Below are 54,544 nucleotides of genomic sequence, written 5' to 3' on the forward strand. Positions count from 1 at the left end.
ATTGAGCAAAATTTACTATAAGTACCTAAACAAAATTAATTGCATATTCTTGACCTAAATTTTCCAGCACTTTTTTCAGATATTTAATTAAGCTTGACCAACTGGCATAAGCATCGACTTCAATCCATTCATATTTAATAAATTTCCATAAGATTTCAATTAAATTTAGCTTAGGTGAGTAGGTGGGTAGCCAAAATATTTTTAAATTCTTTTGCTCCCATTCGGATAATTTGGAGAGAAAGCGATCGCTGGTATGAATTGAAGCTTGATCGAGAACAACCACAGTAGGTTTAGTTAGAGTATCACTAAATTTATCTAAAAATTTAATCACCGTTTCACTATCAATTGTTTGGAGGTAAATTTCCGAAAATAATTCATTTCTACAATTCATTAATCCCAGCACATTTATTCTTTTACTTTGAGAACTTTTGAGAATTATTGTGGAATTTTTCTCTTGCCAACCATAAGGAATGTAAGGCGTTAACGAAAATCCACTTTCATCTAAATATCTTAAATCAATTTCGCCTTTTTTATCTTGTTCTTTCAGCTTCAATAATTCTGGTGTTTTCACCTCTAACTCCCATTCATCAGGGGTTTTGCTTAATCCCCTTTTCATTCTTTGACCGGTCATATTCAACTTTTTTATCATTCTTTTTATGGTTTCTTTACTCACCTTAATTCCCCAGTTTTTATGAATTTTTATAACCACCTTATTGAGATTTTTAGGTTCGGCTTTTACCCACTCTTTTACTTCTGCTATTTGTGATGGGCTTAATTTTGCTTTTCTCCCCCTTCCTTTTTCATTATATAGACCGACAAATCCACTTTTTTCCCATCGAGTTACCCAATTATATAGAGTTCTTCGGCTGATTCTAAATATTGTTATTAGTTGCTCGGGAGAAAACCCCTGATAAATCAGGATTATACATTGGGCTCTATTTCTTACTTGAGGAAATTGGCTTGAGCAACTTATTCTGTTTAAAAGTTTGAACATTTCGAGATTCATTTCTTTCAGTAATATCATGGATTTTCGAGATTTAGAGTGTTTTTTTAGTATAAATCATTATTTTCTAGTTATGTAATTAATTTTGTTTAGGTACTTATTTATAAACTGGTTGAATTAAATACCTCGGAGACTTTTAAGTTTAATTCTTTAAGTCCAGGAGAGACAACTAAATCATCGTTGGTAAAATTACCGATTTCCCTATAGGTATCTCCAGTTAGTTCTAAGACTAAAATGGTTTGAGTTTGAGGATCAACAATCCAGTATTCGGGAATGCTACAATCTTGATATTGTAATTTTTTGGCGATGTAATCTCTCTCTCTTTGGATTTCTCCAGGACTAACCACTTCAATGACTAATAAAGGTGGTGACATGGAAAGAAGAATGGTATTTCTCTTGGAGAGTAATTGAATATGTTCTTCTCGAATAATGGTCAAATCAGGGTAACGGTTTTTCGGTTCACCTCTGACTTCTAATTCTAAGCCATGACCTCTAACTCTATCAGTTCCTAGTATTAAAGCAAAAACCAAAAAAAGGCGATTAGCAATTTGAAAGTTAAGTCCAGATTCTGGTGGCATTTCTACCAATTCTCCATTAAATAATTCACAGAGTTTTTCTGAATTATCGTCATATTGCAGATATTCAGCAAAGGTTTGAAAGCGAGGTTTCGTGATTAACATCAATTTGACTCCGTTTTAAATGATTTATAATAATAAAGTCTAATATTTTCTCGTTTTTTATAACTCCAACATCAAAGGCTTGTTGATGATTGCGCATAAACTGTAGTCTTTGTTCTTTAATTCTATCTTTTTGGATTACATTAGCTATCATAAAATGAGAAGAAGACCCCAACCCAATGCCACTGGGGTAGTAAGCTGTTGGCTGGGGTTCATCTCTCGAATAAGACTCTAACCACCAACCCCAAAAAGATCTAAGTCTCGTCTTGTTCAAACCCCGTGCCAGGTATCCGAAAGCCTCGAATTAACAAGGATTGTGCGTCAATTCGTTGATGCGAACCGTGCGCCTTGGCAAGTAGAAAAAGAGTTTTGACATTTTTTGAGGTGAGTGTTAGAATCAAGGGGACTATTCCGCATCGTCGCCCGCAAAAAATCTACCAAAATTCGCAGGATGCACGCTCCGCATCGTTGGTTGCAAAAGCTTGACACATCATTTTCTCATTGAAGCCTAGGGGTGTCAGCCCTGTACCATCCACTGAGGAAGTGGTATTAATTTCCCGTTGTACGGGTGCGGTTTGTTGGGGTTTGATGTTTTTCTTTGTCATGGTTTGTGTCTCCACATTTTGATTAAATTAGGTTAACTGTAAACTGCTTTTGAGTTTGTTAAGATTCTCGCAACAACTCTTGACAAAATATTAAATATTTGAGTGTGAGTTTCTGTCTGCAATTAATCCCACAAATACTCACCCGATTATGTTAGGCTCAAATAACAAAATTTATACGACAAATGCCCAAAAAAGTTGGAGAATTGAAACGAATGTTACAGAAAGCAGGATTTACACTCTTACCTAAACGGGGAAAAGGTAGTCATTCTTACTGGATTCATCCACTTTTATCAAAACCTATCGTTCTCTCCGGTAAAGACAGCAATGATGCGAAAATCTATCAGGAAAAAGATATAATGGCAAGCATAAAAGAACTAGAACAAGGAGATGAATAATGAATGATCGAATAATGAAATATAGTATTTTGATTCAGTGGTCTGAAGAAGATCAAGCTTATATTGCTAGTTTGCCTGAGTGGGGACAATATGCGCGGACTCACGGCGAAACCTATGAAGAAACACTAAAAAATGCGAAGGAAGTTTTAGAAGATTTAGTGTATGGTTATGAGAAAATAGGAAGATCTTTGCCAGAACCAAAGACATTACAGGTCGCTTGAAAAGGCTGGATCTGATCAATTTGCAATCTACCCATAATAGCGGCTTGTAGGGGTTTGAGGTTTTTCTTAGTCATGGTTGTTTGTGTCTCCAGATTAGTTGAAGTTTGACTGACTGGATGATAATCTGATGCTATGCTGGTGGTTGAGTCTTTGTAATGATTATTAACAATGATTGTGAGCAAATAGGTAAAGTTTCCCCATAAGATAATGCTGGCGAGAGCTTCTAATGTAAACTAAAATTATTTGCTCGATAACTATAACCATGCCTGATTTAATTACTATTCCTGGAATACCTGAACTTTGGACTCATACTAAAGGAGATTCTCGGATTAAAATTGCTATTCTTGACGGTGCGGCAGACTTAGAACGTGCTTGCTTTAAAGGTGCAAAGATTACTCAATTTAAACCCTATTGGTCAGAAGATATTGAACTCAATGATGAGTATTATCATTATCTGAAATTATCTACAGACTTTAACCAAAAACAAAAAGCTAAAAAAGAAGACCCCGACTACGATAAAGACGAAGCAAAAAAAGAAAGAGAAGCCTTTTTTAAAGATTTCCCTAAAGCCATTCAGAGACGGATTGAATTATCTAGTCATGCGACCCATATTGCTAGTACCATTTTAGGACAACATGGCTCTCCTGTTGCTGGTATCGCTCCTAATTGTACAGCGATTAATATTCCGATTTCCTTCGCTGGAGATTTTTATTTCCTTTGTAAATCTTACCCATGCTATTAACGAAGCCTTAAAAGCTGAGGTCAATATTATTCATATTGCTGCTTGTCATCCTACTCAGTCAGGAATGGCTCAAGAAATCTTTGCCCATGCTGTGAAACAATGCCAAGATAGTAATATTTTAATTGTGGCTCCGGGTGGTAACGATAAAGGCGAATGTTGGTGTATTCCTTCGATTTTACCCGATGTTTTAACAATACGTGAGTTCGATGGAGTTTGATCGCCACACCCTTCGGCTGACGCTCACGGCGAAGCCACAAGCTGTAAGTTCTCAGGCGGGAAGTGAAATTAGCTTGTCAGTTTTAATGTTTATTTAATGCGCGGGAAATTTGAGTTTATTCAAAATGATAAACTGGTTGTTTAATCTCATACAATGATGGCTTTTCAGGTTGATAAGTATAAGCAATCATTCCGGCTACTAAATTCACCATAAAATTACCTACACTTCGATGTCTTGTATGTTCAATTTGGCATAAGTTTTTCAGTTGATCATTCACTGATTCTATTATACCTCTTTTTCTTAATTTCATTTTATCTGACCACAACATTAGTTTATTTTTCATGTTTTTCTTCAGCCTAGTTATCAGTTGTAAACCTTTTTCATGTAATTGCTTAAATAATTTTTCGGAAATATATCCCTTGTCTCCAAAAATTTTTCCCACAATTCCTTCTGTTAATTCTGGGACTACTTTTCGGTCATCAACATTAGCAGGTGTGACTTGAAAATTTAAAATTTCCCCATAGTCGTTGATGATTAAATGTAACTTAAATCCAAAATAAAAGCCAATTGAACTTTTCCCCCATTCCGCTAGTCCAGCAAAGACTTTATGGCTATTTGCTCGATTTTCATGACAGACCTTTAAGGCGGTCGAATCGATAAAACTTGTTCCAGTTACCTCGCCTTTACAACAATATTCAAAGTAACAACATAGTGCTAATAAAGCATAAGACATTAACTCAACAAAACGATTATAACTGACTAAGTTAGGCATAGCTTTTGACCAATATGCCATTACTTGTAATCGGTAAAAGTCTTTAAATGTTCGGTAACGTGAACCATGAAATCCGATCAATATTGTCATTATTTCACTTAAAGTCAAGCGGGTTTTGGGTCGGCTTTGACCCACCACTTCTGGTAACAACATTTGTGCCAATAAGGGTTCAAATACTTGACAAAAGTCATCCAGGTCACAAAAAACTTTTGTTATGTCTAAGTGTGATGCTCTGTGATCCATAAAAGCCTCCTTAATTGTCTAATATTTGCTGGTTACATCTCTATTTTCCCACGCTTACTGATTAGATCATATGCCCAATAGTCGTCTGTTTTGTCGCGATCGCCTGCCCAGTAGTCGTCTGTTTTATCGCGATCGCTTGCCCAGTAGTCGTCTGTTTTATCGCGATCGCCTGCTCAATAGTCGTCTGTTTTATCGCGATCGCACTCCATCGAACTCACGTTAACAATGGGTGCAATGCGTGATGATGGACAACCTTTTAAATTTAGTAATTATGGTGGTGACTATCAACAAAAAGGGGTAATGGCTAACGGTGAAAATATCTTAGGAGCCGAACCCGGGACGGATATTCCGATTCGTGAAAAAGGGACAAGTTGTGCCGCTCCTATTATTACTGGAATTTCGGCTTTATTAATGAGTATGCAGTTACAAAGAGGGGAAAAACCTAATGCTGAAACCGTCCGTCAAGCTATTTTAAAAAGTGCTATTCCCTGCGACCCTAAAGAAGTAGAAGAACCAGAACGCTGTTTATTAGGAAAACTAAATATTCCTGGGGCTTACAACTTATTAACAGGAGAACTATTAACAACAGTTGAAATTTCTAAAATTAGATCATCAGAAATTAATATTCCGGTTAATACTGTTACTTCTATTAAGAGAATAGAAAACACCATTAACAGCCCATTACTAACTTTACGTGATGTCGTTACTCCTAGCAGTTCTTCAGCCGTAGCGGTGGCTAATATTACCACGAGTCAACCCATTAATGGTATTACCGCTAGTGCAGCTTCTAAACTGGTTTATGTTTTAGGAACCATTGGTTATGACTTCGGGAGTAAAGCCCGAAGGGACAGTTTTAAACAATTAATGCCCGCCGTAGAAATTGATGGTACAACGATTCCTGCTAATCCTTATGATGCTTCTCAAATAGTTAATTATTTAGCCGAAAATCCCTCAGAAAGTAAATCTTTAATTTGGACAATTAACCAAGAATTTAACCCAGTTTATGCCCTGGAAGTTAAAGGCGGATTTGCGGCTGATGTTTATGAAATGTTAAACTTAATGTTAGCTGGACAAATTGAACCAGAAAGCAGTGATGATTATATTGAAAGAGTGAGTATTCCTGGTCAAATTACCGATAAAACAATTACCCTATTTTCTGGTCAAGAAGTTCCCGTAATTACGATTAATAATATTAGAGGAATGTACGCTTGGAAAGTCAACGGTTTAGTGGATGCTGCTTTACAAACCCTTTCTGAAGAACTAGCCGACGCAGAGGAAATCAGAATGCGAAAATCCCTGAGTAGTTTCCTGAAACGAGTTTATTTTGATTTACAAAACTTAGGGAAAACTTCTAAAGATCGGGCTTTGAATTTTGCCGCAACTAACGCTTTTCAAGCCGCTTCTAGTTTTGCCCAAGCTGTTTCTACCGGGATGGAATTAGATACAATTGAAATTGAAAAAAGTCCTTTCTGTCGGATTAATAGTGATTGTTGGGACGTGAAATTAAAGTTTTTTGATCCTGAACGGGGTTTGAGAGCCAAAAAGGTTTATCTTTGGTTCTTCAGTATCTAGTATGCTAAAATCATAGTTAATAAAATCAATAAAGACAAAAAATATATCTGGCGATGGCTGAAAATCTTTTTCCGGTTGACAGTTAAGCGATATGTGGTGTTAACTAAAATCAGAAAAAGAGTAAATTCAGGGTAAAGGGGTAACAATGGCTTCAAACAGGGAAATTAAAATGCTCACAGAACTTCTGGGGCTAGAAGGAGTAAAAGTGGGAACACGCCATCAACATAAAGGGATTGGAATAATTTTAGAGATAGAGACAATCCATCAGGAAAGTATCTGTCCTCGTTGTGGGGAAAAAAGCCATAAATTACATCAAAATCATCGATATCTAATTAAAGATTTACCTTGGGGAGAATCTCCAGTATTTTTGGAAATAAATAGACGACAGTTCAAATGTAAGAAATGTAAAAAGCCATTTAGTGAGGATTTAGATTTTGTCGGAAAAAGAAGGACTTATACAAAAAGATTGGCTGATAGAATCCTACAAGAAGTTTTAGAAAAGGATATAAACAGTGTGGCAAAAAAAGGGTTAGTCACAACAGAAGAAATAGAAAGGATGTTAAAAGACGCATCATCAGAATTGGCGAATTTTAAACCCACCCATTTAAAAAGGCTAGGAATTGATGAAATAGCATTGATTAAAGGAAAAGGAAATTATTGTGCAGTTTTAATAGATTTAGAGAAGTCGGAATTAATTGCCATTCTCGAAAAAAGAACACAAGAAGAAATCAAAAAAGTGTTGATGGGGTGGGGAAGAGAAGTGTTAGAAAAGATAGAAGAAGTCAGCATAGATCTGTGGAAAGGATACAAAAGTTTAGTCTTAGAAATCATGCCAAATGCTCAAGTTGTAGCGGATAGATTTCATGTGATGGTACAAATCAATCAGGAGTTAGATTGGCAAAGAAAACAAGAAAGGCGGAAGGAAGAAAATTTGCTAAAAACAGCAAAGTCCGAATCGGAAAAAGCCAATTCTGAAAAAGTTTTAGCCGGATTGAAGAAGAGTAAATACGCTCTCTTGAAGAATGAAAAAGATTTGAATGAACAACAAAGCCGGAAACTAGCGGAAGTGAAAGAGGTTTCTCCTACCCTAAAAAGTATGCAGGAATTCAAAGAAAAAATTCGTCAAATTTTTGAGGAAAAAAATGATTGGTTAGGGGGATTATGGCAATTGGGGATGTGGTTAGATGAAGCTAAAAAGTATTTCCCGAAAAGTCAAAAGACAATTATTCGATGGCTAGATGAAATTATTGCGTACTTTGATCATAGAACAACCAGTGGAGTAGTGGAGGGAATTAATAACAAGCTGAAACTGATTAAACGTTCGGCTTATTGATTCAGAAATTTTAAAAACTTTCAAGCAAGATGTTTACTTAATTGGCATTTTAACTAAATTTTTAGCATACTAGATACTGAAGAACCTTATCTTTTTACCATTGATGTGAGTTATATGATTCCAGTTACGTTAGGGCAAGTTCGTTCTTGGTCTGTACCCAAATAGATATGGGTCACTATTATATCTAACTGATGCGGGTTGGGTGTTGACGATTAAGTAGGGGTAATTCATGAATTACCCCTATTTATCAGTTTTTAGACGCATAACTCAAGGGTTAATAAACCTGACCATCGGGCATCGTTGTACCATGCAAAATGGCATTCTGTAAATCTACTCCAGTGAGTTTAGCATTTCGCAAACTGGCGCCTGTTAAATTCGTTCCTTCCAAACAAGCTCCATCTAAATTAGTCCCCCACAAATAAGCACCTTGAAGATTAGCTCCGGTTAAATTGGCGCCGGATAAATCGGCTAAATTCAGATTAGCTCTACTCAAATCTGCATTTCTCAAATCGGCGTCGCGGAGGTCGGCTTTCATTAAATTAACTAAAACAAATTGCGATCCCTTTAAGATACTTTCATGCAAATCTGCCTGTTGTAAATTTGCTCCTTCTAAGTTAGCGCATCGCATTTGAGCCGATTGTAATGTAGTTCCTATAAAGTTAGCACCGGACAATTTTGCCCCACTCAATTTAACGTTATTCAGGTCTAACCCACTAAAATCAATTCCTTCTAAGTCTAACCCATTGAGAAAGGCACTATTCAAGGTGACTCCATTTAACTGTGCCCCTCTTAAATTTGCCCCACTTAATCTAGCTCCCGTTAAATTTGCCCAGTTTAAATTAGCTTTTTCTAGGTTAGCAGACCGGAGATTAATTCCCCTTAAGTTCGCGCCACATAAATTCACCCCGCTTAAATTAGCCCGGAATAAATTTACAGAAAATAGAATAGCACCACTCAGTTTTGCATTCGTTAAATCAACGCAATTTAATTGCGCTCCTTGGAGGTTAGCTTTAGTTAAATCAGCTTCAATTAAATTGCTGCCTTTGAGTTTGGCATAGGTTAAATTAATTGCATATAAAAAGGCTCCATTCAAGTTAGAATTCAGCAGGAAACAGCGTTCTAAACACGCTCTAGCTAAGGAAGCATCTTTTAAAATTGAACTGGATAGGTTAGCTTGATTGAGGGTAACTCCAATTAAATTTTCTGCTGTGAGATCTGAGCCTCTAAAATCCCGTTCTCCCTTAATATATCTATCAACAATTTGATTATTTTTCATGGTATTATCCTCGAAATCTATTCAAAAAATAATGCAGAGAAAATAACTTATTACCAGAAAATTTTGCTGAATAATTGATTTACTTAATCAGGGTTAAACTTTAATGATTAGCGGCTGATTAAGATTGATGAAATATCCAATATTTTCCTGAAAAAAGTTAGTCAATGTTAGAATGAGACTAAGTTTATTTGAACGCCGACTTTGATCAATCTGACTAAAATCACCGGGAAAAAGATTGATGCAAACCGATCTAGTTTTTGTTCAATACTTGCTGGATTAGGTTTCTATTCTTAGTATACAATAACCATTAATTATAATTAGGTGTTTATATAAATTTTTGTAAATGCTTTGAATTCTTGAAAAATAGAAATTTTTTGGATATTATAGCACTCTATCAATTGGATTAACTGTCGGGAGATAAAAAAGCCCGATTTCCGTAGGAAACCGGGTTTTACGTGAGAATCTCCTAACCGCAATCCAGTTTCCCTAACGGTCAACTGAACCCATAATAATATCGATACTCCCGAGAATTGCTACGAGGTCAGCGATTTTTTCTCCTCGAACTAATTCTGAGAGAATGGGTAAATTGCAGAAATCCGCGGCCCGAATTTTGAACCGCCAGGGAAAGACATTATCATCCCCAATGATATAAATACCTAGTTCCCCTTTGCCACTTTCAATTCTTACATAATGTTCCCCTTTGGGAATTTTGAAAGTTGGGGCGATTTTCTTGCCAATAAATTGATAATCAAAACTATTCCATTCGGATTTCGGCCCGCCCATCATCCGTTGGGCTTCTAAATTTTCGTAGGGGCCACCGGGAAGGGCATCGAGGGCTTGATATAGGATTTTGAGGGATTCGCGCATTTCCCGAATCCGCACAAAATAGCGGGCTAAACAGTCTCCGGCCGTTTCCCACTGCACATCCCAGTCCAACTCGTCGTAACATTCATAGTGGTCAACTTTGCGTAAATCCCACTTCACCCCGGAGGCGCGCAACATGGGGCCGGATAATCCCCAGTTAATCGCCTGTTCCCGGGTAATTGTGCCTAAACCCTCAATCCGACGTCGGAAAATCGGGTTATTGGTAATTAAGCGTTCGTACTCGTCAATTTTAGGCCCGAAATAATCGCAAAAATCCCGACATTTCTGCACCCAACCATAGGGTAAATCGGCGGCGACTCCCCCAATGCGGAAATAGTTATTATTGACCATCCGGTATCCGGTAGCCGCTTCCCAGAGATCATAAATGAGTTCCCGTTCTCGGAAAATGTAGAAAAACGGAGTTTGGGCACCGACATCGGCCAGGAATGGGCCAAGCCATAGGAGGTGATTGGCGATGCGGTTGAGTTCGAGCATAATTACCCGAATATATTGCGCCCGTTTGGGGACGGTGACTCCGGCCAATCGTTCCGGGCCATTTACCGTGACCGCTTCGTTGAACATTCCAGCGGCGTAGTCCCAACGACTAACATAGGGAACGTACATGACAACGCTGCGACTTTCGGCGATTTTTTCCATACCGCGATGCAGATACCCTATCACGGGTTCACAGTCCACCACATCTTCCCCATCCAGGGTGACAATTAACCGTAAGACCCCGTGCATGGAGGGATGGTGTGGCCCCATGTTCAAGACCATGGGTTCTGTGCGGGTTTCAATTCTACTCATACTTTTATCAGTGTTCCCTAACGCGGATTTATGGCTTTCTTGGGATTTTTGTTTCAATTGCTTAATATTATAGGAATACTTGGATAGTCTGAGATCGAAGTCTTAGCAAAAAATACTGGCAAGGGTCTGTACTTCCCCAGAAACCGGGTTTCTGAAACAGAATTTTGATTTTATCCATTAAATTAGCCCAGAAACCCGGTTTCTTAGCTGGTGTAGGATATATGATTAGGTTGTTAGCGATCGCAATTTTATTAATTTATATCTATTGAAAATACTCTATGAACACACCACCCGTTAAAATTGTTGAAGTTATTAATAAGAAAAGGACGCACAATGGTTGAAAAATTAATTATAGACAACTTTGCCGGAATTGAACACTTAGAAATAGAGGTTAAGAAGATTAATATTATGATTGGCCCTCAAGCCAGTGGTAAGAGTGTTTGTGCCAAATTGTTATTTTATTTTAAAGAGTTTGTATCTGAGCTAATTAATTTTGTTGAAAATGAAAAAACAAAACGTCAATTTGACTCTTTTTGCTCTTATAAATTTAAAGAGTATTTTCCGCCTAAGTTTTGGGGAGATCACAATTTCAATTTAAGATATGAAATTGACAATCATTTTATTAAAATCTCTCGGAATAAATCTAAATTTAATGTGATCATTAGTTATTCTGATTCCTATAAGTCTGCCTTGAATAATTTACGCATGATTCATCGTAAAGTAAAAGATGAAATACTTGAAAATCCTAGTTTTATACATAGTAATTTTCTTGTTTCTAGTTCTTTAGAAACAAAAAATTATTGTGAAAAAATTTTAGGAAAAGAATCTACATATTATCAATCTTTTATACCCGCTATCCGTTCATTTTTTGCACATATAGAAAAAAATATTTTTTTGCTTTTATCACATCGAGAATCGTTAGATCCGTTCATTGAAAATTTTGGGAAGTTATATGAAATTACGAAACACTTTTTGGATAGAAATGAATTGAAAATTGAACAAAAAATACTTACAAACGGACAATTAACACCCTTGGTTGAAAAAATTTTATGTGGTAAGTATTTTCATGAAAAAGGAGAAGATTTTTTAGAAACTTCAGATGGTAGAAAAATTAGCATTTCTACTTGTTCATCAGGTCAACAAGAAACACTCCCATTAGTAATTATATTATCTACGATGCCATTTATACAATCTATCATGCCATTTATACAACCTATTGTTGGAGGTCAAACCATATATATTGAAGAACCAGAAGCCCATGTTTTTCCAACTGCTCAAAAATATATTGTTGAATTAATAGCTACTGTTTTTAATACTAACCCTGATGGTCTTCAATTTTTTATTACCACCCATAGCCCTTATATTTTAACCGCAACTAACAACTTACTGCAAGCGGGTTTAATTTATCAGGATGCTAATGATCAAGTGATCGAAAAACTGGAAAAAATTGTTCCTCGCTATAAAACTTTATTAACAAAAGATGTAGCGGTTTATTCTTTAATGGATGGTTTCTGCAAATCCATTATTTCTGAAGAAACGGGATTAATTGATACCAATATTATTGACTCTGTTTCTGAAGAATTAGCTATTGAATTCGATCAACTTCTCGACCTTATTTAAGTGCGATATGAAAAAGCGTTTTCCAGAGTGCGAAAAAATTGTATATGATCAACGAATAACTCGTAAAGAAAATCAGAGTCAAATTATTATTGAAAATCCGAATCAATTTAAAGTTTGTGTAATTGAGGTTGATGGATGTGCAATTAAAGAAGGTTTGCGTTGTGATTATTTGGTTATTCCTGATCAACAGGATATCAAAAAAATTATAGAAATCTATATTGAGCTTAAAGGGTCTAAAATTTCGCACGCCATTGACCAACTAGAAGCAACCCTCAAAAAACTTTCTGATGACCCAGCTAAACAAGAAAAGGTTTGTATTATTATATCAACCAGATGCCCTCTCACAACAACTGAAATTCAAAAGTTTAAGCTCAAGTTCAAAAAGACATATAATGCTAAACTAGAAGTCAAGAATATGACTTATACTTATTGTTTAAGCTAATATCATTAATTATAGGAATAATTACATTGTCTGAAATCGAAGTAGTGGAAGAAAACAATCAAACCGCCTTTCTCCATATTCCAGTATTGAGTCGGGAATTAATTGCGGGGTTAGAAATTCGTGCGGGGGGGGAATATCTGGATGCAACAGTAGGCGGTGGCGGACATAGTTTATTATTATTGCAAGCCGGGGAGAATATCCAGTTAACAGCAATTGATCAGGATAAAGAAGCGATCGCCGCCGCCCGGGTTAAATTTGAACAAGCCGATCCTTCTCTACTGGAAAGGGTGCAGTTTTGGCAAGGCAATTTTGCTGAATATCAGCCCAAATCTAAACAATTTGATGGAATTATAGCGGATTTAGGGGTAAGTTCCTATCAGTTTGATCAGCCAGAAAGAGGGTTTAGTTTTCGCCATACCGCCCCTTTAGATATGCGAATGAATCAACAACAATCTTTAACGGCGGCGGAGATTATTAACCATTGGGATGAGAAGCAATTAGCGGATATTTTTTATCAGTATGGGGAAGAAAGGTTATCCAGACGCATTGCTAAACGAATTGTAGAAAAACGCCCGTTTCAAACTACAACGGATTTAGCCTATGCGATCGGCGGTTGTGTTCCGGCGAGTTATCGTCACGGACGAATTCATCCGGCTACCCGTGTTTTTCAAGCATTAAGAATTGCAGTAAATCAAGAGTTAACTTGTTTAGAAAAATTTATAGATCAAGCCCAATATTGGTTAAAACCTGGAGGGAGAATTGGGGTGATTAGTTTTCATAGTTTAGAAGATAGAATCGTTAAACATCGGTTAAAAGAGTCTCCTATTTTACAGGTATTAACTAAAAAACCGATTCAACCCCAACCCGATGAACTAAATAATAATCAGCGTTCTCGTTCAGCTAAATTAAGATTAGCAGAACGAAAGATAATAGAATAACGTAGAGAGGCTCCAAAACAGACGCGCCATGGCACGTCTCTACAGTCCGAAATGCGCGTTCAGGGGATTAGGAATTAAGTTAACACCCATGGGGAAGACCCCGCCCCTAGTATTGTTGTAATTTGGGGTAATTTATGCAACGGGCTATAGTTGCTATAATACCAAAATTGAGTTAATAGTTTATCTCCCATGCTTATGAACATTCTCAAAAAATATTCTGTATTTATTCTGCTGGTGATTGCGATTTTGATCGCTCCCGTTTCGACAATAATTACCTCCGCCCAAACCCCCAACACTTTGCAAACTCAAGTTATCGAATATCGTCAAGGAGATGCGGTTTTAGAAGGCTATTTAGCCTATGATTCCTCACAAACCGGGAAACGTCCAGGGGTGTTAGTTGTGCATGAATGGAAAGGTTTAGATGAATATGCAAAAAAACGCACGGAACAACTGGCTAGTATGGGTTATGTTGCCTTTGCTGCCGATATTTATGGTAAAGGAATTCGACCCCAAACCCCAGAGGAAGCGCGAACTCAAGCCACTCTTTATCGCAGTAACCGGACGTTATTACGAGAACGGGTAAATGCCGCTTTAACAGAACTTCGTAAACAACCTCAAACTGATCCCAAAAAGTTAGCCGCCATTGGCTATTGTTTCGGAGGAACAACGGTTTTAGAATTAGCCAGAAGCGGTGCAGATGTGGATGGGGTGGTGAGTTTTCATGGTGGTTTAGATAGTCCTAATTCTCAGGATGGAAAACAAATTAAAAGTAAAGTTTTAGTCTTACATGGGGCTGATGATCCGTTAGTTTCTCAAGAAGATATTAAGGCATTTGAGAAGGAAATGCGAGCCGGGAATGTAGATTGGCAAATGGTGAATTATGGTGGGACAGTTCACAGTTTTACCAATCCTAAAGCCGGGAATGATCCCTCGAAAGGGAGTGCTTATAACCCGGCTTCTGATCGTCGTTCTTTTGAAGCTATGAAACTATTTTTTGAGGAGATTTTTTAAAGAAACCGGGTTTGCAAATAGCCACCCAATCAGGATCGGGTGGCTAATAACTATTCCCAATTTGTAATTCGTAATTTGTAATTCGTAATTCGTAATTCGTAATTCCCAATTTTAGGAGTTAAACCATGGTTTTAGCTAAAGTGGCTAAGGGTAAACCCGGAGGATAAATTCCTTCTTCCTTAATCCGGCGAATATTAGCATCGGGAATTGGCACTTTCAGATAGCTGGCTACCGATCGCACCACATCCCCGCGATCAATAATTCCAGCCACGGCTCCGGCGGGAGATAATACCGTAATTCGACGTAATTCTTGGTCTTCCATCAGATTAATTACCTCCACCAATGAGGCTTTTTCCGATACCGTAATCAGTTCATTCAGAGGTTGAAGAATTTGATTTAAGGTTTGACTCTCCCACTGACTGCGCTCAATTACCCGCAAGGCTTCCACGGAAACTAACCCCCGATAACGACCATTAGAAGATGCAAAATACACCGGAATAGTTTCAACCCCAATTAAATATTCATCGGCGAATTGACGTAAACTTAAATCCGCATCTACCACTCGAAATTCTCGGGTCATGGTATCCCCCGCTTTAATATTAATTAAAGCTTCTTGGAGATCGGTAACTCGATTATAGGAAGCGGCATTTTGTAAGACAAACCAACCAATTAAAGCAATCCATAAACCGCCATAACTTCTAGCTAAAAAAACCGAAGATAAGCCTAAAGAAATCGCTAAAATACCTAAAAACTGTCCGGTTTTTGCCGCCCAACGGACTCCAGCTAAACGATTTCCGGTAATTTTCCAAACCGTGGCTTTAAGTACCTGTCCCCCATCGAGGGGTAACCCAGGAATTAAATTAAATATTCCTAAAACTAAATTAATTCGAGCTAATTCCCCAACCACCGAATAAATTAAACTAGAACTGGGTAAGAGTTGGGCGACAAGATTCAGAATAAAAAATAAGCTAAAACTCACCAGGGGGCCAGCGATCGCCACCTGAAATGCTTGGCCGGGGGTTTTTGATTCTTTGTCAATCGCAGCCACTCCCCCAAACAGAAATAGAGTAATCGAGTTGACTCGAATTCCCTGGGATTGGGCTACCAAACTATGGCCCAGTTCATGTAACAACACCGAAGCAAACAACAAGATTGCAATAGCTAACCCAGCAACCCAAGATAAAGTTTGCCCCCACTCCGCATAACTCTGGCGATTGGCAATCGTAAACAGCACCACAATTACCAACCAAGAAGAATCAATAAAGAAGGGAATCCCAAATAACGATCCAATTCGCCAACCTGCCTGCATGAGATGTCTTTGACTCCGTTTATTTCATTCTAACGGTCTGATGTCTGTGATCATCGACCCGGGCTAAAAAATAGTCTGGAAAATTGCGACAGCCTTTACGGTATGATTGGGGTCAATAGAAACATCTATCTAGTCAAACTTTAGCCTGGTTTGGGCAATGCCATTGTTAGGAGGAACAAAGTAAGTGATTAAGGTCGCAATCAACGGTTTTGGACGGATTGGACGTAACGTTTTACGCTGCTGGTTAACTCGGGAAAATAGCAATTTAGAGTTTGTGGGCATCAATGATACTTCCGAGCCCAGTACCAATGCTCATTTGCTCAAATACGATTCTATGCTCGGCACACTCAAAGGCGTTGATATCAAAGCCGATGAGAATTCCATTATGGTCAATGGCAAAACCATTAAGTGTGTTTCCGATCGTAACCCATTAAATCTGCCTTGGAAAGAATGGGGTGTGGATTTAATTATTGAATCCACCGGGGTATTTATTACCGAGGAAGGCGCTTCTAAGCATATTACCGCCGGAGCCAAAAAAGTCCTGATTACCGCTCCTGGAAAGGGAGAAGGCGTCGATACCTTTGTGGTAGGTGTGAATCACCTTGACTACAATCACGATCAACACCGGATTCTGAGTAATGCCAGTTGTACCACAAACTGTTTAGCTCCCTTTGCCAAAGTGCTGCATGAAAAATTCGGCATTGTCAAAGGCACAATGACCACAACCCACAGCTACACCGGAGATCAGCGTCTTTTAGATGCCAGCCACCGGGATGTCCGTCGGGCGAGAGCCGCTGCGGTTAATATTGTTCCGACTTCTACGGGTGCGGCAAAAGCCGTTGCTTTAGTCATTCCTGAACTCAAAGGAAAACTCAACGGGATTGCTTTCCGGGTTCCCACTCCTAATGTCTCCATTGTGGACTTAGTGGTACAAGTCGAAAAGAAAACTTTCGTCGAAGAAGTCAACTTAGCTCTAAAAGAAGCGGCTGATGGCCCCATGAAAGGGATTCTGGAATATAGCGATCTGCCTTTGGTGTCTTCTGACTACAAAGGACACGATGCTTCTTCTATTGTGGATGCCAGCTTAACCATGGTGATGGACGGCGACATGGTGAAAGTGGTTTCCTGGTATGACAACGAATGGGGTTATAGTCAACGGGTGGTTGATTTGGCCGAATTGGTTGCTACTAATTGGAAAGATTAGATTGAATTTGGAGAGCGGTCGCGTTTCGAGTTGTGAAACGCCCCACTCCTGATTTGATCATCGAAAGTGCTGAAATCCTTGACTCAAGGATAGTTTTTCAACGGTTGAGGGTTCAGCATCATCTATTAATAGAATATCGGGGTTAGCAGTAATTTCGCCAATGATAGTGGCGGTTTTTCCTAATTGTTGAATCAGCTTTTCCGCTCCATCCGCAGTCACAGACAATACCAGTTGAAAATCTTCGCCCCCATACAAGGCCCAATAAACGGCTTTTTCAGGGGAAACAAAGGTTTTTAAGGCTTGAGAAATCGGAATTTGAGGACGTTGGATTTTGGCCCCAACTTGACTTCCTCGACAAATTTGGACAATCGCATCGGCCAGTCCATCGCTACTATCCATTCCCGCAATAGTTGTGTCGGGATGGGCGTCTAAAAATCTTTGCAATTTCGGGACAATATCTAAGCGGGGTTGGGGTCGTTGATGGGCTTGAATTAGGGATAAACGCTGATCAGAAGTTAATTGGGCTCCCAATTCGGGATGGAGGAGTAATTCTAATCCAGCGCGAGAGTCCCCATGATCTCCAGTCACAATAATTTTATCCCCAGGACGGGCAACCGAACGCCGAATTGCTAATTTTGGGTTAACCCTTCCAAAAGCAGTAATAGAAATACAAGTTACCGCCGACCGACAAATATCACCGCCCACAATCGGCGTCTGATACTGATTTAAACAGGTGGTTAATCCTTGATAAAGTTGTTCAACCCAGTTAACGGTTTTGTTGCCCGTGATCCCTAAAGCGACAGTAATTCCGATGGGAAAAGCACCCATAGCCGCCAGGTCGGATAAATTAACCGCAGCGCCACGCCAACCCACATCAAAAGCTGATGTAGTGCGATCGCTAAAATGTACTTCATCTACTAACATATCCGTGGTAATCACTAAGGATTCATCCCCACAAACCGCCAAAATTGCCGCATCATCCCCCACAATTTCCGAGGGACAAAAACCCTTAACAATTTCCAGTAAACCCTGTTCTCCAATATCTTTAATTAGCATCGTAAATCAGTTATCAGTCATCAGTCATCAGTTATCAGTTGTTAGTCATCAGTGATGAGTCATCAGTGATGAGTTATCAGTGATGAGTTATTAGTCATCAGTTACCAGTTTATTACCCATTCATAATTCGTAATTCGTAATTCGTAATTCGTAATTACACTAATGCTCTTAATAAAGCCTGTAACTTTAACTGAATTTCAGCCACTTCTTTTTCCGGTTCTGAACCTGCAACAATTCCGGCTCCTGCATAGAGTCTAGCACGATTTCCGTCTAATAAAGCCGAACGAATCCCCACTACAAATTCCCCATTTCCTTGATGATCAATCCAACCAATGGGGGCGGCATAAAGAGAGCGATCAAAACTTTCATAGTGATGGATATGTTGTTGAGCAATATCTCTAGGAGTTCCCGCCACGGCTGGAGTTGGATGGAGTTGTGATATAATTTCTAATAGATGAATATTGGTTGAAACTTGACATTTAATCGGTGTCCAAAGGTGTTGAATATTGGTGAGTTGTCTTAAACAAGGTAAATCCGTTAAATCTGGGGTTAAACCCAAACTTAATAACCGTTCGATAATAAAATCTACTACTACTTGATGTTCTCGCAAATTCTTTTCACTATTGAGTAATTCTTGACCTAAATTAATATCTTCTATCGCTGTTTTTCCGCGAGGGGCTGAACCCGCCAAAGCATCAGTAACTAATTGATTATTTTTCAGACTAATTAACCGTTCTGGACTAGCCCCAATAAACTGTTGACCCTTGCCATTTCCCGTGGAAAAAATATAGCAATCGGGATATAAAAGTCTTAAATTATTTAAAGAATGAATTAAATTAAATGGCGTTTTAGCTACCACATCAATCGGTTGAGAAAGAACTAATTTTTTTAAAGATTTAGATTGAATTAAATCTAAAGCAGAATTCACAGACTGTTTAAACTGTAAATAGGGTTTAGGATCGGTTTCTACTTGTTTTGTTAATAATAAACTAGAGGTTTCTGCTGAAACTGAAGGAATCGAGGTTTTTTCTAAAGCATTAATTTGTTGACTTTTATACCAGACATCACTCAAAATATTTTCAATTTTAGAGTTTTTCTTTAAAACAATATTAACGATCAAAATACAGCGATTTTTTTTTCTAATTACTTGCCATTTAGGTAAAAATATGGTAGCAGGAGGGAAATAAACTTTCTCTTTCTCCAGTGCGTTACTTTCTAGGCAATTTAAGGATAAATTAGGCTGCAAATATTGATCAAAAAAAGTAAAACTACAGCAAAAATAAGGCTTAGGTAAATAGTTACTTTTAGAACCAATAATAACGGTTTTATCTAAACAAGATTGAATAAATTTTTGCGCTTCAAAAAACCTATTTTCCCCAGAAGTTGTGAATTTAAGAGCCGTATCAACCGCCACAAAGGACTCCTCAAATTGAGGTTTTTCAAAATAAAAATGAATTAAATTAGGATGATAAAATTGCTGTAAAATTGCTAAAGGATCAATCCATTGAATTTCATGGGCAATACTCAGAATTTTAGTCTGATAGTCCTTTAATCCATAATTTTGAAACTCTAACAAAAAACGATGCAGTTCTTGGCGATCTTGCAATAACGGGGTTGCAGAAGGAAAAACTGACATATAAAAAAGGAACAAAAAAAGGTTAAAACAGGGAAAACTGTCACCGAAAAATCGTTAACTTATGTTATTTTAATATATTTTAACTACTTTCAGAGCGATTTACCCCTTATACATAATCTCCCCTATAAAAATATTGCCCTCAGTCTGTAAAAAAAGTTCATAATTGTTGACCCATTCCGTCGCTTCCCCTCGTTTCCAAGGGTGGGGTACACCAAACACCCGCGCCACCCTTTCCCCACTGCTCCTGGCGGCTATTCGTCAGGTCAATATTAGATTAAACCTTTTTGACGTTCTCTAGCCTGATCAGATAATCTTATGGGACAATAAACCAGTCAAGATTTTAAATCCTTTTTATATGACCACAGAACTGATTGCAACTTCAAAAAATAAATTATGGTTAGCGGCGATTAAACCCCCAATGTACAGTGTAGCAATTATGCCCATTTGGGTGGGAACTGCTGTTGCTGTCTTTGAAACTTCTACAATCAATTGGAATATTTTTACCACCTTTATCGCGGCGGCTATTTTAATTTTAGCCTGGGAAAATATTCTCAATGATGTCTTTGACTCGGAAACTGGAATTGACAAAAATAAACATCATTCTTTAGTCAATTTAACCGAAAATAAATCTTTGATTCTTGCCCTGGGGAATAGCTGTTTAGCCCTGGCAATTTTGGGTCTATTAATGATTTGTTGGTGGCAACAGGATTTAACGGTTTTAGGGTTAATTCTCCTCTGTTGTGGCTTAGGTTATTTATATCAGGGGCCACCCTTTCGTTTGGGTTATCAAGGTTTAGGGGAGTTTTTATGTTTCTTTGCCTTTGGGCCCTTGGGAGTTTCTGCCGCCTATTATAGTCAAACTCAAAACTGGTCTTGGGTCTGTTTGGCTACATCAATTATTGTGGCAATTCCGATTACTTTAGTTCTGTTTTGTTCCCATTTTCATCAAGTAGATGATGATATTACCGCCGGGAAAAAGTCTCCGATTGTTCGTTTAGGAACAGAACGGGGTGCACAACTTTTACCCTGGTTTTGTGCTAGTATTTTTACGCTGACGGGTGGATTTGTCATCAGGGGAATATTCCCGATTTGGACTCTCCTGAGTTTTGTGGCGATTCCTTCTGCTATTAAGCTCTGTCGCCATGTTAGTCAATACCATAATCAACCAAACTTAGTCAGCAATTCCAAATTTATTGCCATTTCTGTTCAGTTTTGGAGTGGTTTACTTTTAGGAATGGGCTTTATTTTACATTAATTTAATTTATTTTTAGGGTGGGTCAATTCCACCCGGAATAAAAAAAGCAAATAGAGGTTAAATAATCATGCAATTTATTCCCTTAATCGGCAGAACATTTTTAGCAACAATTTTTATACACGCTGCTATTAATAAAATCTTCGATTTTGCCCCTACTCAAACCATGATGACAGAAAAAGGATTACCCTTTGCTGGAATATTATTAGGAGGAACAATTGTTTTTCAAATTTTAGGCGGATTATCTTTAGTATTAGGATATAAAACTCGTTTAGGTGCTTGGCTTTTAATACTATTCTTAATTCCAACAACTGTAATCTTTCATAATTTTTGGGATGTTCCCGCAGAAAAAATTGATTTCTTAAAGAATTTATCGATTATGGGCGGGTTACTGATGATTACCTATTTTGGGGCTGGGCCAGTTAGCGTTGATGAACATATTACGATGAGTAATACCGATTTTACCGAATAAATTTATCTCCAATTATACAGCAGTGCGATCGCTCTCGCTCAAACTGCTGGAGACTAATTGTTTAATCTGTTTTTGATTAATTTTTCCCTGAGAATTGCGAGGTAATTGTTCTACAGGAATCCATAATTTAGGATGTTTAAATTTAGATAATTTTCCTAAAATTGCCTGTTCTAATTCAACTTCTGAAACCTGTTTATAATTAGCAACGTACACCGCTACTACAATTTCACCCCAATATTGATCAGGTTTTCCCAGTACACAAATATCTTTTACTAAACCTGTAGAAAGAATCACCGCTTCTACTTCGGCGGGAAATACATTTTCCCCCCCAGTAATAATTTTATTACTCTGTCTACCTACTAAGGTTAAATATCCCTGTTCATCCCAATAACCTAAATCATCGGGTGTGAAACAATTAATCCGCAATTGCGGATCAAAATTATCTTGATAATATCCTAACATTAAAGAATCGGATTTAATCCTAATTATTCCCGATTGATTGGCTTTTAATTCCTCTCCATTTTGATCATATATTTTAATTTCAGCGTGGGGTAAAACATTTCCGCAACTATTATTACCGCCTAAAAAATCCGAGGGTTTTAAACTAACAATTTGGGATGCGGTTTCTGTCATTCCATAGGTTAAAGCTAGGGGAATTTGATAGAAACGACTTTGTTCTAATAATTCTAACCAAGGGGGCGCGCCTCCTAATAATACTATTTGAAATTTCGATAACCAATGGGTTAAGGAGGGATATTGTAATAAACGGTGGAGTTGAGTGGGAACTAAGGAGATAAAATAATTAGCAGGATTAAAATTAATCCATTCTTCTGCTTCTACGGTTTTAAAAGATGTTATGATTAATTGTCCGTTTGTTAAAAGCGATCGCATCCACTGCATAAATCCACTAACATGATAAAGCGGTAAAGTACAAAAACAATTAATATTAGGAGTCTGAAAATATTTTTGAACACCTTGAACTGAAGCGGTTAAACTATCCAAATCATGGACAGTAAACTTGATTTTTCCTGATGTTCCTCCGGTGGGAATCATAATCAAATTTTCCAAAATTTCATGATGATTAGATGGATTTTGGTAATCTAAGATTTTACCTTGAGAAATTAATAAATTAGGTTTAACTAATTCATTAACTTGTTTCCATTCCTGTTCGCCCCATTGAGGATTACATAAAAAAAACGGACATTTTACTGTCACCGCAGCTACAAAAGCCGATAAGAATAAAATAGGGTCAGATTCTGATATTAAAATTTTAGGATAATTTTTATTTGAGTTAATCCATTGATCAATAATTTGTAATTGAGTGTTAGAACAATCAATTAAAGAGTCTGTATTGTTTGAAGTCAACCTATTTGGAATTTCATCAATTAGATTCATATTTAACCCGGTTGAGATCCCCTTAAATCCCCATTAAAAAGGGTGACTTTGAATATTAAATACATATTAACCCGTAGGGGCGGGTTCAGCAACAATATTTGATAATAACAAACAATCTAAATAAACCCGCCCAACCCATCCCAAAACCCGATTAATTGTTAATTCTTGTCAGGGTTTGGGGCGGGTTTAGATAGTTTTGGGGTGGGAATTTGAGATTGACACGAACCCGCCCCTACAAATTTTTTTTACATTTTAGACAATTTGGGTCACTTATAATCCTTCTTCTTGTCTTTGTGTCTTAGTGACTTTGTGGTTAATTCATATTATTTTCATTACACAAACCAATGATTAACACCAAATCCCACCGCCCGATTATATAATAATAATTCAGAAGCAAGTTTTAAAGCAGATTGTTGACCGATATCAGTTTCAAAAACAGAGGAAAAAACAGAATCAATCTGATTATTTTGGCAAAAATTCTTGAGTTTTTTAGGAGAACCAAAAATAGCAGGCTTAATCACAAAAATATCTGACCATCCTTGTTGATAACAATAGGTTAATTGTTGTAAATTAGCAACGGATTCATCTAAGGCGAGGGGAGTAGAATAGCGATCGCATAATTCTAACATTAAATCAAATTGATTAATCGATAAAGGTTGTTCTAAAAATTCAATTTCGATTAACTCTTGAGTTGCATTAATTAAATCACAGGTTTCTAACCATTTTTCTGCTTCTTCAAGGGTTAAACCGCCATTTGCATCTAACCTGAGACGGATTTTTTGAGAATGGCTTAAAGTTTCTATAATGATATTAACTAACCGTTGAAAAATATTGATTTCTTCTGTAATTTTATCAACCCCTATTTTCCATTTAAAGGTTTGATATCCTTGCTGAAATAAGGTTTTCCAATGGGTTAAAACCATTTCTCCAGTCGGTAATAATCCACTATACTGAAGTTGGGATAAATCAACCGCGTTATTAGAACTTAATTCTATAAATGCAGATTCAAACCCAAATTGACAAGCGGGTAAACAGTCAGGAATAGTAAAAATTATTTCAGTTGAAATCAGATGGGGAAGTTGTTGACAAAATGCGAGCGCATCTTCTAAGGTTTCCGACCCAAACCAACTTAAAGGCGCAATTTCTCCTTGTCCTATATTACCATGTTTATCGGTTAAACTTAAAATAATTCCTTCTCGAATTTTCCAAATTCCGTGGGCGGTTTTCAGAGGAATTTTAAACGGACGTTGATAGGTTTTAAATTGAAAATTATAATTCATTCCGATAAAAAGTTAACGATCACATTAATCCACTGTTGAGGATTTTCGATTAAAATATTATGACCACAATTCGGGATAATTTGCAACCAGGAAACGGGACATAATTGATTAATTTCTTGATTAATCTGTTTAAATTTATGATCCAATTCTCCCACTAATAGCAATAGGGGTATTTGATTTGTGGGTAATTTTTCCCAGAGGGAGGGTTGATTTCCCGTGCCCAAATAACGCAGGGATTTTGATAACCCCAGGGGATTATTATTTAAACGATGATTAAAAATTTTATCAAATTCAGGATGATTTTTTAAGGTATGAAATAGAGGTTGATGATACCATTGTTCTAAAAATATGGGAAATTCTAGGGTTTCTAGTTGTTCGGATTTTTGAGTATCTGAAATCAACCTTTGTACCCTTTCTGATTCGGTTTTTAGTCCTGGTGATGTGGATTCTAAGACAACTTTTTTAAAATATTGGGGAAAATGTAAGGTTAAATATAATCCTAATCTTCCCCCCATAGAATATCCCATTAAATAACATTGGGAAATATTTAGATGGTTTAACACCTCTATTAATGCGGCGGCTGTTTCCGGCATTTTATAATAAATATCCTCTCCTAAAACTTGGGTTTGTCCATGTCCAGGGAGGTCAAGGGTTAAACAACAAAACTGGGGAAATAGTGGAGAAATCCGGGTATTAAAATCCTGACTATTTCCCAGAAATCCATGTAGAAATAAAATAATAGGTTGATTAATATTGCCGTTTATAGTATAATAAAAATTATAGTTTTTTAGCTTTAAAAACGGCATGGAATTGGGTGAAATTATTAATCTAGTAACCAATGTAAAAACGGAACAGAAGCGGCACAAAACGCCATAAATCCAAATAATCCAAATAACATTCCAAACAATAGAAATTCTTCTCCTTTTTGTTTAGCTAGTTTAACAATCAAATAACTGTACCCATAACAGGCGATAAAAAAAACAATGATAAACCCGGTAAAATAATATTGCATTGTGTTTAAGTTTAAGTGATATATAGCGACTTTTAAGTCGATTTACTCACTATTATACTGAATTTTTGTGCAATAAAACAGAATTGAAATAAAATAAGTTTGGACTTTTTAGCGAATCTGTTCTAAGTGATCAAAAATTATTCAGAATGTGTGGCGGTTCTATAACCCCGTCAATTACAATTAAGTAGGTTGTGTGAGCGTAGCACACGCACCATCACATTCATCAATTTTGATTATAACACCATTTGCAGTTGATATCCCATCATTGTAACTGCTATAAATCCGGCAATAATCATCAATCCAGAGGGCATAAATTTACGGGTTTTGAGTAAGCGAGAAATGAAAGTAATTATCAGAAAAACCGATAGGACAATGGAAAATATTAATCCCCAACTTACCCCTTGAACTTGAATAATACCGCCCAGAATTAATAACATTCCCGTGGTACAACCTGCAAATAAGGAAATTTTACTTTTAGCTTTGGTATAACCCACAATACCACCCACAAACGCTAATAAACCGTAAGTGATCGCCGCAATTGCTCCAAAATCCATCATATACCTATGCCCAAAAAACAACTCCAAAGTTCCTTTATACAACTTCGATGAATGTATGGATTAACAATTATTCTAAATTGTATTAAAATTTAAAATTTGACGTTATAAAAATTTATGTAATTATTACGTCAATCTTTGCTATAATGCAGAGTTAATCATTAATTTTTTATTAATTAGTTCTTAATCCTACTTTATGTCTTCTCTGAATAGCCCCATTATTTCACAGGTTAGGTTCTTACAGCGTCAGGTTGCAACTTTATTGCTGTATCAGGATATTTTTGATCATGAAATTGGACAAGCATTTTTATATCTTTTAGAAACATTTCATCATAGTGAATCGAGTATTTTAAATTGTTTAAAAGCCTATGGAACTTGGTTTCAAGTCCAAGCAAAATATCAACAAAGTTGGCAAGAACATCTAATTACTCAAATTTTAAGGACGGATAATCCCTTTACCCAACAGGCTCAACAAACTACTTTTGATCAATTACCTCCGGTATTAATTGAAGCGGCAAAACAAGATTTAAAAATCCTCCAAAGTCTCTATCAATATAATGGCGAAAAAATCAGCCATTGGTTAAGAACCGTCGCCCAGTTATCGGAAAATCCGATTATTTGGCAACCCCAAGCTGAACCCTTAGAAAAAATCCAAGAATTGCCCTTACGGAATCAATTTAAAACCCTAGAAAATTGGTCAGAAGCCCTAGAAAGTTTAGCCAATCATTATCATCAATTTGGAATAGGTTTATTTGCCCAAGCTGATGCGTTTCGTTGGCAAAATAGCCAGTTAATCCCCATTAATCACCCAGATCCGGTACATTTGACCCAGTTAATCGGATATGAAACTCAACGGGATATTTTATTAAAAAATACGGAAATATTATTAGCAGGATATCCGGCTTTAAATGTTTTATTGTATGGTAGTCGGGGGTCGGGTAAATCTTCCTTGATAAAAGGATTATTACACCAATATAATGATCGCGGTTTACGTTTAATTGAAGTGGCAAAATCCGACTTAAAAGACTTACCATTAGTCATAGAAAAATTGCGAGGAGTACCCCAAAAATTTATTGTTTTTGTGGATGATTTATCCTTTGAGGAAGATGACGATGCTTTTAAATCTTTGAAAGTTGTATTAGAAGGAAATTTAACCGCCCGTCCGCAAAATGTGATTGTTTATGCTACTTCTAACCGCCGTCATTTAATTAGAGAATATTTTGAAGATCGACCTTCCCCGAAAGATCAGGATGAGGTTCATGTTTGGGATACGGTGCAGGAAAAATTATCCTTTAGCGATCGCTTTGGTTTAACCTTAACCTTTGAACCCGCCGATCAGAATACCTATTTGAATATGGTGCGACATTTAGCCAGTCAAGGGGGAATTAATATCAGTCCCGAAGATTTGCAGTTTCGCGCCTTACAATGGGCGACTCGTCATAATGGACGTTCGGGACGAACTGCGCGGCAATTTGTTGACTTTTTGATAGCGGAATTAGCAGTTTTTGGAAAATAAATTGGAAAAAAAACGCAGATAGTGTAATCATAAGCGTGGGAAAAATCTACGATAACGCGAAATCTGTTAGGAGGTTTTCACAATGTCAAGCGCCATTCAATTTAATTCTGCGGAAGCGTTTGCTGCGATCGCATTAATTGCGGTAGCCGCCGATGGTTATATTACTGGAACTGAATCTCAAGCTATTACCACAACCTTCTCTCGAATGCAGCTTTTTAGTGATTATTCCGGGGAAAAAATGCGAGGAATGATTGATCAACTCCTGAAACAATTACAGGAACAAGGAGGGGATATATTATTAAAAGAGGCAGTGAAAAAATTGCCTGCGGAACTGCGAGAAACTGCCTTTGCTGTCGTTACTGATATTACTTTAGCCGATGGAGTTATTACCGAAGAAGAAGAAGCCCTATTAGATAAGCTCTTTAATGTTTTAGAGATTTCTGAACCGATGGCTAATAACATTATTGATGTGATGTTAATCAAAAATAAAGGATAGTAGAATTAAAATTGATTCGGTGGGCCTACCCACCCTGAAATTATTAGGTAATGGGTAATGGGTAATGGGTAATGGGTAATGGGTAATGGGTAATGGGTAATGGGTAATGGGTAATAGATGACTAATAACTGATGACTGATTTAGGATATATCTATAAGCGAACGATTCGTTTTCAAGATACGGATGCTGCGGGGGTGGTTTATTTTGCTAATATTTTAGCAATATGTCATGAAGCCTATGAAGCATCTCTAAATCAGGCTGGAATTAATCTTAAAAGTTTTTTTGTTAATCCTGATTTTGCTATTCCGATTGTTCATGCGAGTGTTGATTTTCGGTTTCCCCTATTCTGTGGAGATCAAATTTTAATTGAGTTAAATTCTGAAATCATCAATGAAAATTCTTTCAAAATTCAGTATGAAATTGGATTAGATAACTCTAATCAATTAATTGCTGAAGCGATAACAAAACATATTTGTATTAATCCTAAAACTCGTCAACGCCAACCTTTACCCTCTGCAATTATTCACTGGTTAGAAAAAGCATAATAATAGGACTTACGCAGAATACCCAATTATACGACATCTGTAGGGGCGAACGGCCGTTCGCCCCTACTAGATATAGTTGTTTTGCGTAAGTCCTGAATAAGATATATAGGAATCCGCGCAGTAGAGACGTTGTATACAACATCTCTACTTATTAATCACTAATTTTTTATGGGTTTAAGGACTCCTGAGAACTAAATAATTGGGGATATTTTTCAACAAAATAACCATTGAGGAAAGCATTAACGGCGGATAAAATCACAGGGCCTAAAATAAAAGCTAATAAACCCTGTACTTGAAATCCAGGAATAAAAACCGAAGCTAACCAGAAACAGAAACCATTAACAATGAAGGAAAAACCACCTAAACTTAAAATATTTAGGGGAATGGATAAGGTTGATAAAATCGGTTTAATAAAAGCATTGACTCCGCCAATAGCCGACGCCGCGATTAAAGCTGCTACAAAGGTAGATAAATTTACCCCGGGTACAACTATATCAACCACTAATAAACTTAGGGCTGTTGCTACCAACGTTAATAATGATGCGATCATAAATTTTGCCTCAGATTGTGTTGCGGTTTTAAAGGGTATCTTTGTTTAAATTGGATGAATCCTCTTTTTTTTCATCAGGTTGGGACTGATTATTAGTAAAGGTTTCAGAAATCGATTTCCACAGATCGTTTAAACGTTGTTTAATTTGTTTTTCTTTTTGAGCGATCGCCGTGCCTGCTTCTCCTAACTTAGCTTCAAAATCTTGGCGTTTCTCATCAATTTTTTCAGTATAAATTTCTGGTTCATCCTTGGCTTTTTCATACCAAGATTTCGCCTCCTCTAAATAATCCTTAACCTCCTCATAACGTTGTCCATAGCGTCCGACTAAGTTAGCATTAACAATTGCTAATTGAGCTTTGAGTTGGGCATAACGTTTCTGCATTAGCGTAGATTCTTCGCTATTTTTAATGGTTTTAATCGCAGATTCAACCGCCGTTTTAACCTGATCTGACTTATTCGTTCCAACTTCTTGAATATCACTCAAAGCCAAATTAATATTATTTTGTAACTCCTGTTCGTGCTGATCAATTCGAGCTTGGAGTTGTTTCACCTCCGCTTGAGTTTTAGCAATCGACTCCTGTTTTCGTTGACTAATACCGTCAATCACTCCTTCAATAGAAGCGGTCACATTTTCTTGAACTTCCTCCCCTTTTCCTTTAACAGTTTCTAAAACGGTTCCTACAACCTGTTTAACTAAATCCCGGATTTCTTGAGAACCACCTTTAAATTCTGAACCGACTTCTGAGATGGAAGATTTAACAATTTCCCGAATTCGTTCAGCCCGTAATTTACCTTCAGATTGGGCTTTTTCTAAATCCGAGGTAAGTTTGTTTTCAGTTGTTTCTGACATGGCCATATCCTCAATAATAGGCTAAAGTTCTCCTCCATGATAAACAAATTTTTCCGATTCTGTGAGTAAAGTTTTCTACACTCTACATATAGGAATAGGGAATAGGGAATAGGGAATAGGGAATAGGGAATAGGTAATGGGTAATGGGTAATGGGTAATGGGTAATTCGTAATTCGTAATTTGTAATTCGTAATTCGTAATTCGTAATTCGTAATTCATAATTCGTAATTCGTAATTCGTAATTCGTAATTCGTAATTCATAATTCGTAATTCGTAATTCGTAATTCGTAATTACCCATCCCCCATTTCTGTAACAGCAACCCGGGCATAATTCAACCCACTAACCCCCGGAAGGGGATCGACAACTCCAAATTCGATTTTATCCGTTACCCACCCTTCCCGATGCAAATAGCGTAAATACTGTGCATATTCTTCCCATTCTTCTTCCGTTGAATAAACAATAGTTAGCATTCCCGATTGAGTAATACGGGTTTTTGTTTCCCTATCAATTCCTTTATCAATGCGTTTTTTAACAATTTCATAACGGATGTCGCGGGTTCCTCGCACTGAAAAAATGCTTTCGGTATTTTCATCATGAAAAATATCAATCGGGGTATGCTGGACTAAAACTAAGTGGACTAAATCTAGGGTGATTTTATGTTCTGATTTTAATTGAAATATAGTTCGGGCACAATCACACATTGCCCGCAGTTGTTCATAGCGGAGACTGCAAATATGAAAGGAAGTAAACCGTGAATCAATAGATTTTCCCGCATAGATAATATAATCCATGCCATCGCTAATTTCCATATCATAATAATGGGGAATAATCATCTGCATTTGCTTTTCCCATTTTGTCCAGGTTTGTTGTAAATGATGGGTAATTTGATGTAACATTTCATCATAGTGAGAGCGGGCTTTATACACACATCCATGTTCATTATTACAGGCTTGTTCATATTGTTTTAAAGCCTCTTGTACCTGGGGATTACATTGAGAAAAATAATCAAAATAAATTTCTAAATGTTTTTCTAAATAATCCGTTGCACTCATTTCAATTTCAACACTGATCTCGGATTCAAGTTCAGTTAAATAAGTCTGTAAATCCTGTTTAAGTTGTTCCCCCAAGGCTGAATCTTGAGTTTCACATAAAACCTCAACAATATTAATTGCTAATTGAAATTGTTCTAATAAATCTTCTTTAATCGCACAATTGCGTTGTTCGGATGAGCCCCGAATATCTGAAATTCCATACAGGGGATAAACGGTTTCAAAGACAATGGTTTCTGGTTTAAATCCCCAACCGCGACGTTCGGCTTCCTGTAAAAATCGCCATTCAACTGAAGGATGAATATTGCGTAATTTGGTGAATTGTTGTTGTAAGGAATGACAAAACGCCGTAATAAAACCGGGAATTAATTCCTGGGCATTTTTAACATCAGTCAGGGTAAAATGATTGGGGTGATCGCTAGTTAACCCTACCACCCCTAAAATTTGTTGACTGCCTTTTAAATTAACTGATTGAATTACTAAGGGAATTAACAACAAAGAACGGAAATTAAGTTTGCGTAAATAGCGTTCAAAATCCGTAGGACATTGTTGGCGAAGATCAGAAATATTAATCACTTGATTCTGTTGAACTGCTTCAATGATTGGAGAGTCATTCAGCGTATCTAAAGAATAAATAATCGGTTGGGTAATCTTGGTATTTAAGCTCAGAGAGAGTTTAGCTTCTTGACCTTGAAGACGTAATAATAAACAGTTGGTGACTCTAAACAAAGAATGTAATTGCTGTTCGATTTGTTCCCACTTTTGAGATTGAATAATTAAATCTCGGCTAATTAATTGATAGGTGACGCGGCGCATTTGTTCTGCTTGGGTAATTTCCAACCCTTCTAACAACAAAACTCCTTCTATTTGATAGTTATCTAAATTTAACTTTTGGGCAAGTTGATTAAAATTTTCAGGATTGGAAAACCAAGCCTCTCGCTCAGAAACGGGGATTAATTTGAGTTTAAAGGTGGCAAATTCATCTTGTTTAGGATTTTGTCGTTTAATTTGTAGTAAATCGGAATTTACCCAAATTCTAATAAATTTTTGTTTGAAGGTTTTAGGGTTGTTTAAAATTGCGATCGCCGACTGTTCAATGATTTGTAAAGATTGCAGATCAATGCCATAATCCTGCTGCAAAATTTTATGGAGTAAATGATAACGATAGAGTTCTTCTAAAGTTAAATTATCCCAGTGTTGAAAGATATCTTGAATTTTCAGGTTTAATCCGTTTAAAAGTCGATCTTCAATGTCAATATTTTTATGCTTTCTCTGTGAATTTACGGATAACCCCGTTTCTGCGTCTAATAGGGTTGTATGCAGTTGACAAACCCGACAAAACGACTGATTCCCGTAACGCACTGTTAAGGTTTGAGGATCAATAATCGCCATCAACAGATGACTACGACTTTGTAAATAAAATAACTGCTCAATAGTCTGTTTCAAATCCTCGGGTGTTTCGAGTTTTTGATAGGAAGTTAATTGCTGTGTAGACTCAGAGGAGACAGTATTTTCAGACACTTTACTGCTGGGGGAAAGGGACTTAGAAATTGTCATTTGATTCTAACAGATCTTGATCAAATTACCGAGTTCCGAATTCGATGGGTTAAAGTAGCAACCCAAGCCCGCAATTCATCGGCTACCATAGGTTTACCCGCGTGTAGAAATCCCGTGTCCCGGATGAGGGAGCCGTTTGTTTTTGCCGTATTAGCTGTTAATCCAATCACCGGAATCGATGATCTGTTTCTAACCCCATTCCTACACAGATAGGCCTCCATATCGGCCATCCCCAGATCAGATACTAAGACATCGGGGGAAAACTCCCCAATCAAGAGGGCCTCGGTGGGGGAGCTTGCTACTTTCACCTCGGCTCCGGCTTGGGTTAGGCTCGATTCGACTAAATTGAGAATCTCCGCTTGATCATCAATGACTAAAACCCGCAAACCCTTTAAATCAACGGGCTCGGTCGCGGGGTTTGGGGCCGAGGGCGGTTGTAGTTCAGATTTAATTAAGGGTAATTGCACGGTAAAGGTGGCTCCTAAATCTTTTCCTAAACTGTCTGCACTGACTGTCCCCCCATGTAATTCCGTCAGGTGTCGGACAATGGCTAGTCCCAGTCCCAACCCCCCAAATTTGCGGGTGTTTGTCCCATCCTGTTGACGAAAATAGTCAAAAACATAGGGTAAAAACTGCTGATTGATGCCAATTCCGGTGTCTTTGATTTGAATTCGAGCGTGATCGGCTTCACACCCTAAGCAAATCTCCACCAAACCACCCGGGGGAGTAAATTTAATCCCATTAGACAATAGATTCCAGATGATCTGTTGCAGCCGGGCTGCATCTCCCAAAACATAGATGGGCAAAGGAGAAAAACCAGAATTTTGAGCGATTTCAAACCTAACTTGAATCCCTTTAGCTTCCGCAGCTAACTTAAAGGTTTCTAGGGCTGATCGGATAGTTGTGATTAAATCCACGAGTTGGTTGTGTAAGACCATTTTTCCGCGCAAAATTCGAGAAATATCTAATAAATCCTCAATCAGTTGGGTTTGTAGTTTCGCATTCCGCTCGATGGTTTCTAAGGCCCGGGCCGTGGCTTGGGAATCGAATTTACGAGTTTGTAGGAGTTTTGTCCAACCCAAAATTGGATTTAAGGGCGATCGCAATTCATGGGATAAAACCGTGAGAAACTCATCCTTAATCCGGTTGGTCATTTCGGCTTGCTCCCGGGCAGCCTGTTCCCGGATTAGCAGTTGTTCCCGTTCCTGTTCGACTCGTTTGCGATCGCTCACATCCAAAAACGCCCCAATCACCCCCCGAACCTCCCCCGCTTCATCTCGTAAAGGAACCGCCCGACCATAAATAAAACGCACTTCCCCATTTTCAAAGACAAACTCAAATTCCGATTCAATATTTTCTCCCGTCCGTCCCGCCTGCTGCATGGGCAAATCTTCTAGGGGAATGTCTTGGCCCTGGTGTTGAATCTTGAATTCAAAGGGATAGGAGCCATCCTCGGGGGTCGCCGTCACCACTGCTCCCGGGGTCAACTGCACCAATTCATGGGCAGCCCGGTTCGCCGTCATCTGCTGGCACTGGGGGTCATGGGCAATCCAGACCGCGGCCGGAACGGTTTCCATAAAGGTTTTCAACTCCTCGGCCCTAGCCCTAGCCTGGGTTTCACTTTGACGCAGGGCTAATTCAATCCGTTTGTATTCAGAAATATCAACGGCCGCACAAGTGATCCCGATAATGTCCTGGTCAGGATTGTGTAGGGGCTCAATGGTCAAATCAAAACAGTATTGCTGTCCGTCGTTGAAAAGAAGAACTTCCTCCCGCGTCCCGATCCCTGTTTCCAGAACCCGGCGTTTGAGTTGAGTTAGTCGAGTCGCTTCCTCCTCGGGGAACAACTCAAAATCCGTATAACCGATAATCTCCTGGTCGGAGCGTTTGAGGGTGGGATTGTGAACCCAGGTGTAGCGGAGGGTTTGATCCTGATTAAATAGAGTAATTGGCGCACTTTTCAGGGCCACCCGTAATCGTTCTTCACTTTTGAGCAAAGTCACTTCTGCCTGTTTGCGTGTAGTAATATCTCGCCAATAAATGGCTAAACCCTTTTCGTAGGGGTAAACATGAACTTCATACCAGAGGTTGTCTTCAACCAAACAGGTTTCAAAATGATCCGCGACCTGAGTTTGGATCACCTGAGACAGTTTTTCCTGACAATTTAAACCCAATAAATGAGCATAAGTCTTCCAAAAATTACGCCCTAATAATTGTTCTCGGGTTTTACCAAAGAGCCGTTCTGAAGCTCCATTCACATAGGTTAATTGCCACTGATGATCTAAGGATAAAAAGCCATCGGTAATGTTTTCGAGAATATCAATTACCTGGGCTTTGGTATTAATTAATTCTTGTTCTCGAATTGTGGCTTCTTGACGGAGTTGGGTCATTTCCAAAATCGACCGGACGCGGGCTAGGAGTTCCCGAGCCGAAAAAGGTTTAATCAGATAGTCGTCGGCCTTAGCTTCTAGGCCTTCAATCAGGGCATTTTCTCCCGCCCGGGCCGAAAGCAGAATAATCGGAATCTGTTCAGTGCTAGGATCATGGCGCAGAATTTGCAGAAGTTCCAAGCCATTCAATTCCGGCATGATTACATCGGTAATCAGTAAATCTGGTTTGTGTTCCCGAATCCAATCTAAGGCAGCTAATCCGGTATTTAACGCTTTTACCTGATATTTTTGACTCAGTAAACGCTGAACATAATTGCACAGATCGGCATTATCATCCACCACCAAGATCTGGGGAAGGGCGGATGGGGGCGGCGGCATCTGTTGCACTTCAACCCCACCATCTGTTTCCGCAGACCAACTTTTGACTTCATCTAAATAGGTCGCCGTCATCTTGGAGGAGGTCACAGGAGTAATGACCAGGGGATTTTGGGGGTTTAGATCGACTTGTTCCGCCGGGAGATGACTATAGCCAGAGGGAATAAAAACTTTGAAACAACTGCCCTCTCCGGGGACACTGGTGACATCAATACTGCCCCCGTGTAACTGGATTAATTCCTTAACCAAGGATAAACCCATTCCCGATGAGCCTTCGTAGTTTCTCCCCCGCACTTCCCGAGCGCGATAAAACCGTTCAAATAGACGGGGGATTTCTTTGGCTCGAATCCCAATTCCGGTATCCTGTACTTGCAATTCAACACCCTGGCTAACCGAGCGCAGGGAGAAGATAATTTGACCTTTAAACGTAAATTTAAAGGCATTAGACAAAAGATTCATCACTATTTTTTCCCACATTTCCCGGACAACATAAATCGGTTCGGGTAGGGGGGGACAGTCTATAATCAACTGTATTCCCGCCCGTTCGATGGTGGAGCTAAACATACTCGCCAATTCCAATGTCAAGGTAGCTAAATCCGTCCGTTCATAAACTGCTTGAATCCGTTCGGCTTCAATACTAGAAAAATCTAGGAGAGTATTAACCAATTTGAGTAATCGTAAACTATTACGTTTGGCGACTTTTAACTGTTCTCGTTCACAGAGCTTCAGACCGTCCGCACTCAAAAGAATTTCTTCAACTGAACCCAGAATTAAGGTCAATGGCGTGCGAAATTCACGACTAATATTACTTAAAAACGCCGTTTTTGCTTGGTTGAGTTCCGCTAGGACTTCTGACCTTTGCTTTTCGGCTTCGTAGGTTTGAGCATTCGAGAGGTTAGTGTTCACAGGTTCGGCCCCATTTTGCTCGGTGATTCAGAAAAATCTTGGCTAAAAAAATCTTGAATGATTTGATGTCATCATTGCCTAATCCAATTTTATCCTAATGTGCAAGGTTCAGTTTGGTTATTTGACCCCCGATTAAGACTGTGGAAAGACACACCCAATTTTAAAGCCAGTTGGACTAGGAATCAATTCAAGCAAGAGGGAGTTTAATCCGTTAATTCTGCTACCGTTTGTTGATCTTTAACATTGATAAAGCCATGTAAAAATTATCAGTTATTAGATGCAATTTATCAGATATTATGTTAGACTTAGCATCTACCTAAAGATAGACTTGTTTTTTAAATCTCAACTTTAGAAAGATCAAAAACTCATAAAAAATGCAGTAGAGATAATCGATTATCTGTCTCTACTGCATTTTTGATTTATATTAGAATTAGGAAATAGTCTCAGAAGCGATTGCCATTCTATCTAGCTCGCGGAAACATCCACAACGGTTGGATCAGTACCCATAGAATCAACTTGATTAACTTCTGTTGCCTTCTGGGTTTGTTTGCGACGGTTTAACCCTTCAATTAGTAATTGAGATACCTCGGTTACTAAAATTGTAGCAATAATCCCATCATCTAACCATCCGATAATCGGCAAAAAGTCCGGGGCAATATCTAGGGGACTCACTAAGTAAATTAAACTTCCTAAAATTACAACCCAGCGATATTTTGTATTCCGCAGCGTTACACGATACCAATTATAAAAAGATTGAATCAGATTTTTCATTTCACGGTTTCCATATTGTCTACTTGTATCCAATATGCCAAATCTCACGGCGATCGATAAGTGTAGAAAACCCTGTAGGGTTGTAGGGATGTTTCACCCCTGCTAGTTCCGTAATCCTCTGGTGTCCCCTAGTATAGCTTGTATCTTTGTCCCCCAATCCACTTTTAATTTTTTTTGAGCATTTCCCCCATTCAATGCGATTTCCACCCACCCATGGGAGCCCACCAAGGCGACCAAGTGACCCCCGGGGACATCGCCATAGGTTTGACCCGCACCAATCAGGTAAGATGAACCTGAAAGCATTTGCAAGGGAGAATTAAAGATTTGTTTGAATTTCTTTTGCTGCTTTTTACTCAATTTTTTGCTTTTCTGCTTTTGGCTTTTTTTGTTTTTTTCTTGACGAATTTCCACATACCAATTTTTATCCCCTACCGCTTCCCCTGGAATATTTGTGACTAAATTGCCAAAATGATCAATATATTGAATACATCCTTGGATTTTTGAACCATTGACTTGATAGGGCGGTAAAGATAACCTAACTAAAGTTTTGGGATCAATTATAGTTCCCACTTTTTCTAAGGGAACACCCGAGGCTAAATGGGCACCAACTGAGGCAAAAATATCTCGACCATGAAAGGTTGTACTAGGTTTGGTAGTGCGCCAATATTCAGGATAATTTAATTCAACTGCAATTACGTTGTTACGATTTATCACCTCCACTTCACAAGTCAAAAAAGGTTCTAATATTCCTGTTAATAATCCATTATCCGGCCCGACTAAATAACTATTATTTAATTGAATTGCGATCGCTCGTCTTTGGGTTCCCACTGCCGGATCAACTACCGCAATATGAACGGTTTTTTCGGCAAAATAGGGATAAGCATTCAGCAAATTAAATCGCCCCGCCGCAATATTTTGGCGTGGGATTTCATGGGTTAAATCAATAATATTAATTTGGGGATTAATTTGATGAATTACCCCTTTCATTACACCAACATAACTATCCTTTAATCCAAAATCTGTCAAAAGTGTTATGATTTTATGATCTTGTGTCATGATCAATCTTATTAATTAATTGAAATTAAAATGAACAGTCAATGGCAAAACTTTCTCAAAAATTTGGGAGAATGGCAAGGATCTTTTACTCAACTATCACCCCAAGGAGAAATAATCAACGATATTTCTAGTCATCTCACCCTAGAAAGTTTGAATGACAATCAAAAAGTACAACTGACCCTAAAAAGATTTTATCCCAATTCCGACCCCGCAGTTCAAGAATTAGTCCGAGAATATCAAACTTTAGGACGAGATATTTTATTTTTTGAGAATGGGGCATTTTCCCAAGGCACAATTCAACTCTCCCCCGTTTCAAAATCCGGTGCAGAATTCGGATTTATTCATGAAAACCGACGGTTACGTTTAGTCGAACTTTTTAACACCGATGGGGATTTAGAAAGTCTAACGTTAATTCGAGAAAAACGTCAAAATACTGATGCTGTTGAATCTCCACCCCTAACCCTGGAAGCATTATTAGGAGAATGGCAAGGAGAAGCAATTACCCTTTATCCTGATTTACGTTCTCCCGATCTTTACTCTACTAAAATGCGTTTATATTTAGAAAATGACTACCTGGTACAAAATTTAAGTTTTGGATCTCCTGAAATTAAACTATCTTCAAAAGCCAGAATTGCCGGATCAATTCTTCACTTTTATCAGGGCAAACAACCTGTTAAAGTAATATTATTACCCGGCGGCGCATCGGTAACTATTCCCCAAAAAGTAGAATTAAGAAAACCCCTATTTTTTGAAGCTGGTTGGTTAATTAAACCCAACCTCAGACAGCGTTTAATTCGTCAATATAATCAACAGGGAGAATGGGCAAGTTTAACCTGGGTTACGGAATATAAAAAAACCTAGGATGCTCGTTTCTAGTTAATCTAACATTACAGGGCGAGGAGAACTCGCCCCTACGAAATTTTTACCCTTTGACACATAGAATTTGTTTCAAAGTCGCCACAACTTCAACTAAATCAGATTGTTGTTTCATGACTTCATCAATGGATTTATAAGCGCCCGGAATTTCATCAATAATTCCTGTATCTTTCCGACATTCAACCCCTTGGGTTTGTTGAACTAAATCATCTAAAGTAAAGGTTTTTTTTGCTTTAGTTCGAGACATTAAGCGCCCCGCCCCATGCGAGCAGCTACAGTAACTCTCATGATTTCCCTTGCCTTTCACAATAAAAGATTTTGCCCCCATGGAACCCGGAATAATCCCATAATCTTGTTCTGCTGCGCGCACAGCACCTTTACGAGTTACATAAACTTCCTCGCCAAAATGTACTTCTTTTTCAGAATAATTATGATGACAATTAACCTCTAATAAGGCTTTAGTTGGTTTCCCTCCCGCCACGGCTGTTTCTACAATTCGTTTAAACCGTGCCATCATAATATCTCGATTAAATCGAGCGTAATGTTGCGCCCATTGTAAATCATTCCAATAGGCTGCAAATTCAGGAGTTCCTGATACAAAATAGGCTAAATCAGGATCGGGAAGTTTAAGTTCTGCTAATTTTGCTAGGTTTTTTGCGGTGTCAATATGATTCTGGGCTAACATATTACCAATATGTCGAGAACCGGAATGCAACATTAACCAAACATTGTTTTCTTCATCTAAACAAAGTTCGATAAAATGATTCCCTCCGCCTAAAGATCCCATTTGTTTAATCGCTTTTGATTCTAAGTTTTGAACCTTAGAATGCAGGTCTTTAAACTCTTGCCATCCTTGCCAGTTGGTGACGGCTTTTTCAATATGTTTATTTTGATCAAATCCCACTGGAATTGCGGCTTCAATTTCCTGGCGAATTTTTTTGAGTTTCCCCTCCACTTGTTCCGCAGTAAAAGGTAATTTGATCGCACACATTCCGCAACCAATATCAACCCCGACCGCCGCCGGAATAATGGCTTCTTTTGTCGCAATTACGGAACCGACTAATGCCCCTTTTCCTAAATGAACATCGGGCATTAAAGCAACGTGCTTAAACACAAACGGCAAAGAAGCAACGTTTTTTGCCATTTGGGTTTCTGCTGAACCTAAATCATGATTCGCCCAAGATAGGACGGGTTTAGGGGTAGAAAGATTTAACGTTTCGTAAGGCATAGAAATTTTATGGGGTATCTTAATTTCAATTAATATCCAGTTATACTACATTTGTAGTATTGTGTCAAGAGTTACGCGAATTTATTCCCGGGTTGACTTAATTTGCTCATCTGCCATCCCTGCTGTTTTATTGAAGATCCGAACCCAAAATCGGGTTATAATACCGTCGGGATAAATCCTGTCAATAACAGGTATGGTTAATTTACTCAATAAAAACAACAGTTAAAATGGACACCAACAAAAATATTAAGAACGGTGCAACACTTTTCTTAACGGGATTAGCAACGGTGGGTTTAGTTTTAGGAGAAGCGGTATTTTCCTCAGCCAGCGCTGCTCAACAGTTATTTTGTAATGGACGGATGAACAATGGTTGGACTTATTCGGCCCAGTTTCTTAATGGTCGTTTCACAGAAATCCGTTGGGAGCGCCCAGGACAGCCCCCCCTCGTCTCCAACTTGACTTTTCAATCCACCAATGAGGCCAGACAACCTGTTTATACAGGGTCAATCATGGCAGCCACAATGGTAACTTTAGTTGATTTGTCCCGGGGTAATGTGCGCTCGGGTTCACAAATATTGGTTACGGCGGAAGAATGGGGCACTAGCACCGGAAATTGTGGTATCTCGTCGGATAACTCGATGGGAAACTCCTCTGACTGGTTTACCACTGCACGGAAAAATCTAGTCGGTTCTAATGCAAATCAAGCCAGACGTTGGCTCAAAAGAAACAATTTTTTCTTTAATCAAACCTTAGAACAAACTAATCGGCGCATCGTTGAACGTTGGAATCGCAATAACCCCAACGGAGCCATTGATGTGATTTTTGTTAATAACACGGTGTCTGATGTGGTCATGGCTCGTTAACACTATTCCAGGCTTTTAATTCTTAATTCCGGTGGTGGCAATTCCGCGAATAAATTGTTTTTGTCCGATCAAAAATAATACAATCACCGGAATCGAAGAAATGACCACCGCCGCCATTAATAATTGCCAACTATTGGTATATTGTTCTTGAAATTCTGCGAGGACTAACTGCACGGTTTTTAATTGGGGTTTAGTGGTAAAAATCAGGGGTTTAAATAAATCATTCCATTCCCCAATAAAGGTAAATAAAAATAACGTTACCAGGGCGGGTTGAGCCAGGGGTAACATAATTTGCCATAAAATCTGCCATCGGTTAGCCCCATCCAAGGCGGCGGATTCTTCTAATTCCACCGGAATTGTTAGGAAATATTGACGCAGGAGAAAGATCCCAAAACCATTAACCGCCGTGGGTAAAATTAAAGCCCAATAGGTATTAAGTAAGTGTCCCCATTTCAAAACTAAAAATACTGGAATCACCAATAACTGAAACGGAATCACCAGAGTTGCTAAAACAATCAATAATAGGGTTTGTCGTCCCCGAAACTTTAACCGGGCTAAGGCATATCCAGCTAAAGCCGAGGTAACCACCTGAAATGCGGTTACTCCCAAAGCCACTAGGGTGGAGTTGGCAAACGCCAGGAGAAACCGACCTCGACGCCAAGCTTCTTGATAATTGGCGAGGGTAAACTGAGTCTCGCCAACGCTGTTGGGGGTGGAAAAGGACGTGACTAAGACCACGAATAAGGGCAATAAGACAATTCCAGCACCGAGCAACAATAGACCCCAACTACATCCGACTAATATTTTTTCCCTGGGAATGGCTTTTCTCATAAGTAAGTAACGGGTTGCTATCCTATTTTGGTTAAGGAAAAGTTATGATACCCTCTCCGGTCTTCCCTGAAGGCGGATTTAATCGGATGTCCAAGTACATCCCAAGCTGAAAAGACGTGGGTTTTGTGCGAGAATCGCTATAAGCTTAATTAATTAAGTTGTTTGGTAAAAACATCAACTCTCCGACCCTATCTTAAGGTGATCCCAAAGGGAGGGGGAGGGGGGTGTAAACTAGCAATAATAACTCATTTGTGATCGGGAGATTGTAAATCTATGCCACAGCTTGAAGCCATTGCGATTGACTTCCAATCTGAAACCTATAAAGATGCCTATAGCCGAATTAACGCCATTGTGATTGAAGGAGAACAGGAAGCCTACGACAATTACATCAAGCTGGGTGAAATGTTACCGGAGCAGAAGGAGAATTTAGCGGGTTTAGCTAAAATGGAAATGCGCCATAAAAAAGGGTTTCAGTCCTGTGGTCGGAATTTAACCGTCACACCGGATATGGAATTTGGCCGGGAGTTCTTTGCTTCCTTACACCAAAATTTTCAGGATGCGGCCACCCAAGGTAAAGTTGTCACCTGCTTGTTGATTCAATCTTTAATTATTGAATGTTTTGCGATCGCCGCTTACAACATTTACATCCCCGTAGCCGATGATTTTGCCCGCAAAATTACCGAAGGGGTGGTTAAAGACGAGTATCTACACCTCAATTTTGGCGAAGAATGGCTCAAAGCCAACTTTGAAACCTCCAAAGCAGAACTCGAAGACGCTAACCGCCAAAACCTGCCGATTATTTGGAGAATGCTCAACCAAGTTACCGATGATGCCCGTGTTCTAGGAATGGAAAAGGAAGCATTAGTCGAGGATTTTATGATTGCTTATGGGGAAGCTCTAAGCAATATCGGGTTTTCGACCCGCGATATTATGCGAATGTCCGCCTACGGTCTCACCGCCGCCTAAAATACCCTTGGGATTTTAGATTACCCGTAGAGACGTTGCACGGCAACGTCTGTACCCAGACTGCGGCCTTGGACGTTAAACTCTAAAATCCATCTTAAAATCTATAGTTGAATCATGTTTGGTTTAATCGGTCATCTTACCAGCCTAGAACACGCCCAAGCCGTTGCCAGAGATTTAGGATATCCTGAATATGCTGACCAAGGGTTAGATTTTTGGTGCAGCGCCCCGCCTCAAATCGTTGATGATATCAAAGTTACGAGTATTACGGGTCAAATTATTGAAGGCAAATATGTAGAGTCTTGTTTTTTGCCGGAAATGTTAGCCAGTCGTCGCATCAAAGCAGCTACTCGCAAAATTATTAATGCGATGGCTCATGCTCAAAAAAATGGAATTAATATCACAGCTTTAGGGGGATTTTCCTCAATTATTTTTGAAAATTTTAACTTAGAACAAATTCAACAGGTTCGGAATATTAAGTTAGAGTTTGAACGGTTTACCACCGGAAATACTCACACCGCCTATATTATCTGTCGTCAGGTAGAAAACGCGGCGGCTCGGCTAGGGATTGATTTAACTAAGGCTACCGTTGCTATTTGTGGAGCTACAGGGGATATTGGCAGTGCGGTTTGTCGTTGGCTCAACAGCCACACAGAGGCCGGAGAATTGTTATTAATTGCCCGGGATAAGGAACGTCTTAATGCCTTACAGGAGGAGTTGGGACGGGGAAAAATTATGGGATTAGAAGAAGCCTTACCCCAAGCGGATATTATTGTTTGGGTGGCGAGTATGCCTCGAGGAGTTGAAATCAATCCCTATACCTTGAAAAAACCCTGTCTGCTCATTGATGGCGGTTATCCTAAGAATTTAGCCACGAAAATTCAACATCCTGACATTTATGTCTTAGACGGCGGAATTGTGGAACACGCCCTTGATATTGACTGGAAAATTATGAAAATTGTCAATATGAAGTTACCCGGACGTCAACTCTTTGCCTGTTTTGCGGAATCAATGTTACTGGAATTTGAGAAAATTTATACTAATTTTTCCTGGGGTCGCAATCAAATTACCGTTGAAAAAATGGAACAAATTGGTAAGGTTTCTGTAAAACATGGTTTTAAACCTTTAGCTTTACCATTGTAATCAGTTATCAGTCATCAGTTATCAGTTATCAGTTTAAGAGTTATCAGTTTGGGAGTTACCAGTTATCAGTTATCAGTCATCAGTTATCAGTCATCAGTTTAAGAGTTATCGGTTATCAGTTGTTATGAACTAGGAGAAGTAAGAGGATATTAAGGCTAAATCTAAATAGCATTTTTGGGGAATTTTGCCCGCTAAGACTGTAAACGGTTGATCGGGTTCACCTAGATGATTTACTACTAAGAGAGCATCGGTAAAATTTTGATTTTTGGTATAATCATTGACAGTAATAATTGTTTTTAATCGGGCTTGTTTAGAGGCAGAAAATCCATGATAGGAGTCTTCAAATACTAAACAATCTTCTGGATTTAATCCTAACTTTTCTAAGACATAAAAATAAATATCTGGGGCGGGTTTTTTGGCGGGAACAATATCCCCGGCGGCGATGATTTCAAACCAATTAGGATCAATGGCTGTATTTTCTAATAAGGCTAACACATTCGGTAAGGCGCTAGTTGTAGCGATCGCTAACCTAATTTCTGCTTCCTTGACTTCTTGAATCAACCGTTGTACCCCAGGACGCAAAGGAATTGAACCCTGATCTAATAATTTTCGATAATATTCATTTTTTAACTGGTGTAAACTTGTAATTAAATCATTTAAGTTGTCTGTTAATAAAAAGTCTGGTTCATATTGTTCAATATAATAACGAATTCGCTCTTTTCCTCCACCAATTGCTAATAATTTACCATACAAATCTATAGACCAATTCCAAGACAAACCCACTTGAGAAAAAGCTTGATTAAACGCAATTCTATGACCATCCCGTTCCGTATCCGCTAAAGTACCATCCACATCAAAAATCAAAGATTTGAGTTTTCCCATACTTTTAAATTTCCCATACTTTTAAATTCAATATTTTTTCTATTCCCTATTCCCTTGTTACTGAGCGAAGTCGAAGTATTCCCTATTAATTAAATTTTTGTTTAGCCTGATCATAAACCTCAACGGTAATTTGAGTAACACCTAATTCCTGAGCAAACTTTTCAATCTTTTTCCGAGCCGCCGGACGGACAAAAAAAGGAATTTCTTTCAAACGAGTTTCAGCTTCTGCTGTCCATTCCATGATCATCAATTAAGAAAGAGGATAATTACATTAATATATAATGGAATCAGAAAGGGCGCAATAGGAGAATCATCAATATGACTCTATACCAACCCAATGATATTATTGCTCAACGCTATCGCATCGTTACCACTTTGGGTGAAGGAGGCATGGGAATTACCTATGAAGCCGAAGATCTCACCAATTATCAACGAGTTGCCGTTAAATCAGTTTCCCTGCGACAGATAAAAGACTGGAAAATCTTAGAATTATTTGAACGAGAAGCGAAAGTTCTTGCCCATTTGCATCACCCAGCAATTCCTAAATATTTGGATTATTTTCACCTAGATACCGATGAAGATCGACAATTTTATTTAATTCGAGAATTAGTTTCTGGAGATTCTTTAAATACTTGGCTGGAAAAAGGTTGGCATCCCACGGAAGCCGAAATTAAGCAAATTGCCCTGCAAATTTTAGAGATTCTCAGCTATTTACATCAACTCAATCCCCCAATTATTCACCGGGATATTAAACCTCAAAATATTATTAGAAAAGCAGATGGAACAGTCTTTTTAGTGGATTTTGGAGCCGTTCAAGATGTTTACCGTAACACCATTTCCTTGAGTGGAACCTTTGTGGGAACGATTGGATATATGCCACCGGAACAGTTGCGAGGAAAAGCCTATCCTGCATCGGATTTGTATAGTTTGGGAGGAACTTTATTATATTTATTAACCAACCGTTCCCCGGATGAACTGCCTCAAAAACGAATGAAAATTGATTTTGATTCCATTGTTAATATTTCGCCCGAATTTGCTGACTGGTTAGAGATGATGTTAGAACCCATCTTGGAAGATCGATGTCAGTCTGCAACCGCAGCTTTAACAGCACTGAAAAATAATTCTACTATCACGTCTTCTAATGCTTCTGGGATTCAGGTTTGTCATAAAAAGCCGAAAGGAAGTCGAGTTAAAATTCAAAAAACATCCAGAAGCTTAGTTGTTGATATTCCCCCTGCGGGTTTTCGGAGTGACGATCTATTTTTATGGTTTTTTGCTATTTTTTGGAATGGAATGATCCTCTTACCTGTCCTATCTAATGGCATTCCATTTCTATTCTCACCTATTATTCTTTTTGTAATAGTAGGTGGTGTTTCACTTTATTATCTTCTCTGGACTTCCTTCAGCAAAATTCAAATTAACATTGATCAGAAAGATTTTATAATCCACAAAAAACTATTCTTTAAAAATTGGATATCACAAGGAAAAACAGCAGATCTAGATAAAATTTTGGTCAACAATACAGGAACTACTATTAATCAAAAACCCGTGATCAATTGTATCTTGTATGAAGGAATTATCAAGCATCAATTTGGTTCTTTCTTGGAGCAGCAGGAAAAAGAATGGCTAGTGGCTGAGATCTCTGATTTTCTGCAAAAATTAAAGGGGAGAAAAAATTGATCAAAATCTTGATTCTCACCTATAATATACTGCTAACGGCTCGATTTCGTCCTTGGGTTTTCGCCTGATATAGAGCATGATCCGCACCATTAATTAAATCCAAAGGAAACCGCTCGACCGTAGGAATTAAAGTACAAATCCCAATACTCATTGTTACCCGGTCAGCAACGTTAGAACTACGATGGGGTAGGTTAAACCGTTCCAGGACATCTTGAATTTTCTGAGCCACTTGCAATGCCCCTTCCTGATCGGTGTGGGGTAAAATTACCACAAATTCCTCGCCCCCATAACGGGCAACTAAATCAACAGAACGCTGAACACCCTGTTGCAAAGCCTGAGCCACCTGTTGTAAACAAATATCTCCTTGAGAATGTCCATAGGTATCATTATATTGTTTAAAATAATCAATATCAGAAAGTAGTAAAGAAAGGGGACGTTGTTCTCGGATTAAACGATTCCATTCTTGATTTAAGATCTCGTCAAAACACCGACGATTAGCAATTTGGGTGAGTTGATCCACCATGGCTAAATTTTGTAATTGTTGATTAGCCAGTTGTAATTGTTGATGAAGTTCTGATTGGTGAATAGCGATCGCTAACTGAATTGCCAATTGCTTCAAAAGTTCAGTTTCTAAGGGATGCCATTCCCTCGGCCCAGTGCAATGATGGGCAACTAATAACCCCCATAAACCCGGACTTTGCAAAATTGGAACCACTAATATTGCTCGAACCTGTAACTTTTCTAATAACTCCAAATGACAGGGGTTAATCTCGGCGTTATAGATATCAGAAGTCTGTTTAAGAGTGTTTTGCTCATAGGATTTTCCCTGATTTTCCACAAAATAGCTATCTGTAATTTTTTGATTCAAAACTGATTTTGTCCCGGCACTAACAGACTCCTTAACCACAACACCGCTCCAATCTGGATTAAACCGATAAATGATCACCCGATCAGTCTGTAAAAACTGACGAACTTCAGCGACAGTGGTTTGTAGAATTTCATCTAAATCCAAAGACTGACGAATTCTTTGGGTAATACCATAAATCATCCGTTCCCGTTCAGCCTGTTGTTTTAAGGTTTCTTCCGCTTGTTTCCGAACCGTAATATCTGAAAAAGAGGCAACAACTGCATAGGCTTGGGGTCGATCAGCATGAAATAAGGGTTGGGAATTAATCGAAATCCAAGTTAGAGTCCCATCGGGTTTATGAACTCCCATAGTCACATCAAATTCGGGTTTTCCGGTGCGTAACGTCACCATCGCCGGATGGTTTTCCCCTGGAAATGGAGAACCATCATTTTGAATCGCTCTCCACCGGGCGTCAATAGAAGTTAATCCCGTCATTTGATGGATCGTTAAACCTAAAATCTTTTCCGCGCTTTGATTACAGGCGGTGATCTGACCATCGGCTTGCTGTAGTACAATGCCTTCACCCATCGCCGCAATTACAGAGCGATAACGTTCTTCACTTTCCTTCAGATTGATTTCTACCTGTTGGCGATCGCTAATATCCTCAAAAATATATAACCGTCCAAAATAGTGATCGTCTTGATCTCGAATTTGACTTGAAAAACGGCGAATAGTACGCCCATCAGAAAAAGCAATTGCATCCTCAATTACCATCCGATTTTCTTCTGATTGTAAAGGTTTACAGGACTCAGCAAAAGCCGGAACATCAGCAATTAAAGGAATACAATCGGGAATAATATCATTATTTTTTAAAACTCCTTCTAACATTTTAATTTCTAAGTGTTCAATTTGCCAAATTTCACAAAAACGATGATTAAAATAGAGAATATTATCCGTCCGATTATCAACTACAAAAAATGCCAAGTTAGACGTATCCGTCATCGAACGTAATAAGGCTTCTTTCCAGCGCAATTCTTGTTCAGTATGCAGATATTGGATTAGGGCTGATTGTTTTTCGGTAATATCTTTTTCATTCACAAGAAGCATGGCATTTCCTGTTACTGGATCACGGGTACAACGCACATCTAAACCATGCCAACGAATACCATTTAAAGTATAAACCTGAGTCTCAATACTAAAAATTGCCCCGGATTGGGCGGTTACGATGGCGGTTTCTCCAATCTTAGGATCAACAAAATGGCGGACAAAGGCATTATCGTTATTGAGATTGGGATGGAGGGTATCGCCATAACACTCAAGAGCGGAGGGATTTTGCATTAAGGGGACACCCTCCAGGGTATATAGGGAAATCATCACGGTGGTATGATTCAGGACTTCAATCGCCCGCAGGGTTTCAGGAGAGCTTTGATTAGCAACTTCTGTAATCCCTTCCACTAACATCGCCATTCGACCCGTTTCAATCTGAATTTCAGAACAATTACAACGAACTGACATCGGTTTACTTTCGGGGTAAAATGTCCAGGTTTCGGTGATATTTTTTTTGTATTTAAATTGTTGTAAATAAGCGTTTAAACGAATCCTAGTAGCTTCTGAAATATCGTGAAAATTACGTTGAATTAATTCTTCTCGATCAGTAGCATTCCAGATATGAAGTGCCGCCCGGTTAGCCCACCACATTTGTAAATTCTCAATATCAAAAATCCAGATTGGGGTTTGGAGTCGATCTAGCCCATTTAATTCGGTAATTGATATAGCATTATTAGATTTTTCAGTTAAATATTCATTACCCAAATCAGAACATTGGCAATCGTGTGTGGCGTTTATTTCTTGGATAGGTAGTGATATTCCTTGGGGTTTTTGTTGATATAATTGCCGGAGATGGTGGTCAGCTTCCCTATATTGAATAGCAATCCCTAATTGCATCGCCATTTGTTGCATAAATTTAATGTCTAGGGTTGTCCAGTGACGGGAACTTTGACATTGATGAACAATCAATAAACCCCAAAGATCGGGCAAGGTGGGAGAAGTTTGAGGCGATGGGGATCTGGGGAGTAAAATCGGGACAACAAGATTGGCAGCGATTTGTAATCGTTGTAAAAGCTCTTTGTAACAAGCTTGAAGCGGCCTAGTCTCTACATCTTCAATTGAGCTAATCTGTCCATGGCGATATCGGTCTACCCACTTGGCTTGAAAGCAGGGATCATAGATTAGTTGTCCTAAAATTGGTGTCGCTTCAGGACTGACGGATTCTTCTGCTACGACCCCATCGCCATCAGGTAAGAAACGATAGACCACAGCCCGATCGCAACCCAAGATTGCCCTAATTCCTTTGACCATTACGTTTAAAATCTCACCTAATTCAAGATTTTGGTGAATTTGTTGCGTAAGTGTCATGATTTGATCCAAGGTTTGCTCCGAAGTAAATTGGGATACCAATAGAAGATCATCAAAGACCATGATAGTAGTAGAAGACTTATATATGTATTATTAACTACTGCCCCTGTCCCTGCACCGATTCGGTTTAAAACTTCATCAAAATTTGATGAAAACTTGAGAAAAGGGGGTCTGAACTTTATTAAAAATTTACAATTGCTCCCCGGCTCAATAATACACTGGAGCAATCTTTAATTAGGTATCGCAGTCGCGCGCCTGGCGGTATTTGACAAAAACTGATCCAGAAAACCTGATGGTGAAATTTTTCCCACCTATTACCTAGGGCAAGATTGCCTAAAAAAAAAGCGGGTAGGTATCATTTTTCCCCGCTTTTTTAGTATTACTATTGTTTTTTATACGCAGATAAATAACTTTACCAGAAAAAAATTCTGATGACATCTCTGAATTAAAATACAGTTAAAATAGAAACCATCAACCATATTTTAATTCGGAGCCGTGGCAGCTTTTTGTTCCGCTATCTTCTGATTATTAGCATATTGGACGGCTCTATCTTCAGCCACCGTAAACTTAGGATGGGACTTAGGAACTTTTTTCATCAACTCACTAGCCCGTTTCCATTCCGTCCCCACTTTTGTCCATTCCGCTTGGGTTTGGGCTTTCTGGGCTAAATTGGCAGTATTGATCGCAGTCTTAACCGCTTCCGAAAACGGATCTACCGTCACTGCTGCGGATGTAGTTGGTTTAGGAGAATCGGAAGCCACGGGCACAGAGGGGGTATCGGCAGATTCACCCGAGGAGGAAGATCCGGCGGGTAGGAAAGGTAGGCGGAATATTCCGGCAAAATGCAATCCCCCCAAGATGGCCAAAACTGCTAAAACCCCTAACAGGATCAACGGTAAAACCTTGCTTTTGGGCTTTTTGGGTTCAACCTGTCGGGTGGTTTCCTCAATTTCATCATCGGGATCATCATCCTCCTCGGGATTGTAGGTGGCTGCTACATTATTATTATGGTTGGGCAAATATTCATCTTCATCATTGATGAAGTCATCCTCGATGATTTCGTCATCAATATTGTAATCTTCGTCTTCGTCATCGACTAAAGGGACAGACGATTGATCTAAATCAACATCATCGGCGGGATTCATCATCGGTTCTGGCGGGGTTCTCAGAACAATTTCTTCTTCCCAAACGGGTAAATCATCTCCGAACTGACGCCCATAAACCCGAACGGTGTAAATCGTTTCAACACCGAGGCGATCCATACCATTTCGGACTAATTTAACCAAATCTTTTTGATAGTGAGGAACCTGATCCCCCTCCATCATAACATGGAGACAGCCGTTATCTCGCATGACATCAGCCTTAATTCCTTTGGATATTAGGGAACGGTTAATGGCGTCTGCGATTACTTTGGGATCGCCCTGTTTAGCCAGTTCTCGTGGGCTTTGATCTTGTGATGACATAGCTAAAATGATTTCACCTGTCCATGACTAATGATAGTATCACTGATTAATCGTTGTGCAACTATTTTCTGGAAATTAGCCCCGTTGAAATAGACGACACAGTTCAATAATGTGGATTTGTAGGGTAGAGAGTTCTTCCCCACCGCGTTTGAGATGGGCTTCTAGTTGCAGCAACAGGGGTAAACTCTGTTGAAATTGCTGAATTGTGGGAGTTTGGACTTCTTTTTGCAGAAAAAATACCCGGTTAGGGTTGCCAATTTCGGCGGTTTTAGCAATTTCGACTTTATCCCGAACTCCGGTTTCCATCATTAATTTAATCCACAACCAAGTCCGAAACTGACTAACTAAAGTTGCCACAATTTTCAGGGCGGGTTCATTATGTAACAGTAGATCGGCAATTAACTCTAGGGCGTCGCTGGTTTGTCCAGATTTAATACAAGTGGCAAGTTTTAGGCTGTTTTGAGTATTGGACTGAACTAATCGGGAAATGTCCTCCACACTCAAGGGTTGACGAGTATTTTGACTAAAAAGTTGGAGTTTTTCCAATTCGTTATACAGTTGTCGGATATCATTTCCGACTAACTCCGCCAGGAGGGCGATGCCATTGGGGGTAAGTTTTACCCCACGTTCGGTGGCCAGGGTTCTAACTTGCTGTTCTAACTTGTCGGTTTCCCAGGGTTTGATCCGCGAAAATTCCCGCAATTCTCCTTTGGATCTGCGAATCTGGTCTTCTAAGAATTTAGTGGATTTTAGGCGTTTATCGGGTTTGTTGGAACCCGTTAATAGTAAGGTGGTAGTATCGGGGATCGCGGGAAGTGTTCGTTCTAACTCCTGATAAACCTCCGTGGGACATTGCTGCATCAAGGTGGTATCGGCCAACCAAACAAAGCGTCCCCCCAGCCCAAACGGGGGAGTCATGGCTTGATTGAGTCCTATAACGATAGAATTTGCTTGATCGGACACAATTCTGTCAGAATTGAAACTATCCCAACTGGGATCAACGACGGCCGATCGCAATCGTTCCACCGCTTGCAATAAGGAAAAGTCATCGTCTCCCCAGTACAGGTAGATTGGCATAATAACTTAATTTTTTCAAAAGAGGCGATTAAAATTGGACGATACTTATCAAGTTTATGTGAATCGGGTGGCGCGGTTAACGCTGCCAGAATCCTATCACTCTCAGTTGGAGTATATCCAGGAGTCCCCTAAGTTTAAACCTGACTCCCAGGGTAGACGCCAAGCTGTGCCTTTCCCGGGTTATACCATTATTACGCCTCCGGCGACGGAGGACTTGGATAATCAAGAGTTCTATAAAAATCTCCAAACTTGTCAACAGCAACTGGGTGAAAAGTTTGATCCTAATTTTTTAATTACTATCCCCCCGGATAGTTTACATTTGACTCTGGCTGATTTGGTCTGGGATAGTGCCTATCGAGATGCTAGTCAAGATCCTAATTTTGAGCCGAATTTGCATGAAGCGATCGCTCAATCTTTTGAGACGTTTAAATCAACCCCGATTTCTGCGGGTATCCGTTGGCAAATTTTTGGTTTTATGTTATTACCAAGGGCGATTACCGTTTGCTTGGTTCCCCGAGATCAAGAGTCCTATGAAAAAACTCTTGAATTTCGCCGATCTATCTATCAAAATCCCAGTTTAATTCCGTTAGGTGTCGATCAACAATATTATTTAACGGCGCACATTACCTTGGGTTATTTTGGTAGTATTCCTGAAGATTTAGATCGGGCAAATTTCTGCAATATTCTATCTTCTTTTAATCAACAATGGTTGGATTCAACTCAACAAATCTGGGTTAACCGAGCCGAACTTCGTAAATTTGATGACATGAATCGCTATTATCGAGAACCAGACTGGCCTGTTTTAGAATTTAAATCCTAGGGGTTGATGATTTGTTGTTCGGGTGTTGATCGTTAATTTTTAACGATCAACACCTGTTAAAGAAGGAACGGGGACAGGGCAACGGGCAATAGGGAATCCTGATCGATGATTCATGTGATTGGCATTGGGTTAGAAGGGGCATTGGGACTGAGTGAGTCTGTGCTTGATTTAGTTAGGGGAGCGACGGCATTAGTCGGGAGCGATCGCCATTTAAGTTACTTTCCTGAATATTTAGCCTCGCGGTTGGTGTTAGGAGACTTAACCGAAACAATTATAGCAATCCGTCAACAACTGATCAGATGGGAAATCGAAAATAAGCCATCTGTTAATAATTATATTGTAGTTTTGGTATCGGGTGATCCGTTATTTTTTGGATTGGGTCGTTTATTAGTAGCCGAATTTTCCCCCGATAAATTAACCTTTCATCCCCATGTTAGTTGCATTCAATTAGCTTTTAATCGCATTAAAACTCCTTGGCAAGATGCTCAAATTCTCAGGGCCCAGGGTCGCTCAATGGAAACCTTAATTCAAGCCTTACAACAAGGTATAGAAAAAATAGCAATTTTAACAGATAATATTTATAATCCCCCCGCGATCGCTCAATTAATCAGTAGTTTGGATTTACCTAGTAGTTATCAATTTTGGGTTTGTGAAAATTTAGGCGGAAATGATGAACGAGTCCAACTATGGGATATAGAAACATTAAAAACTCAAGTTTTTTCACCCTTAAATATTGTTATTTTATTACGTCAATCTCGATCAGAAATACAACCATTAGATTTATCTAAAATTTCAACTTTTGGTATTCCCGATCAACTATTTTTCAGTTATAGCGATCGCCCGGGACTCATGACCAAACGGGAAATTAGAACTTTAGTATTAGGAGAATTGGGTTTACAACCCAAACAAACGATCTGGGATATTGGCGCCGGAATGGGTTCAGTTTCCATAGAAATTGCTCGCCTTTTTCCTGATTCTACCATTTATGCAATTGAAAAAACAGCAGCCGGAACCACATTAATTGAACAAAATCGTCAACGGTTTAAAGTTAATAATGTTATTTCAATTCATGGAGAAGCACCGGATATTTTACATCATTTACGTTCTCCTAATCGAATTTTTATTGGCGGAAGTGGGGAAAATCTCAGCGAAATATTAGGAATTTGTAGTATTCGTTTAAGTCCCGGTGGTATAATTGTTTTAGCCTTAGCAACTATTGAACATTTAAACACAGCCTTAAATTGGTTAGAACAACGAAAACGGATTGAACGCAGTTGGAGTTATCAGATTCTCAATGTACAGTTATCTCGTTCGGTTCCTATTGCTAATTTAACCGGTTTTTCTCCCCTTAACCCGGTCACTATTTTAACTATTTATCACCATAGTTTATTCGCCTAACGCCCTTGATTTTCAACAGGACTTACGCAAAACAACCATATCTAGTAGGGGCGAACGGCCGTTCGCCCCTACAGATGGTGTATAATTG

General features: G+C 38.8%; 51 protein-coding genes. 24 read left to right on the forward strand and 27 right to left on the reverse strand.

The window, feature by feature from the left end; translation table 11 throughout:
- Positions 1–25: 25 nt before the first annotated feature.
- The 3 genes from PL9631_RS11470 to PL9631_RS11485 all read right to left on the reverse strand — a co-directional run bounded on the left by PL9631_RS11470 (position 26) and on the right by PL9631_RS11485 (position 2,285).
- The gene (locus tag PL9631_RS11470) at positions 26–1,024 is read right to left on the reverse strand and encodes an IS630 family transposase (protein WP_083620411.1); all 999 of its coding nucleotides are present in this window, start codon (positions 1,022–1,024) and stop codon (positions 26–28) included.
- Between the two features lie 80 nt (positions 1,025–1,104).
- Complete coding sequence (locus PL9631_RS11475) at positions 1,105–1,683, reverse strand: Uma2 family endonuclease (RefSeq protein ID WP_083620413.1); 579 nt, start codon at positions 1,681–1,683, stop codon at positions 1,105–1,107.
- Between the two features lie 431 nt (positions 1,684–2,114).
- Positions 2,115–2,285, reverse strand: a complete 171-nt coding sequence (locus PL9631_RS11485; RefSeq protein ID WP_083620416.1) for an anacyclamide/piricyclamide family prenylated cyclic peptide — start codon at positions 2,283–2,285, stop codon at positions 2,115–2,117.
- A 212-nt stretch (positions 2,286–2,497) separates the two neighbouring features.
- Between PL9631_RS11485 and PL9631_RS11490 the strand changes: the two genes are divergently transcribed.
- The 4 genes from PL9631_RS11490 (at position 2,498) to PL9631_RS26120 (ending at position 3,860) form a co-directional block, all read left to right on the forward strand.
- On the forward strand, positions 2,498–2,680 hold the full coding sequence (locus PL9631_RS11490; protein WP_331281261.1) for a type II toxin-antitoxin system HicA family toxin: 183 nt from the start codon (positions 2,498–2,500) through the stop codon (positions 2,678–2,680).
- Positions 2,680–2,901, forward strand: coding sequence for a type II toxin-antitoxin system HicB family antitoxin (locus tag PL9631_RS11495; RefSeq protein WP_083620419.1), 222 nt, complete (start codon positions 2,680–2,682; stop codon positions 2,899–2,901). Before PL9631_RS11490 ends, PL9631_RS11495 begins: the two co-directional genes overlap by 1 nt.
- A 262-nt stretch (positions 2,902–3,163) precedes the next feature.
- A complete protein-coding gene (locus PL9631_RS11500; protein WP_197046341.1) occupies positions 3,164–3,643 on the forward strand; it encodes a S8/S53 family peptidase in 480 nt (159 codons plus the stop codon).
- Between the two features lie 64 nt (positions 3,644–3,707).
- Positions 3,708–3,860, forward strand: a complete 153-nt coding sequence (locus PL9631_RS26120) for a hypothetical protein (protein WP_197046342.1) — start codon at positions 3,708–3,710, stop codon at positions 3,858–3,860.
- A 115-nt stretch (positions 3,861–3,975) separates the two neighbouring features.
- On the opposite strand, the gene PL9631_RS11505 is transcribed toward PL9631_RS26120, so the two are convergent.
- Positions 3,976–4,875 carry an IS982 family transposase gene (locus tag PL9631_RS11505; protein ID WP_083617988.1) on the reverse strand — a complete coding sequence of 300 codons (900 nt, stop codon included), beginning with the start codon at positions 4,873–4,875 and terminating at the stop codon, positions 3,976–3,978.
- A gap of 70 nt (positions 4,876–4,945) precedes the next feature.
- Here PL9631_RS11505 and PL9631_RS11510 point away from each other — a divergent pair, with 70 nt between their 5' ends.
- The 3 genes from PL9631_RS11510 (at position 4,946) to PL9631_RS11520 (ending at position 7,780) form a co-directional block, all read left to right on the forward strand.
- On the forward strand, positions 4,946–5,098 hold the full coding sequence (locus tag PL9631_RS11510; RefSeq protein WP_156090468.1) for a hypothetical protein: 153 nt from the start codon (positions 4,946–4,948) through the stop codon (positions 5,096–5,098).
- Positions 5,099–5,100: 2 nt separating this feature from the next.
- Entirely contained in the window at positions 5,101–6,447 is a 1,347-nt protein-coding gene (locus PL9631_RS11515) for a PatA/PatG family cyanobactin maturation protease (RefSeq protein WP_083620422.1), read from the forward strand.
- A gap of 145 nt (positions 6,448–6,592) precedes the next feature.
- Positions 6,593–7,780, forward strand: coding sequence for an ISL3 family transposase (locus PL9631_RS11520; RefSeq protein ID WP_083620425.1), 1,188 nt, complete (start codon positions 6,593–6,595; stop codon positions 7,778–7,780).
- Positions 7,781–8,054: 274 nt separating this feature from the next.
- On the opposite strand, the gene PL9631_RS11525 is transcribed toward PL9631_RS11520, so the two are convergent.
- Together PL9631_RS11525 and PL9631_RS11530 are read right to left on the reverse strand one after the other, a co-directional pair.
- Positions 8,055–9,056 carry a pentapeptide repeat-containing protein gene (locus PL9631_RS11525; RefSeq protein ID WP_083620427.1) on the reverse strand — a complete coding sequence of 334 codons (1,002 nt, stop codon included), beginning with the start codon at positions 9,054–9,056 and terminating at the stop codon, positions 8,055–8,057.
- 486 nt (positions 9,057–9,542) lie between these two features.
- Positions 9,543–10,727 (reverse strand): NAD(P)H-quinone oxidoreductase subunit H, encoded by a 1,185-nt coding sequence (locus PL9631_RS11530; RefSeq protein ID WP_083620430.1) that lies wholly within the window; start codon positions 10,725–10,727, stop codon positions 9,543–9,545.
- Between the two features lie 333 nt (positions 10,728–11,060).
- On the opposite strand from PL9631_RS11530, the gene PL9631_RS11535 reads away from it, so the two are divergent.
- The 4 genes from PL9631_RS11535 to PL9631_RS11550 all read left to right on the forward strand — a co-directional run bounded on the left by PL9631_RS11535 (position 11,061) and on the right by PL9631_RS11550 (position 14,738).
- On the forward strand, positions 11,061–12,347 hold the full coding sequence (locus PL9631_RS11535; RefSeq protein WP_083620432.1) for an AAA family ATPase: 1,287 nt from the start codon (positions 11,061–11,063) through the stop codon (positions 12,345–12,347).
- Between the two features lie 7 nt (positions 12,348–12,354).
- Positions 12,355–12,789, forward strand: coding sequence for a hypothetical protein (locus PL9631_RS11540; protein WP_083620435.1), 435 nt, complete (start codon positions 12,355–12,357; stop codon positions 12,787–12,789).
- A gap of 26 nt (positions 12,790–12,815) precedes the next feature.
- A complete protein-coding gene (gene rsmH, locus PL9631_RS11545) occupies positions 12,816–13,727 on the forward strand; it encodes a 16S rRNA (cytosine(1402)-N(4))-methyltransferase RsmH (RefSeq protein WP_083620437.1) in 912 nt (303 codons plus the stop codon).
- A gap of 195 nt (positions 13,728–13,922) precedes the next feature.
- Positions 13,923–14,738 carry a dienelactone hydrolase family protein gene (locus tag PL9631_RS11550; RefSeq protein WP_197046343.1) on the forward strand — a complete coding sequence of 272 codons (816 nt, stop codon included), beginning with the start codon at positions 13,923–13,925 and terminating at the stop codon, positions 14,736–14,738.
- A gap of 118 nt (positions 14,739–14,856) precedes the next feature.
- On the opposite strand, the gene PL9631_RS11555 is transcribed toward PL9631_RS11550, so the two are convergent.
- Positions 14,857–16,047, reverse strand: coding sequence for a site-2 protease family protein (locus tag PL9631_RS11555; protein WP_083620444.1), 1,191 nt, complete (start codon positions 16,045–16,047; stop codon positions 14,857–14,859).
- Between the two features lie 184 nt (positions 16,048–16,231).
- Between PL9631_RS11555 and PL9631_RS11560 the strand changes: the two genes are divergently transcribed.
- Positions 16,232–17,251, forward strand: a complete 1,020-nt coding sequence (locus PL9631_RS11560; protein ID WP_083620447.1) for a type I glyceraldehyde-3-phosphate dehydrogenase — start codon at positions 16,232–16,234, stop codon at positions 17,249–17,251.
- Positions 17,252–17,308: 57 nt separating this feature from the next.
- Here the strand turns inward: PL9631_RS11560 and thiL are convergent, their stop codons facing one another.
- Positions 17,309–18,307: a thiamine-phosphate kinase gene (gene thiL, locus PL9631_RS11565; protein ID WP_083620449.1), complete on the reverse strand. Its 999-nt coding sequence runs from the start codon at positions 18,305–18,307 to the stop codon at positions 17,309–17,311.
- A gap of 154 nt (positions 18,308–18,461) precedes the next feature.
- Positions 18,462–19,943 carry an isochorismate synthase gene (locus PL9631_RS11570; RefSeq protein WP_083620452.1) on the reverse strand — a complete coding sequence of 494 codons (1,482 nt, stop codon included), beginning with the start codon at positions 19,941–19,943 and terminating at the stop codon, positions 18,462–18,464.
- A 355-nt stretch (positions 19,944–20,298) separates the two neighbouring features.
- Between PL9631_RS11570 and menA the strand changes: the two genes are divergently transcribed.
- Positions 20,299–21,198 carry a 2-carboxy-1,4-naphthoquinone phytyltransferase gene (gene menA / locus PL9631_RS11575; RefSeq protein ID WP_083620454.1) on the forward strand — a complete coding sequence of 300 codons (900 nt, stop codon included), beginning with the start codon at positions 20,299–20,301 and terminating at the stop codon, positions 21,196–21,198.
- 67 nt (positions 21,199–21,265) lie between these two features.
- Positions 21,266–21,667: a DoxX family protein gene (locus PL9631_RS11580; RefSeq protein ID WP_156090527.1), complete on the forward strand. Its 402-nt coding sequence runs from the start codon at positions 21,266–21,268 to the stop codon at positions 21,665–21,667.
- A gap of 12 nt (positions 21,668–21,679) precedes the next feature.
- Here PL9631_RS11580 and PL9631_RS11585 read toward each other — a convergent pair whose 3' ends face one another.
- The 5 genes from PL9631_RS11585 to PL9631_RS11605 all read right to left on the reverse strand — a co-directional run bounded on the left by PL9631_RS11585 (position 21,680) and on the right by PL9631_RS11605 (position 25,911).
- Positions 21,680–23,062, reverse strand: a complete 1,383-nt coding sequence (locus tag PL9631_RS11585) for a 2-succinylbenzoate--CoA ligase (RefSeq protein WP_083620460.1) — start codon at positions 23,060–23,062, stop codon at positions 21,680–21,682.
- A gap of 332 nt (positions 23,063–23,394) precedes the next feature.
- Complete coding sequence (locus PL9631_RS11590) at positions 23,395–24,342, reverse strand: o-succinylbenzoate synthase (protein WP_083620462.1); 948 nt, start codon at positions 24,340–24,342, stop codon at positions 23,395–23,397.
- On the reverse strand, positions 24,339–25,148 hold the full coding sequence (gene menH, locus PL9631_RS11595) for a 2-succinyl-6-hydroxy-2,4-cyclohexadiene-1-carboxylate synthase (protein WP_083620464.1): 810 nt from the start codon (positions 25,146–25,148) through the stop codon (positions 24,339–24,341). The genes PL9631_RS11590 and menH overlap by 4 nt, the downstream gene beginning before the upstream one ends.
- A 17-nt stretch (positions 25,149–25,165) precedes the next feature.
- Positions 25,166–25,354 carry a hypothetical protein gene (locus tag PL9631_RS11600; protein WP_083620466.1) on the reverse strand — a complete coding sequence of 63 codons (189 nt, stop codon included), beginning with the start codon at positions 25,352–25,354 and terminating at the stop codon, positions 25,166–25,168.
- A 233-nt stretch (positions 25,355–25,587) separates the two neighbouring features.
- Positions 25,588–25,911, reverse strand: a complete 324-nt coding sequence (locus PL9631_RS11605) for a TMEM14 family protein (protein WP_331281262.1) — start codon at positions 25,909–25,911, stop codon at positions 25,588–25,590.
- A 193-nt stretch (positions 25,912–26,104) separates the two neighbouring features.
- Here PL9631_RS11605 and PL9631_RS11610 point away from each other — a divergent pair, with 193 nt between their 5' ends.
- The 3 genes from PL9631_RS11610 to PL9631_RS11620 all read left to right on the forward strand — a co-directional run bounded on the left by PL9631_RS11610 (position 26,105) and on the right by PL9631_RS11620 (position 28,465).
- Entirely contained in the window at positions 26,105–27,424 is a 1,320-nt protein-coding gene (locus PL9631_RS11610) for an ATP-binding protein (RefSeq protein WP_083620471.1), read from the forward strand.
- A gap of 82 nt (positions 27,425–27,506) precedes the next feature.
- The gene (locus tag PL9631_RS11615; RefSeq protein WP_083620474.1) at positions 27,507–27,920 is read left to right on the forward strand and encodes a tellurite resistance TerB family protein; all 414 of its coding nucleotides are present in this window, start codon (positions 27,507–27,509) and stop codon (positions 27,918–27,920) included.
- 131 nt (positions 27,921–28,051) lie between these two features.
- Complete coding sequence (locus tag PL9631_RS11620) at positions 28,052–28,465, forward strand: acyl-CoA thioesterase (RefSeq protein ID WP_083620477.1); 414 nt, start codon at positions 28,052–28,054, stop codon at positions 28,463–28,465.
- Positions 28,466–28,631: 166 nt separating this feature from the next.
- On the opposite strand, the gene PL9631_RS11625 is transcribed toward PL9631_RS11620, so the two are convergent.
- The 6 genes from PL9631_RS11625 to PL9631_RS11650 all read right to left on the reverse strand — a co-directional run bounded on the left by PL9631_RS11625 (position 28,632) and on the right by PL9631_RS11650 (position 37,970).
- Entirely contained in the window at positions 28,632–29,015 is a 384-nt protein-coding gene (locus PL9631_RS11625; protein ID WP_083620479.1) for a phage holin family protein, read from the reverse strand.
- A 28-nt stretch (positions 29,016–29,043) separates the two neighbouring features.
- Positions 29,044–29,865 (reverse strand): histidine kinase, encoded by an 822-nt coding sequence (locus tag PL9631_RS11630; RefSeq protein WP_083620482.1) that lies wholly within the window; start codon positions 29,863–29,865, stop codon positions 29,044–29,046.
- 291 nt (positions 29,866–30,156) lie between these two features.
- Complete coding sequence (locus tag PL9631_RS11635) at positions 30,157–32,472, reverse strand: GAF domain-containing protein (protein ID WP_083620484.1); 2,316 nt, start codon at positions 32,470–32,472, stop codon at positions 30,157–30,159.
- A gap of 20 nt (positions 32,473–32,492) precedes the next feature.
- A complete protein-coding gene (locus PL9631_RS11640) occupies positions 32,493–36,143 on the reverse strand; it encodes an ATP-binding protein (RefSeq protein ID WP_083620486.1) in 3,651 nt (1,216 codons plus the stop codon).
- Between the two features lie 465 nt (positions 36,144–36,608).
- The gene (locus tag PL9631_RS11645) at positions 36,609–36,914 is read right to left on the reverse strand and encodes a YkvA family protein (protein ID WP_083620489.1); all 306 of its coding nucleotides are present in this window, start codon (positions 36,912–36,914) and stop codon (positions 36,609–36,611) included.
- 102 nt (positions 36,915–37,016) lie between these two features.
- On the reverse strand, positions 37,017–37,970 hold the full coding sequence (locus PL9631_RS11650) for an SAM hydrolase/SAM-dependent halogenase family protein (protein WP_083620491.1): 954 nt from the start codon (positions 37,968–37,970) through the stop codon (positions 37,017–37,019).
- A 30-nt stretch (positions 37,971–38,000) separates the two neighbouring features.
- Between PL9631_RS11650 and PL9631_RS11655 the strand changes: the two genes are divergently transcribed.
- Positions 38,001–38,831 (forward strand): DUF3598 family protein, encoded by an 831-nt coding sequence (locus PL9631_RS11655; protein WP_083620492.1) that lies wholly within the window; start codon positions 38,001–38,003, stop codon positions 38,829–38,831.
- A gap of 61 nt (positions 38,832–38,892) precedes the next feature.
- On the opposite strand, the gene PL9631_RS11660 is transcribed toward PL9631_RS11655, so the two are convergent.
- The gene (locus PL9631_RS11660) at positions 38,893–40,074 is read right to left on the reverse strand and encodes an RtcB family protein (RefSeq protein ID WP_083620495.1); all 1,182 of its coding nucleotides are present in this window, start codon (positions 40,072–40,074) and stop codon (positions 38,893–38,895) included.
- 227 nt (positions 40,075–40,301) lie between these two features.
- Between PL9631_RS11660 and PL9631_RS11665 the strand changes: the two genes are divergently transcribed.
- Positions 40,302–40,937 carry a hypothetical protein gene (locus tag PL9631_RS11665; RefSeq protein WP_083620498.1) on the forward strand — a complete coding sequence of 212 codons (636 nt, stop codon included), beginning with the start codon at positions 40,302–40,304 and terminating at the stop codon, positions 40,935–40,937.
- 15 nt (positions 40,938–40,952) lie between these two features.
- Here PL9631_RS11665 and PL9631_RS11670 read toward each other — a convergent pair whose 3' ends face one another.
- Positions 40,953–41,768 carry a carbohydrate ABC transporter permease gene (locus PL9631_RS11670; protein WP_083620500.1) on the reverse strand — a complete coding sequence of 272 codons (816 nt, stop codon included), beginning with the start codon at positions 41,766–41,768 and terminating at the stop codon, positions 40,953–40,955.
- Positions 41,769–42,041: 273 nt separating this feature from the next.
- Here PL9631_RS11670 and PL9631_RS11675 point away from each other — a divergent pair, with 273 nt between their 5' ends.
- Positions 42,042–42,734: an aldehyde oxygenase (deformylating) gene (locus tag PL9631_RS11675; RefSeq protein ID WP_083620503.1), complete on the forward strand. Its 693-nt coding sequence runs from the start codon at positions 42,042–42,044 to the stop codon at positions 42,732–42,734.
- Between the two features lie 114 nt (positions 42,735–42,848).
- A complete protein-coding gene (locus PL9631_RS11680) occupies positions 42,849–43,874 on the forward strand; it encodes a long-chain acyl-[acyl-carrier-protein] reductase (RefSeq protein ID WP_083620505.1) in 1,026 nt (341 codons plus the stop codon).
- A 129-nt stretch (positions 43,875–44,003) separates the two neighbouring features.
- On the opposite strand, the gene PL9631_RS11685 is transcribed toward PL9631_RS11680, so the two are convergent.
- Both PL9631_RS11685 and PL9631_RS11690 read right to left on the reverse strand, forming a co-directional pair.
- A complete protein-coding gene (locus PL9631_RS11685; protein ID WP_083620508.1) occupies positions 44,004–44,756 on the reverse strand; it encodes an HAD family hydrolase in 753 nt (250 codons plus the stop codon).
- 85 nt (positions 44,757–44,841) lie between these two features.
- On the reverse strand, positions 44,842–44,997 hold the full coding sequence (locus PL9631_RS11690; RefSeq protein WP_083620511.1) for a PCP reductase family protein: 156 nt from the start codon (positions 44,995–44,997) through the stop codon (positions 44,842–44,844).
- Between the two features lie 77 nt (positions 44,998–45,074).
- On the opposite strand from PL9631_RS11690, the gene PL9631_RS11695 reads away from it, so the two are divergent.
- A complete protein-coding gene (locus PL9631_RS11695; RefSeq protein WP_083620514.1) occupies positions 45,075–46,436 on the forward strand; it encodes a serine/threonine protein kinase in 1,362 nt (453 codons plus the stop codon).
- 19 nt (positions 46,437–46,455) lie between these two features.
- Here PL9631_RS11695 and PL9631_RS11700 read toward each other — a convergent pair whose 3' ends face one another.
- From PL9631_RS11700 to holA, 3 genes are all read right to left on the reverse strand, one after another.
- Positions 46,456–49,698: a diguanylate cyclase domain-containing protein gene (locus PL9631_RS11700; protein WP_197046345.1), complete on the reverse strand. Its 3,243-nt coding sequence runs from the start codon at positions 49,696–49,698 to the stop codon at positions 46,456–46,458.
- A gap of 482 nt (positions 49,699–50,180) precedes the next feature.
- On the reverse strand, positions 50,181–51,161 hold the full coding sequence (locus tag PL9631_RS11705; protein ID WP_083620519.1) for a hypothetical protein: 981 nt from the start codon (positions 51,159–51,161) through the stop codon (positions 50,181–50,183).
- Positions 51,162–51,236: 75 nt separating this feature from the next.
- Positions 51,237–52,238 (reverse strand): DNA polymerase III subunit delta, encoded by a 1,002-nt coding sequence (holA, locus tag PL9631_RS11710; protein ID WP_083620521.1) that lies wholly within the window; start codon positions 52,236–52,238, stop codon positions 51,237–51,239.
- Between the two features lie 34 nt (positions 52,239–52,272).
- Here holA and PL9631_RS11715 point away from each other — a divergent pair, with 34 nt between their 5' ends.
- Together PL9631_RS11715 and cbiE are read left to right on the forward strand one after the other, a co-directional pair.
- Positions 52,273–53,058 (forward strand): DUF1868 domain-containing protein, encoded by a 786-nt coding sequence (locus PL9631_RS11715; protein ID WP_083620524.1) that lies wholly within the window; start codon positions 52,273–52,275, stop codon positions 53,056–53,058.
- A 105-nt stretch (positions 53,059–53,163) separates the two neighbouring features.
- Positions 53,164–54,456 (forward strand): precorrin-6y C5,15-methyltransferase (decarboxylating) subunit CbiE, encoded by a 1,293-nt coding sequence (gene cbiE / locus PL9631_RS11720; protein ID WP_083620526.1) that lies wholly within the window; start codon positions 53,164–53,166, stop codon positions 54,454–54,456.
- Positions 54,457–54,544 lie beyond the last annotated feature (88 nt).

It is taken from the genome of Planktothrix paucivesiculata PCC 9631 (assembly GCF_900009265.2).
In the GTDB taxonomy this organism is placed as follows: Bacteria; Cyanobacteriota; Cyanobacteriia; order Cyanobacteriales; family Microcoleaceae; genus Planktothrix; species Planktothrix paucivesiculata.

Bases quoted from the DNA above. Each gene is read 5' to 3' on its own strand.
- PL9631_RS11540 (WP_083620435.1), top strand. From the start codon at position 12,355: ATGAAAAAGCGTTTTCCAGAGTGCGAAAAAATTGTATATGATCAACGA.
- holA (WP_083620521.1), bottom strand. From the start codon at position 52,238: ATGCCAATCTACCTGTACTGGGGAGACGATGACTTTTCCTTATTGCAA.
- PL9631_RS11635 (WP_083620484.1), bottom strand. From the start codon at position 32,472: ATGACAATTTCTAAGTCCCTTTCCCCCAGCAGTAAAGTGTCTGAAAAT.
- PL9631_RS11615 (WP_083620474.1), top strand. From the start codon at position 27,507: ATGTCAAGCGCCATTCAATTTAATTCTGCGGAAGCGTTTGCTGCGATC.
- PL9631_RS11490 (WP_331281261.1), top strand. From the start codon at position 2,498: ATGTTACAGAAAGCAGGATTTACACTCTTACCTAAACGGGGAAAAGGT.
- PL9631_RS11505 (WP_083617988.1), bottom strand. From the start codon at position 4,875: ATGGATCACAGAGCATCACACTTAGACATAACAAAAGTTTTTTGTGAC.
- PL9631_RS11585 (WP_083620460.1), bottom strand. From the start codon at position 23,062: ATGAATCTAATTGATGAAATTCCAAATAGGTTGACTTCAAACAATACA.
- PL9631_RS11580 (WP_156090527.1), top strand. From the start codon at position 21,266: ATGCAATTTATTCCCTTAATCGGCAGAACATTTTTAGCAACAATTTTT.
- PL9631_RS11685 (WP_083620508.1), bottom strand. From the start codon at position 44,756: ATGGGAAAACTCAAATCTTTGATTTTTGATGTGGATGGTACTTTAGCG.
- PL9631_RS11570 (WP_083620452.1), bottom strand. From the start codon at position 19,943: ATGTCAGTTTTTCCTTCTGCAACCCCGTTATTGCAAGATCGCCAAGAA.
- cbiE (WP_083620526.1), top strand. From the start codon at position 53,164: ATGATTCATGTGATTGGCATTGGGTTAGAAGGGGCATTGGGACTGAGT.
- thiL (WP_083620449.1), bottom strand. From the start codon at position 18,307: ATGCTAATTAAAGATATTGGAGAACAGGGTTTACTGGAAATTGTTAAG.
- PL9631_RS11660 (WP_083620495.1), bottom strand. From the start codon at position 40,074: ATGCCTTACGAAACGTTAAATCTTTCTACCCCTAAACCCGTCCTATCT.
- PL9631_RS11670 (WP_083620500.1), bottom strand. From the start codon at position 41,768: ATGAGAAAAGCCATTCCCAGGGAAAAAATATTAGTCGGATGTAGTTGG.
- PL9631_RS11605 (WP_331281262.1), bottom strand. From the start codon at position 25,911: ATGATGGATTTTGGAGCAATTGCGGCGATCACTTACGGTTTATTAGCG.
- PL9631_RS11645 (WP_083620489.1), bottom strand. From the start codon at position 36,914: ATGAAAAATCTGATTCAATCTTTTTATAATTGGTATCGTGTAACGCTG.
- PL9631_RS11650 (WP_083620491.1), bottom strand. From the start codon at position 37,970: ATGACACAAGATCATAAAATCATAACACTTTTGACAGATTTTGGATTA.
- PL9631_RS11620 (WP_083620477.1), top strand. From the start codon at position 28,052: ATGACTGATTTAGGATATATCTATAAGCGAACGATTCGTTTTCAAGAT.
- menA (WP_083620454.1), top strand. From the start codon at position 20,299: ATGACCACAGAACTGATTGCAACTTCAAAAAATAAATTATGGTTAGCG.
- PL9631_RS11630 (WP_083620482.1), bottom strand. From the start codon at position 29,865: ATGTCAGAAACAACTGAAAACAAACTTACCTCGGATTTAGAAAAAGCC.
- PL9631_RS11495 (WP_083620419.1), top strand. From the start codon at position 2,680: ATGAATGATCGAATAATGAAATATAGTATTTTGATTCAGTGGTCTGAA.
- PL9631_RS11610 (WP_083620471.1), top strand. From the start codon at position 26,105: ATGTCTTCTCTGAATAGCCCCATTATTTCACAGGTTAGGTTCTTACAG.
- PL9631_RS11675 (WP_083620503.1), top strand. From the start codon at position 42,042: ATGCCACAGCTTGAAGCCATTGCGATTGACTTCCAATCTGAAACCTAT.
- PL9631_RS11510 (WP_156090468.1), top strand. From the start codon at position 4,946: ATGCCCAATAGTCGTCTGTTTTGTCGCGATCGCCTGCCCAGTAGTCGT.
- PL9631_RS11695 (WP_083620514.1), top strand. From the start codon at position 45,075: ATGACTCTATACCAACCCAATGATATTATTGCTCAACGCTATCGCATC.
- PL9631_RS11470 (WP_083620411.1), bottom strand. From the start codon at position 1,024: ATGATATTACTGAAAGAAATGAATCTCGAAATGTTCAAACTTTTAAAC.
- PL9631_RS11655 (WP_083620492.1), top strand. From the start codon at position 38,001: ATGAACAGTCAATGGCAAAACTTTCTCAAAAATTTGGGAGAATGGCAA.
- PL9631_RS11515 (WP_083620422.1), top strand. From the start codon at position 5,101: ATGGGTGCAATGCGTGATGATGGACAACCTTTTAAATTTAGTAATTAT.
- PL9631_RS11700 (WP_197046345.1), bottom strand. From the start codon at position 49,698: ATGACACTTACGCAACAAATTCACCAAAATCTTGAATTAGGTGAGATT.
- PL9631_RS11475 (WP_083620413.1), bottom strand. From the start codon at position 1,683: ATGTTAATCACGAAACCTCGCTTTCAAACCTTTGCTGAATATCTGCAA.
- PL9631_RS26120 (WP_197046342.1), top strand. From the start codon at position 3,708: ATGGCTCAAGAAATCTTTGCCCATGCTGTGAAACAATGCCAAGATAGT.
- PL9631_RS11690 (WP_083620511.1), bottom strand. From the start codon at position 44,997: ATGGAATGGACAGCAGAAGCTGAAACTCGTTTGAAAGAAATTCCTTTT.
- PL9631_RS11625 (WP_083620479.1), bottom strand. From the start codon at position 29,015: ATGATCGCATCATTATTAACGTTGGTAGCAACAGCCCTAAGTTTATTA.
- PL9631_RS11590 (WP_083620462.1), bottom strand. From the start codon at position 24,342: ATGAATTATAATTTTCAATTTAAAACCTATCAACGTCCGTTTAAAATT.
- PL9631_RS11680 (WP_083620505.1), top strand. From the start codon at position 42,849: ATGTTTGGTTTAATCGGTCATCTTACCAGCCTAGAACACGCCCAAGCC.
- PL9631_RS11550 (WP_197046343.1), top strand. From the start codon at position 13,923: ATGAACATTCTCAAAAAATATTCTGTATTTATTCTGCTGGTGATTGCG.
- PL9631_RS11485 (WP_083620416.1), bottom strand. From the start codon at position 2,285: ATGACAAAGAAAAACATCAAACCCCAACAAACCGCACCCGTACAACGG.
- PL9631_RS11705 (WP_083620519.1), bottom strand. From the start codon at position 51,161: ATGTCATCACAAGATCAAAGCCCACGAGAACTGGCTAAACAGGGCGAT.
- PL9631_RS11555 (WP_083620444.1), bottom strand. From the start codon at position 16,047: ATGCAGGCAGGTTGGCGAATTGGATCGTTATTTGGGATTCCCTTCTTT.
- PL9631_RS11530 (WP_083620430.1), bottom strand. From the start codon at position 10,727: ATGAGTAGAATTGAAACCCGCACAGAACCCATGGTCTTGAACATGGGG.
- PL9631_RS11535 (WP_083620432.1), top strand. From the start codon at position 11,061: ATGGTTGAAAAATTAATTATAGACAACTTTGCCGGAATTGAACACTTA.
- PL9631_RS11520 (WP_083620425.1), top strand. From the start codon at position 6,593: ATGGCTTCAAACAGGGAAATTAAAATGCTCACAGAACTTCTGGGGCTA.
- PL9631_RS11525 (WP_083620427.1), bottom strand. From the start codon at position 9,056: ATGAAAAATAATCAAATTGTTGATAGATATATTAAGGGAGAACGGGAT.
- menH (WP_083620464.1), bottom strand. From the start codon at position 25,148: ATGCCGTTTTTAAAGCTAAAAAACTATAATTTTTATTATACTATAAAC.
- PL9631_RS11500 (WP_197046341.1), top strand. From the start codon at position 3,164: ATGCCTGATTTAATTACTATTCCTGGAATACCTGAACTTTGGACTCAT.
- PL9631_RS11665 (WP_083620498.1), top strand. From the start codon at position 40,302: ATGGACACCAACAAAAATATTAAGAACGGTGCAACACTTTTCTTAACG.
- PL9631_RS11600 (WP_083620466.1), bottom strand. From the start codon at position 25,354: ATGCAATATTATTTTACCGGGTTTATCATTGTTTTTTTTATCGCCTGT.